The 56,314-nt window shown below is 61.4% G+C and carries 61 protein-coding genes and 1 riboswitch (2 of these 62 running past the window's edge); of the genes, 46 read left to right on the forward strand and 15 right to left on the reverse strand.

The features are described 5' to 3' along the window. From AC1DWA_RS03170 to AC1DWA_RS03340, 35 genes are all read left to right on the forward strand, one after another. A protein-coding gene (locus tag AC1DWA_RS03170; RefSeq protein ID WP_477684882.1) for a hypothetical protein crosses the window boundary here: on the forward strand, positions 1–425 show its 3' portion. It extends 10 nt beyond the left edge of the window; the window shows 425 of its 435 coding nt (coding positions 11–435); its start codon lies off the left edge, out of view; the stop codon is at positions 423–425. A gap of 103 nt (positions 426–528) precedes the next feature. Next, a complete protein-coding gene (locus tag AC1DWA_RS03175; RefSeq protein ID WP_477846332.1) occupies positions 529–804 on the forward strand; it encodes a hypothetical protein in 276 nt (91 codons plus the stop codon). Positions 805–885: 81 nt separating this feature from the next. Further along, positions 886–1,659, forward strand: coding sequence for a hypothetical protein (locus AC1DWA_RS03180; RefSeq protein WP_477846331.1), 774 nt, complete (start codon positions 886–888; stop codon positions 1,657–1,659). Continuing rightward, a complete protein-coding gene (locus AC1DWA_RS03185; protein ID WP_477684869.1) occupies positions 1,656–1,979 on the forward strand; it encodes a DUF6221 family protein in 324 nt (107 codons plus the stop codon). Before AC1DWA_RS03180 ends, AC1DWA_RS03185 begins: the two co-directional genes overlap by 4 nt. Before the next feature lie 435 nt (positions 1,980–2,414). Then, a complete protein-coding gene (locus AC1DWA_RS03190) occupies positions 2,415–2,648 on the forward strand; it encodes a hypothetical protein (RefSeq protein WP_477684870.1) in 234 nt (77 codons plus the stop codon). A 221-nt stretch (positions 2,649–2,869) separates the two neighbouring features. After that, complete coding sequence (locus AC1DWA_RS03195; RefSeq protein WP_477846330.1) at positions 2,870–3,094, forward strand: hypothetical protein; 225 nt, start codon at positions 2,870–2,872, stop codon at positions 3,092–3,094. A gap of 143 nt (positions 3,095–3,237) precedes the next feature. Further along, positions 3,238–3,399 carry a hypothetical protein gene (locus AC1DWA_RS03200; RefSeq protein ID WP_477684872.1) on the forward strand — a complete coding sequence of 54 codons (162 nt, stop codon included), beginning with the start codon at positions 3,238–3,240 and terminating at the stop codon, positions 3,397–3,399. A 422-nt stretch (positions 3,400–3,821) separates the two neighbouring features. Further along, on the forward strand, positions 3,822–4,190 hold the full coding sequence (locus AC1DWA_RS03205; protein ID WP_477684666.1) for a hypothetical protein: 369 nt from the start codon (positions 3,822–3,824) through the stop codon (positions 4,188–4,190). After that, complete coding sequence (locus AC1DWA_RS03210) at positions 4,168–5,694, forward strand: hypothetical protein (RefSeq protein ID WP_477684665.1); 1,527 nt, start codon at positions 4,168–4,170, stop codon at positions 5,692–5,694. Before AC1DWA_RS03205 ends, AC1DWA_RS03210 begins: the two co-directional genes overlap by 23 nt. Before the next feature lie 9 nt (positions 5,695–5,703). Then, a complete protein-coding gene (locus AC1DWA_RS03215) occupies positions 5,704–6,963 on the forward strand; it encodes a phage portal protein family protein (RefSeq protein WP_477684664.1) in 1,260 nt (419 codons plus the stop codon). Continuing rightward, on the forward strand, positions 6,960–8,363 hold the full coding sequence (locus AC1DWA_RS03220) for a phage protease (protein ID WP_477684663.1): 1,404 nt from the start codon (positions 6,960–6,962) through the stop codon (positions 8,361–8,363). The genes AC1DWA_RS03215 and AC1DWA_RS03220 overlap by 4 nt, the downstream gene beginning before the upstream one ends. 2 nt (positions 8,364–8,365) lie before the next feature. Continuing rightward, entirely contained in the window at positions 8,366–8,740 is a 375-nt protein-coding gene (locus AC1DWA_RS03225) for a capsid cement protein (RefSeq protein WP_256082706.1), read from the forward strand. Positions 8,741–8,753: 13 nt separating this feature from the next. Continuing rightward, entirely contained in the window at positions 8,754–9,662 is a 909-nt protein-coding gene (locus tag AC1DWA_RS03230) for a major capsid protein (RefSeq protein ID WP_256082705.1), read from the forward strand. A 1-nt stretch (position 9,663) separates the two neighbouring features. Then, a complete protein-coding gene (locus AC1DWA_RS03235) occupies positions 9,664–10,068 on the forward strand; it encodes a hypothetical protein (RefSeq protein ID WP_477684661.1) in 405 nt (134 codons plus the stop codon). Between the two features lie 14 nt (positions 10,069–10,082). After that, positions 10,083–10,457 carry a hypothetical protein gene (locus AC1DWA_RS03240; protein WP_477684660.1) on the forward strand — a complete coding sequence of 125 codons (375 nt, stop codon included), beginning with the start codon at positions 10,083–10,085 and terminating at the stop codon, positions 10,455–10,457. Continuing rightward, positions 10,454–10,792, forward strand: coding sequence for a hypothetical protein (locus AC1DWA_RS03245; protein ID WP_477684659.1), 339 nt, complete (start codon positions 10,454–10,456; stop codon positions 10,790–10,792). Before AC1DWA_RS03240 ends, AC1DWA_RS03245 begins: the two co-directional genes overlap by 4 nt. Next, positions 10,792–10,983: a hypothetical protein gene (locus AC1DWA_RS03250; protein WP_477684658.1), complete on the forward strand. Its 192-nt coding sequence runs from the start codon at positions 10,792–10,794 to the stop codon at positions 10,981–10,983. Before AC1DWA_RS03245 ends, AC1DWA_RS03250 begins: the two co-directional genes overlap by 1 nt. Then, complete coding sequence (locus AC1DWA_RS03255) at positions 10,964–11,194, forward strand: hypothetical protein (RefSeq protein ID WP_143538653.1); 231 nt, start codon at positions 10,964–10,966, stop codon at positions 11,192–11,194. The genes AC1DWA_RS03250 and AC1DWA_RS03255 overlap by 20 nt, the downstream gene beginning before the upstream one ends. Further along, a complete protein-coding gene (locus AC1DWA_RS03260; protein ID WP_477846329.1) occupies positions 11,191–11,604 on the forward strand; it encodes a hypothetical protein in 414 nt (137 codons plus the stop codon). The genes AC1DWA_RS03255 and AC1DWA_RS03260 overlap by 4 nt, the downstream gene beginning before the upstream one ends. Positions 11,605–11,658: 54 nt before the next feature. Beyond that, positions 11,659–12,252, forward strand: a complete 594-nt coding sequence (locus AC1DWA_RS03265) for a hypothetical protein (protein WP_219466110.1) — start codon at positions 11,659–11,661, stop codon at positions 12,250–12,252. Positions 12,253–12,310: 58 nt separating this feature from the next. Further along, entirely contained in the window at positions 12,311–12,604 is a 294-nt protein-coding gene (locus tag AC1DWA_RS03270; protein WP_477684656.1) for a hypothetical protein, read from the forward strand. 125 nt (positions 12,605–12,729) lie between these two features. After that, a complete protein-coding gene (locus AC1DWA_RS03275) occupies positions 12,730–13,107 on the forward strand; it encodes a hypothetical protein (RefSeq protein WP_350491290.1) in 378 nt (125 codons plus the stop codon). Positions 13,108–13,172: 65 nt separating this feature from the next. Then, positions 13,173–13,469 (forward strand): hypothetical protein, encoded by a 297-nt coding sequence (locus AC1DWA_RS03280; RefSeq protein ID WP_477684655.1) that lies wholly within the window; start codon positions 13,173–13,175, stop codon positions 13,467–13,469. A 23-nt stretch (positions 13,470–13,492) separates the two neighbouring features. After that, complete coding sequence (locus tag AC1DWA_RS03285; protein WP_477846328.1) at positions 13,493–18,337, forward strand: tape measure protein; 4,845 nt, start codon at positions 13,493–13,495, stop codon at positions 18,335–18,337. A gap of 25 nt (positions 18,338–18,362) precedes the next feature. After that, positions 18,363–19,172, forward strand: coding sequence for a hypothetical protein (locus tag AC1DWA_RS03290; RefSeq protein WP_477684653.1), 810 nt, complete (start codon positions 18,363–18,365; stop codon positions 19,170–19,172). Positions 19,173–19,176: 4 nt separating this feature from the next. Then, positions 19,177–20,757 (forward strand): Gp37-like protein, encoded by a 1,581-nt coding sequence (locus AC1DWA_RS03295; RefSeq protein WP_477846327.1) that lies wholly within the window; start codon positions 19,177–19,179, stop codon positions 20,755–20,757. Positions 20,758–20,769: 12 nt separating this feature from the next. Further along, positions 20,770–21,408: a hypothetical protein gene (locus tag AC1DWA_RS03300; RefSeq protein WP_477684811.1), complete on the forward strand. Its 639-nt coding sequence runs from the start codon at positions 20,770–20,772 to the stop codon at positions 21,406–21,408. Continuing rightward, on the forward strand, positions 21,405–22,472 hold the full coding sequence (locus AC1DWA_RS03305) for an N-acetylmuramoyl-L-alanine amidase (RefSeq protein ID WP_477846326.1): 1,068 nt from the start codon (positions 21,405–21,407) through the stop codon (positions 22,470–22,472). The genes AC1DWA_RS03300 and AC1DWA_RS03305 overlap by 4 nt, the downstream gene beginning before the upstream one ends. After that, on the forward strand, positions 22,472–22,717 hold the full coding sequence (locus AC1DWA_RS03310; protein ID WP_477684813.1) for an Acb2/Tad1 domain-containing protein: 246 nt from the start codon (positions 22,472–22,474) through the stop codon (positions 22,715–22,717). The genes AC1DWA_RS03305 and AC1DWA_RS03310 overlap by 1 nt, the downstream gene beginning before the upstream one ends. Next, positions 22,710–23,273 (forward strand): holin, encoded by a 564-nt coding sequence (locus tag AC1DWA_RS03315; protein ID WP_477684814.1) that lies wholly within the window; start codon positions 22,710–22,712, stop codon positions 23,271–23,273. The genes AC1DWA_RS03310 and AC1DWA_RS03315 overlap by 8 nt, the downstream gene beginning before the upstream one ends. A gap of 27 nt (positions 23,274–23,300) precedes the next feature. Continuing rightward, positions 23,301–23,711, forward strand: coding sequence for a hypothetical protein (locus tag AC1DWA_RS03320; RefSeq protein ID WP_477846325.1), 411 nt, complete (start codon positions 23,301–23,303; stop codon positions 23,709–23,711). Further along, complete coding sequence (locus tag AC1DWA_RS03325) at positions 23,693–24,037, forward strand: hypothetical protein (protein ID WP_477916466.1); 345 nt, start codon at positions 23,693–23,695, stop codon at positions 24,035–24,037. Before AC1DWA_RS03320 ends, AC1DWA_RS03325 begins: the two co-directional genes overlap by 19 nt. 3 nt (positions 24,038–24,040) lie before the next feature. Beyond that, positions 24,041–24,628 carry a hypothetical protein gene (locus AC1DWA_RS03330; protein WP_477684816.1) on the forward strand — a complete coding sequence of 196 codons (588 nt, stop codon included), beginning with the start codon at positions 24,041–24,043 and terminating at the stop codon, positions 24,626–24,628. Between the two features lie 4 nt (positions 24,629–24,632). After that, positions 24,633–26,072: a hypothetical protein gene (locus AC1DWA_RS03335; protein WP_477684817.1), complete on the forward strand. Its 1,440-nt coding sequence runs from the start codon at positions 24,633–24,635 to the stop codon at positions 26,070–26,072. Positions 26,073–26,075: 3 nt separating this feature from the next. Beyond that, the gene (locus AC1DWA_RS03340; protein ID WP_477846324.1) at positions 26,076–26,597 is read left to right on the forward strand and encodes a hypothetical protein; all 522 of its coding nucleotides are present in this window, start codon (positions 26,076–26,078) and stop codon (positions 26,595–26,597) included. Positions 26,598–27,822: 1,225 nt separating this feature from the next. Here the strand turns inward: AC1DWA_RS03340 and AC1DWA_RS03345 are convergent. The 9 genes from AC1DWA_RS03345 to AC1DWA_RS03385 all read right to left on the reverse strand — a co-directional run bounded on the left by AC1DWA_RS03345 (position 27,823) and on the right by AC1DWA_RS03385 (position 36,139). After that, positions 27,823–28,041 carry a hypothetical protein gene (locus tag AC1DWA_RS03345; protein WP_477846323.1) on the reverse strand — a complete coding sequence of 73 codons (219 nt, stop codon included), beginning with the start codon at positions 28,039–28,041 and terminating at the stop codon, positions 27,823–27,825. Continuing rightward, a complete protein-coding gene (locus tag AC1DWA_RS03350; RefSeq protein WP_477684873.1) occupies positions 28,038–28,286 on the reverse strand; it encodes a hypothetical protein in 249 nt (82 codons plus the stop codon). The genes AC1DWA_RS03345 and AC1DWA_RS03350 overlap by 4 nt, the downstream gene beginning before the upstream one ends. Next, a complete protein-coding gene (locus AC1DWA_RS03355; protein WP_158304203.1) occupies positions 28,273–28,449 on the reverse strand; it encodes a hypothetical protein in 177 nt (58 codons plus the stop codon). The genes AC1DWA_RS03350 and AC1DWA_RS03355 overlap by 14 nt, the downstream gene beginning before the upstream one ends. Positions 28,450–30,345: 1,896 nt before the next feature. Continuing rightward, positions 30,346–30,915, reverse strand: coding sequence for a hypothetical protein (locus AC1DWA_RS03360; RefSeq protein WP_477846321.1), 570 nt, complete (start codon positions 30,913–30,915; stop codon positions 30,346–30,348). 886 nt (positions 30,916–31,801) lie between these two features. Further along, positions 31,802–32,599 carry a GAF and ANTAR domain-containing protein gene (locus tag AC1DWA_RS03365; protein ID WP_020968516.1) on the reverse strand — a complete coding sequence of 266 codons (798 nt, stop codon included), beginning with the start codon at positions 32,597–32,599 and terminating at the stop codon, positions 31,802–31,804. 477 nt (positions 32,600–33,076) lie between these two features. Beyond that, the gene (locus AC1DWA_RS03370) at positions 33,077–33,892 is read right to left on the reverse strand and encodes a hypothetical protein (RefSeq protein ID WP_019747018.1); all 816 of its coding nucleotides are present in this window, start codon (positions 33,890–33,892) and stop codon (positions 33,077–33,079) included. A gap of 47 nt (positions 33,893–33,939) precedes the next feature. Next, entirely contained in the window at positions 33,940–34,254 is a 315-nt protein-coding gene (locus AC1DWA_RS03375; protein ID WP_020906330.1) for a DMT family transporter, read from the reverse strand. Between the two features lie 14 nt (positions 34,255–34,268). Beyond that, positions 34,269–34,334, reverse strand: a riboswitch (guanidine-III (ykkC-III) riboswitch). Positions 34,335–34,377: 43 nt separating this feature from the next. Continuing rightward, positions 34,378–35,652: a hypothetical protein gene (locus AC1DWA_RS03380; protein ID WP_041814687.1), complete on the reverse strand. Its 1,275-nt coding sequence runs from the start codon at positions 35,650–35,652 to the stop codon at positions 34,378–34,380. Further along, positions 35,639–36,139: a hypothetical protein gene (locus AC1DWA_RS03385; RefSeq protein WP_046377978.1), complete on the reverse strand. Its 501-nt coding sequence runs from the start codon at positions 36,137–36,139 to the stop codon at positions 35,639–35,641. The genes AC1DWA_RS03380 and AC1DWA_RS03385 overlap by 14 nt, the downstream gene beginning before the upstream one ends. A gap of 110 nt (positions 36,140–36,249) precedes the next feature. Between AC1DWA_RS03385 and AC1DWA_RS03390 the strand changes: the two genes are divergently transcribed. Both AC1DWA_RS03390 and AC1DWA_RS03395 read left to right on the forward strand, forming a co-directional pair. Next, positions 36,250–36,966 (forward strand): response regulator transcription factor, encoded by a 717-nt coding sequence (locus AC1DWA_RS03390; protein ID WP_007734368.1) that lies wholly within the window; start codon positions 36,250–36,252, stop codon positions 36,964–36,966. Further along, on the forward strand, positions 36,963–38,414 hold the full coding sequence (locus tag AC1DWA_RS03395) for a sensor histidine kinase (protein ID WP_477846320.1): 1,452 nt from the start codon (positions 36,963–36,965) through the stop codon (positions 38,412–38,414). Before AC1DWA_RS03390 ends, AC1DWA_RS03395 begins: the two co-directional genes overlap by 4 nt. Before the next feature lie 24 nt (positions 38,415–38,438). Here AC1DWA_RS03395 and AC1DWA_RS03400 read toward each other — a convergent pair whose 3' ends face one another. Next, complete coding sequence (locus AC1DWA_RS03400) at positions 38,439–39,749, reverse strand: alanine racemase (protein ID WP_472795956.1); 1,311 nt, start codon at positions 39,747–39,749, stop codon at positions 38,439–38,441. 47 nt (positions 39,750–39,796) lie between these two features. Further along, positions 39,797–41,272: an amidohydrolase family protein gene (locus AC1DWA_RS03405; protein WP_020906335.1), complete on the reverse strand. Its 1,476-nt coding sequence runs from the start codon at positions 41,270–41,272 to the stop codon at positions 39,797–39,799. A gap of 203 nt (positions 41,273–41,475) precedes the next feature. Here AC1DWA_RS03405 and AC1DWA_RS03410 point away from each other — a divergent pair, with 203 nt between their 5' ends. From AC1DWA_RS03410 to AC1DWA_RS03440, 7 genes are all read left to right on the forward strand, one after another. After that, complete coding sequence (locus AC1DWA_RS03410; RefSeq protein WP_019747026.1) at positions 41,476–42,321, forward strand: M55 family metallopeptidase; 846 nt, start codon at positions 41,476–41,478, stop codon at positions 42,319–42,321. Positions 42,322–42,529: 208 nt separating this feature from the next. Continuing rightward, positions 42,530–43,810, forward strand: a complete 1,281-nt coding sequence (locus AC1DWA_RS03415; protein ID WP_477846319.1) for an MFS transporter — start codon at positions 42,530–42,532, stop codon at positions 43,808–43,810. Positions 43,811–43,824: 14 nt separating this feature from the next. Further along, positions 43,825–44,682, forward strand: a complete 858-nt coding sequence (locus AC1DWA_RS03420; RefSeq protein ID WP_019747028.1) for a tryptophan 2,3-dioxygenase — start codon at positions 43,825–43,827, stop codon at positions 44,680–44,682. Positions 44,683–44,842: 160 nt separating this feature from the next. Further along, positions 44,843–45,937: a M20 family metallopeptidase gene (locus tag AC1DWA_RS03425; RefSeq protein ID WP_020968524.1), complete on the forward strand. Its 1,095-nt coding sequence runs from the start codon at positions 44,843–44,845 to the stop codon at positions 45,935–45,937. A 2-nt stretch (positions 45,938–45,939) separates the two neighbouring features. Further along, positions 45,940–46,878 (forward strand): GNAT family N-acetyltransferase, encoded by a 939-nt coding sequence (locus AC1DWA_RS03430; protein ID WP_003945514.1) that lies wholly within the window; start codon positions 45,940–45,942, stop codon positions 46,876–46,878. Beyond that, positions 46,875–47,990, forward strand: coding sequence for an o-succinylbenzoate synthase (gene menC / locus AC1DWA_RS03435; protein ID WP_060938384.1), 1,116 nt, complete (start codon positions 46,875–46,877; stop codon positions 47,988–47,990). Before AC1DWA_RS03430 ends, menC begins: the two co-directional genes overlap by 4 nt. 47 nt (positions 47,991–48,037) lie before the next feature. Further along, on the forward strand, positions 48,038–49,657 hold the full coding sequence (locus tag AC1DWA_RS03440) for a PucR family transcriptional regulator (protein WP_477846318.1): 1,620 nt from the start codon (positions 48,038–48,040) through the stop codon (positions 49,655–49,657). A gap of 71 nt (positions 49,658–49,728) precedes the next feature. On the opposite strand, the gene AC1DWA_RS03445 is transcribed toward AC1DWA_RS03440, so the two are convergent. From AC1DWA_RS03445 to AC1DWA_RS03455, 3 genes are all read right to left on the reverse strand, one after another. Continuing rightward, a complete protein-coding gene (locus AC1DWA_RS03445; protein WP_477846317.1) occupies positions 49,729–50,625 on the reverse strand; it encodes a serine hydrolase in 897 nt (298 codons plus the stop codon). A gap of 173 nt (positions 50,626–50,798) precedes the next feature. Next, the gene (locus tag AC1DWA_RS03450; RefSeq protein ID WP_019747034.1) at positions 50,799–51,434 is read right to left on the reverse strand and encodes a ScbR family autoregulator-binding transcription factor; all 636 of its coding nucleotides are present in this window, start codon (positions 51,432–51,434) and stop codon (positions 50,799–50,801) included. Positions 51,435–51,672: 238 nt separating this feature from the next. After that, the gene (locus AC1DWA_RS03455) at positions 51,673–52,101 is read right to left on the reverse strand and encodes an HIT family protein (protein WP_197941724.1); all 429 of its coding nucleotides are present in this window, start codon (positions 52,099–52,101) and stop codon (positions 51,673–51,675) included. Between the two features lie 87 nt (positions 52,102–52,188). Here AC1DWA_RS03455 and AC1DWA_RS03460 point away from each other — a divergent pair, with 87 nt between their 5' ends. Further along, the gene (locus AC1DWA_RS03460) at positions 52,189–53,430 is read left to right on the forward strand and encodes a bifunctional glycosyltransferase family 2/GtrA family protein (protein WP_070386296.1); all 1,242 of its coding nucleotides are present in this window, start codon (positions 52,189–52,191) and stop codon (positions 53,428–53,430) included. Beyond that, positions 53,427–55,577: an ArnT family glycosyltransferase gene (locus tag AC1DWA_RS03465; protein WP_133727658.1), complete on the forward strand. Its 2,151-nt coding sequence runs from the start codon at positions 53,427–53,429 to the stop codon at positions 55,575–55,577. The genes AC1DWA_RS03460 and AC1DWA_RS03465 overlap by 4 nt, the downstream gene beginning before the upstream one ends. Positions 55,578–55,663: 86 nt before the next feature. On the opposite strand, the gene AC1DWA_RS03470 is transcribed toward AC1DWA_RS03465, so the two are convergent. Beyond that, positions 55,664–56,314, reverse strand: the 3' portion of a protein-coding gene (locus AC1DWA_RS03470) for an HNH endonuclease signature motif containing protein (protein WP_477846316.1). The gene runs 648 nt beyond the window's last position; only the last 651 of its 1,299 coding nucleotides appear in the window; its start codon lies off the right edge, out of view; the stop codon is at positions 55,664–55,666.

A 56,314-nucleotide genomic window follows, 5' to 3' on the forward strand; every position in this document is an offset into this window, starting at 1 on the left:
TCCGATCACAGGCCACAGCCGCGAGGGACGAAGACAAGCGAGAAACATTGACAAGGCTCGGCATGATCCACCTGTCCGAGCGTTACGGCACGAGACTCAGGCTGGAACCGTCTCACGACAACGAGATTCGCGTCGACATCACACATTCGGGCGGCACGGCGTCTCATTTCCCGGACGCGCTAGATCTACTCGAATCCGTAGAGGCTGTTGCCGAGCACATGGGACTGCGCAAGTCTCGCATGGTGAACAGCGCGGCCGAACTCGATGCGTTGCCGAACATGAGCGTAGTCATGGACAACTGCGACGACGTGTCACAGAAGCGCGGCGGCCAATGGTGCGGATACGAGACCGCCGACCTCACCAGCAAGCAGATCGCCAAGTACGGGCCACTCACCGTCCTCTTCACTCCGGGGGATGCGGGATGAACACTTACACGTTCACGTGCCGGCAACTGTTCAACGTGTTCGGTGTTCGGTCAATACCGAACACCGGCGATGAGGGGCGTCACCACAAGGGGGCGATGTCAGCATGAGCGAGATTCCGTATGACGAGATGCGGCGACTGTGCGGACTGCCTGACGTTCGCGGTTACGTGGCACGGCGAGAGTTGGCACGGATGGGTGAGCAATTTGTCGAGCTGTTCCAACGCGTCGCCCAGGAGTGGGTCAACATGGCTGAGCAGGTCTTACCGCAACTGCAGGCGATAACCGAAGCGTCGAAACCTAAGCAGGCCCCGCCGATGTGGGTTCGGGACCCGGCGAAGACACGAAGGACCGCGTACGGACCGACGAGGAGAGTGAAATGAAACATGCTGTGGCGCAATGTAACTGGGTGTGATATGTGATAGAATCACTCCAGAGTTGCGGACTGTTGGGAAGGTGTGACCATGAGCGTTGGGACGACCGAAGCGGATCACTTCTACCTACCGAGAGTTGATCAGAAAGCTCTACTGGATCTGCTGAAGAAAATCCCTTCACTCGCGGAGGATCTCGCAGTCACGACGTACCGACAGGATCGGATCGGCAAGGGCGGCATGAAAATCGCATCGGGCACCGATGAGCAGCCCTTGCCGTTCAATCTCGGCGCAAGCAACGCGATCGACCTACTGTTCAACGAGTTGGCAGGTTGGGCTCGGCATGTGTGCGATTCCCGCGGGATCTCGTACATGCCGACAGGGTTCACGCACGACTTCGACTTCGTGGGCCCACTCCGCGAGAGCGAGAACCGCTTGCCGTACGGCTATCAGGAATCGGTGCTCGGATTGGCGCGGTGGCTGCGGCGAAACATCATCTCGCTCGCGATGACTGAAGGCGCCGACACGGCATATGTCGAAATCAGCAAGGTGATGGACCGATGCTGGGCGACGGTCGACATTCCGGCCGAGGATCCGGTGCCTGTCCACGAGAAGGATGAAGTGCTCGAGCGAGTACGGGCCCGGATGCTACACCGCGCCGGCATCGTCCAGGTCGCCGAACTGCTAGCGCGTCAGTATCCGGAGTATCGCGGGCTGACAGCCAATCGGGTTGATGCGCTTCGGAAGGGTGGGCACATCGTGGCCAAGTGGTGTGGAGTGTTGTCGAGGGCGGAAGTGTTCTTGATGGGTGAGGTGCTGGACAAGCACTTGGATGTGCCGGTTCGAGCCAGGAGGGTGGCGGCGTGACGATTGTCGAGTTTCTCGAGGCTCGGATCGCAGAGGATGAGGCCGACGCTCGGGCTGCTAATGAGGGCCGACTCTTGGCCTGGTCCAAGAATGACCACATGGTCATCGTCGATTCTGGCTTCATGCAGACCTTCACTCCGTCGAGAATCCTCCGCGAGGTGGCAGCAAAGCGAGCGATCATGGCAGAACATGGCATCGACCAAGATCCTTGCGACGCTCACGATGCGATGTATGAATCAGCCCCATGTGACGTGATCTTGAATCTTGCAGCCATCTACTTGGATCATCCGGACTACCAGGCGGAGTGGGCGATTCCTTAGCCGCACCTCCCGTGTTACGCTAGGCGCGTTGGCGCGAGTAGTGGATGAAAGTCCGCCTCGCGCTTTTGTCGTCCAGGGGCGCGTCTGGATCTGTTGATGCACTAGCCGAAACATCACCGGTGGGTGCTCCAGGAATCAACGCCACAATCTTCCACTCAGGTTCAGTCACCGCCCGGCCGCCATCAGATGTCGGGAGCACGGAATCCAAGCGGCTCACTATGGCGAACCTAAAGCCGAGCCTCTGCCTGAGTGGAATCAACTTGCTGCACACCGCGCCGGACCGTGAGACGACGGCGCACCTTTTGAGGATGGTGCAGCAACCCCCGGACCGATGACGCTTGCCAGCGCACGTCCGGGGCTCAACTTCCGATTGCAGGTTCGAGTCCCGTCACCGTATGACGTACTCCGACAATCGATCACAGGGTGGTGGAATCCATGCGCGAAACACTCGTTTTCCAAGCTGAACAGTTCTTCACGCCGGAAGAGCGCCGACAGTTCTCAGCCTGGCTGAGTTCGATGGCTTTCCGGGATCGATGCCAGCTACTTGACGAGCTAATGGAAATGAATCGCACGGCGCTCGTCTGGGTGGCGCCATTCGATGCGGACGACCTCATCGACGATCTGGTCTCGGGCTACGCAGCGCAACTCGATCATTTGGCGGCAGCGTGATCCTCGACCTGATTGAAGTGATCCGAATCGTGTGGGCGCTGATCGAACAGTGGGTGATCTGAATGGGTGACCCAAGCTGGATAGCTACTTGGATAGCAATTGGTGCGGTCGCAATGCACGGACTCATGCACACGCTTCGCAAACTTGATGACGACGACGATGCCTAGCCTCGCGCTGATCAGGTGGGCGATCGTCAACACGTGGCGGATGTGGAGGTCCTGATGGCTGACCCTGTACTGGTAGCACCTCACCGAGGGTGGGTGGAGGAGTACCGCCGGGACCATCCCGAGGCTAGGCACTGGGCGTACATGACACCACGCAACTGGCGCACAGCTTGCCGCGGCGTTGCAGCTTCCGAAGTGAGGGTCATTGCGCCGATGACGATTACACCCGACATGCTCGACGCGCTGCTTCCAAGTCTCGTGCGAGCTGATCGAAGGATGTGACGCGATGTCGGACCACACAGACGCCGGGCTGCAGCCGGTCAAGTGGTCCGACTTCGAGCCCGACCAACCCGACATCGAGCCCGGTCCGTATCTCTGTCCCGGATGCGGGAGATGGATACCGTGTCGACACTGCGAGGTGAGTGATGTCGCCAACCCTTGAAGACCGGCTCTACGACACAGAGGTGCACCTCAATCGGATGCTCGCAGACCCACATCACAACAAGGCACAGCTCAAAGTCCTGAAAGATGGGCGAGATTCGCTGGAATTGCAGATCCGCCAACTACAAGACCATGGCAAGCACTAAGACCACGACCCAACGAGGACTCGGTTGGGAACACCAGAAGCAGCGCGAAAGATTACTGAGGGCCCACGTAGAAGGAACCCCCTGCTGGTGGTGCGGGGAACCGATGTACCTCTCCCAGGATCTCGCCGCAGACCACTCCCACGCGAGGGCACACGGTGGGACCAAGGCCGACCGGCTGCTCCACGGACTGTGCAACAAACAGCGCGGAGACGGCTCCAAAGATGATCTGCGACCCGCAGTTACAGGAAAGCCCCTGGAGCAGGCTCAAGCCGACCAGGCGGCCCTAGGCGTCCGCGTAATGCCCTGGCCATGACCCCCGTCCCGAAATTATCGAGGGAGGGGGGTGCCTGACTGGCCATGTGGTAGTCAGGACGTTTTTTTACAGGGCTCTGAAACGCTGCGTGCAATAGGGGGTGAGCTGCGTGGACGGAATCGACGAGATCGATGTTCAATTCAAGGAAACCGACACTCTGTGCCGCGCCGGCCTCCGGTTGTACGACTCTCTTCACGACGACTCTGATCCGTATTGGCTCACGGCCATGATTCTCGAAGCGTCTCGGATCAAGGATCGCCTCGATCTTCTCCATCGCCTCAATTCTGGCGACGAGGATCTGTGGTTCCATCTGGCGCCGACTCGCGGTGACGGCGATGTGCTGGAGATCAAGATCGACTCCGGTTTGCAGGAAGCGCGCCAACTTGCTGCAGTGCTCCGGCAGATGCTCACGGAGATTCGCCGGCACAAGGATGTCGAATCGGAGCCAGATAACGATGACGATCTCGCCGGTATTTGACGACTTTCCGACACTGACCGGCCGCCAGATCCCGCACAATCTCTCGGTTTTCGAGGGCTCGACCGAACGAGGCGACGGCGCGATCCTTCTTGCGAGCCGAGTTCGCAAGACTCAGATGCCCTGGCAGCGCGATGCGATGCACGCAATCCTCTCGATGGCTCCAGATGGGCTGTGGACGCATCCCGACTGCTGCATCATCGTGCCGCGCCAGAATGGCAAGTCGCTGATTTTGGTTCTGCGTGCGCTCTACGGACTCTTCAAGCTCGGTGAGCGGATTATCTACACGTCACAGCTGTGGCCGACCGCCGAAGATGCGTACAAGCGGTTGTGGGCGATCATCAAATCGCGCCCGTCGTTGAAAAGTCGGGTAGTCAAGAACACTTGCTCGCAGGGCAAGGGCTACATCGAGCTCGACAGCGGCGCGAAGATCGTCTTTTGTACCCGATCGAACGACTCGGGCCGCGGATTCGATGAGGTCGACCTCGTTGTCTACGACGAGGCATACAACCTCACTGAGGGTGAGATCGCGGCACTGTCGTTTACGCAGATGGCTTCGAAGAATGCCCAGACGATCTACGCGTCGTCGGCTGTGAATGCGGAGCAGCACCCGAACGGGTCTGTGCTCGCAGCGATTCGGAAGCGCGGACTCGCCAAGGAAGAGGCGCTCTACTTCGCCGAATTCATGGCGCCGGATGAGATGCCGCGTGATGAAGAAGCGACTTGGCAGTATGCGAACCCGTCGTACGGCGTGATTCAGAAGGCGCCGATGATCCGCAAGCTGATGCGCGGATTCTCGACGCCGAAGGGCCGAAAGAGTTTCGACGTCGAAGCGCTCGGGCGCGGTGACTGGCCGGCCGAGGAGGAGGTGGCGACGTGGTCTGTGATTCCAGAACTGATGTGGACCGACCTCGTCGACGAACGTCCAGAACTCACCGGGCCGATCGCTCTCGGCATGGACCGAACACTCGACCGCAAGTGGTGGGTGATCGCTGCCGCTCAGCGCACTGTCGTAGGTCGAATCCATGTGGAAGTCGGCTACTTTCAATCGGCGGCTCAAGCGGAGGTGGTCGACTTCCTGGTCGACATCGTCACAGTGTGGGATCCATGCGCGCTGGCCACTGATGCGAACTCGCCGGCGAAGGTGCTCGAGCCGCTCTTGCTTACCGCGGGCATCGAGCTGATCAAGACGACTGGCAATCAAGCGGTGCAGATGTGCGGCGGCCTGTATGACGACGCCGAGTCGAAGGTTCTCAGTCACAGCGATCAACCGGTCCTCAACGACGCTGTCGAGGGTGCCGTCAAACGGTTCTTGCCGCAGGGCGATTGGGCTCTCGACAAGCGCGGCGACACGATCGTCGCCCCGATGGTCGCCGCGGGTCTGGCGCGATGGGCATTGCTGACATTCGGCAGCCGAGCATCGACGCCGCCCGCCAACCCTGCGTTCAAGCCACCGTCAGCGAGTCGTTCGGTCGACGAATTCGACGCTCTATCAGCTGCTTTCTAAGGGGGAACAATGGTCGAAACCAAGCGAGCGATGCCCTCTATGGCTGAAGTCGGTTACGTCAACGGCAAGGGCAATGACTGGCATCAGTGGGACGACGACGAGAAGGTCCCAGAACTGCAGTGGCCCGACTCGGTGCACGTCTACTCGCGAATGATGAAGGAAGACGGCCGAGTCGCATCGGTCCTTCAGGCGATTGGCTTGCTGATTCGTCGGACTGCTTGGCGGATCGATCCGAATGGCGCTGACCCCAAGGTGGTCGAGTTCATCGCCCAGAACCTCGGGCTGCCGATCGTGGGAACCGAGCCGGATTCGAAGGCCCGATCGCGTGGAAGGTTCTCGTGGCAGGAGCATCTGCAAACAGTGCTCCTCATGCTTCCGTATGGTCACAGTTTCTTCGAGCAGGTTTACCGCGTCGACGAGAACGACGTGACCTGGCTACACAAGCTCGCGCCGCGTCCGCAGAAGACGATCTCGAAGATCAATGTCGCGCTCGATGGCGGTCTCGAATCGATCAGGCAGAGCCCGCCGGCAGGACCTCTGACTGTGGCATCGATGTTGCCGGACGGTTTTGTCATCGACGTCTCGCGACTTGTCGCATACGTGCGCGATCCGGAGCCGGGCGAATGGATCGGTACCTCATTGCTGCGTCCGGCCTACAAGCATTGGATTCTCAAAGACGAATTCATGCGCATCCAAGCTGCCACAGCCAAGCGCAACGGCATGGGCGTCCCGGTCGGCACCGCATCGTCGAACGATCAGGGCGAGGTCGACAAGATGCAGGAGTTGGCGTCGAGCTTCCGCGGAAGTCTGCACGCGGGTGTAGGTCTCGCAGAAGGCCAGACGATGCAGCTACTCGGCGTGAACGGAAACCTGCCGGACATGGGGCAGGCGATCGAGTATCACGACAAGCAGATTGCGCTCGCCGCGCTCGCCCACTTCCTCAACCTCGACAAGGGTGGCAGTTTCGCTCTCGCGTCCGTCCAGGAAGACATGTTTGTCCAGTCCGTGCAAACGGTCGCAGAATCCATCGCCAACACGGCGAATGCCCACATCATCGAAGATCTGGTCGACATCAACTTCGGTGAATCCGAAGCGGCGCCGCGAATTGTGTTCGATGAGATCGGCTCTCGTCAGGACGCAACCGCAGCATCTCTGGCGCTGCTGGTACAGAACGGACTTCTCGAGGCTGACGAGGCGCTGAAGATCGCAGTCCGGCAGAACTTGGGCTTGCCGACGAACTCCAAGGCTGCTGAGGAGTCGACGACATGACCGATCTGTTGACGCCCGACCGCGCAATTCTCGTGACTATCCCCAACGTCGAGCTGATCAAAGCCGGATCCTGGGAAATCTCGACGGGCACATGGAATCCAACGTCGGAAGATCTCTACGCCGCAGTCGCTGCGCTGAGTTCGCCGGCCATCCGACGCCCCACTCTCAAGCTCGGCCATACCGATCCGAGGTTCGACGGTGAGCCGACGATCGGCTACATCGACAATCTGCGCGTCGAGGACAACGGGACCACGCTCGTCGGGGACTACTGCGGCCTTCCTGGTTGGCTCGGCGACATCATGGCGTCCGCCTACCCGGATCGCTCGATCGAAGGCCGGTACAACGTCACCGACCAAACCGGAAGAACTCATCCATTCGTTCTCGAAGCGGTTGCGCTACTGGGTGTCACATCGCCTGGCGTCGGGACGCTCGGGAGCATCATCGACGTCGCCAGGCTGTACGGCGTGGCGGCTACTTCCAGCGGAAAGGAGTCATTCACGATGCCAGTATCCAAAGACGGATCACCGCACGCTTCCGCTGTTGTGGTCGCTGCGTCAGTGACTGTGGCGGAGCTGCAGAGCTCGTTCTACAACGGGCCCGCGGCAAACAATTGGTGGTGGATCGAAGACATCTTCGTGGACCCACCCGAAGTGGTGGCGATCAACGACGAGGACGGCACCCTGCATCGGGTGCCGTTTGTCGTAGAAGGCGAAGAGATTACGTGGGGAGAGCCTCAGGAAGTGAAGCGCGAGTATGTCGCCGCTTCCTCCGTTCTCCGCGAACCCCTGGCCCACTGGGCCGACAAGGAATCCTCTCGGGCCGACGTGCCAGAGAAGACCGTGGCCGCAACCTCGGGCACGAACACATCCGATACAGAAGGAGGCTCGACTGTGGCATTCACGGATGAGCAGATCAAGGAACTCCGCGAGGCCCTCGACCTCCCGGACACCGCAACCGAGCAGACGCTCTTCGACGCGTTGCTCGACAAGGCGACGGCCCCCGACAAGTCCGAGGACGAGTCGGAATCCAACACTCCAGTCGCAGCGTCGATCTCGAAGCTGAGCGAGGTCGCCAAGGCGAACGGACTAGTGCTGGTCGAGGCCAGCGGATACGAGGAGACCCGAGCTATGGCCGAGCGAGGCGCCAAGGCGCTCGATCGCCAGGAGAACGCCGACCGCGAGAAGTTGGTTTCCGAAGCCATCCACGCCGGCAAGATCCCGACCGCTCGAAAGGATCACTGGCTCAAGGCTCTCGAAGCCGATCCCGAAGGCGTAGCTGCATCACTCGCAGCGCTCGCGCCGGGACTGATCCCGGTGTCCGAGGTTGGCCACAGCGTTGCCGCCTCGACCGAGACCGCCGAACTCGGCTGGTTCGGTGCATCTACCCCAAAGGAGGCCTGATCATGGCGAACGAAAACATCGGCGTGTACGAACCCGGAGCTGATATCTCCGGCCGCGCCAAGACTGCAGTCACCGGAAAGCGATTCCTCGCCATCGTCGGCAATCGTGACGGCGGGAACATCTCGGTCGGTCACGCAACGGCGGCCGGTCGCACCTGCGGCGTCTCGGACCGCGACACCGCGGCAGGCGATCTCGTGGGAATCAAGCGAGGCAAGGACCGCGTCACCTTCGTGACCGCCTCCGGACCCATCGCCGCCTTCGCCGAGGTGGAGGTCGGCGCTGCCGGCGTCGCAGTCACCAAGACATCGGGTGTAGCCGTGGGCTACGCCGTCACCGCTGCAGCGTCGGGTGCCGACGCTGAGATCAGCCTCTACTGAAAGGGGACGCATCATGCCTTCTCCCTCTCCCGTGGCGTACCCGCTCGGTGCGCCCACCCTCGTCGGCGGCGTCCTCACCGTCGACACTGCCCTGAAGCAGCCGCAGCGCATCACCAAGCGGCTCGCCGACATCACGCTTCAGAAGTTCATCGTGGACAAGATCTTCTCGTCCTCGGGTGTCTCTGTCGCGTCCGGAGCCGTGATCTACGACCAGGTCGTGGCAAACGAGCTCTACACCGCTCGTGACATCGAGCAGCGTGCGGCCGGCAACGAGTACCCGATCGTCGGCGGCGAGCGCCAGGACCCCAAGACCGCATCGGCCGAAGACTGGGGTGGCAAGTTCTTCATCACCGACCAGGCGAAGAGTCGAAACGACGTCGTGTACTTCGACAACCAGGTGACTCAGCTCGCCAACACGGTTGTGCGGAAGGTCAACGCGCGCGCAGTCGCAACTCTCGAGTCCGCCATCGCCGGTCTCAACGGCGCGGGCGTGGTCCCTGGCCACGACTGGTCGAACATCACCCTCTCGGGCAACGCACCGACCCCCAACGCGGAGCGCCCCGGCGCTGACTTCGCCAAGGTCCAGCTCGCCGCCGACCGCGAGGAACTCGGCGTGGTCTACGACCTGTGGATCGTGAACCCGCAGGAGAAGGCGAACCTGGTCATCGCTTACGGCGAGGACTACGAAGCCATCCTCCGGGCATCCGGGATCGAGATCTTCGATTCCAATCGCGTGACCGCCGGAACCGCCTACGCCGTCGCGCGCGGGCAGGTCGGTTTCCTCGACTACGAAGTCGGTCTGACGACCGAGACGTGGCGAGAAGAGAAGACGCGCAAGAACTGGGTCCAGTCTTACGTCCAGCCGATCTTCGGAGTTACGAACCCGTACTCCATCAAGAAGGTCACCGGATTGGCGGGCTGACATGACCGAGAAGACGATACGAGTTGCGGTATGGGAGTACCTCAACCACGAAGGTAAGCGCCGGTTCGCCTACTTCGGTGACGTTGTCGATCTGCCCGATTCGGAGATCGAGCGCGGCGAGCAGGTCGAGGCGTTCGGCGCAGATCTGACACTCTCGGATCTCGCTGAACAGCCTGACCATTCGACCGAGGCGGAAGTGCCTGTAGAACAGCCTGCCACTCCGGCGGAGCCTGGCGCGACAACCGCGGACACTCCACCGGTTGTCGACGTCAAGCTCGAGCGTCCGAAGAATGCGGCGCCGAAGCCTGAATGGGTCGAGTACGCAGCCTGGCGGGGTGTCGACGGTGTCGAGGACATGAGCAAGGACGAGCTCGTCGCCGCAGTCAACGCGCTCGACGCACAGTGAGATGAGGGGGCTTCATGGCATTCGCAACACCTGACGAGCTTGCGGCGCAATGGGGCCCCCTCGATTCGATCCAACAGGCGCGGACGACCGCACTGCTGGACATGGCCGAGCGCATGCTGCGAAAGCACGTCGACTTCAGTGGAGCACAAGCAGGCGACGACCTGCTGGAGATCGCCAAGCAAGTGTCGATCGACATGGTGATCGATGCGCTGATTCCCGGGCAGCACCGAGGGAAGTCGTCGTACTCGCTGGCTGCCGGAAGTTTTCAGGAATCGGCTACCTTGCTCAACCCCTCGGCGACGCTGGTGTTCACCAAGGATCAGCGCGCTCTGTTCGACCTTCCGGGAGGCGCTTCGCCGCGGTGGTACTTCGGGGATGATCCCCAGTGACATTCTCTCTGACTCGTTCTGTGGAGCATGCCGCGTACGTCGCAGTTGGCGAAGACGAGTTGGGCAACGAAATCGCCAGCCACGCCTTGCCAGTCACGGTTCGCGTATTCGGCTGGGAGCCGCCGCGATCCGATGAGCCTGCCTTGGCCGGCCACGATCGTGTGGTCGTCGACTTGAAGCTGTATGCGCCGCAGTCCATGGGCGCCAAGCCTGCTGACTACGTGATGGTTAGTGGCAAACGCTTCGAAGTGATCGGCTGGCCCGAGGATCCGAATGACAATGGCATCTGGAGCCCCGGTCTCGTGTCGGTCAATCTACGAAGAATCGAGGGTTGATGGCCAAGCGGATGAAGGTAACCCACGCCGAGGGTGTCGACATTCTCGGTGAGGTCGCGGTGAGTGTGGAAGAGGGTATTCTCCTCGTCTTCACCGACCAGACGAAGACCGCACTGATCAAGGCTTATAACCGCGAGGTGTGGGCCTTCGCCGAGTTCGTGGAGGTGGACGGTGAAGTTCGAACCGAATGAACAAGCCTTCTTTCACATCCGCAGCGTGCTCGCGCGACCATTGGTCGAATCGACCGCGGCGCGCATCGCCGGATCGTTCGGCGCCGGATACGGCTGGTCGTCCAGGCAAGGTCAGAAGCGCTGGCGCGCAAGCGTCTACCCGAAGACGTGGGCGGCTCGCATGGACAACGCTACGAACAACACGATGGTCCGACGATTCGGGAGTGGATGATGGCCGACAACTGGGGCGAAGCCCCTCCGTCACAGGCGGTCATGGTCGCAGCGCTCAAAGCCGGACTGGCTGCCGAGGGCGACACCACGCACGTTGGAACGAAGGCGCCGAGAGACACGGAAAACCCGAGCGCTCGCCGGATCCGCGTCTCTCGCATCGCCGGTGGAAGTGAAACCTTCGCCACTGATTCGGCGCGGTTTCTGATCGAGTGTTGGGACCCTAGTGAATTGGCTGCCGAGCAGTTGGTGAACAAGGTGCGTCGGCTCCTGAAACAGTGCCGGGGGCAGCGGTTCGCCGGGGCGTTCATTCACGGATCCAAAGCGACCTCACTTCCCGTCAATTTTCCCGATCCCGGCACGTCGTCGGCCCGTTTTCAATTCACCGGTGAGCTGACCATCGGCTTGCTGTAACAGATTTCGCTCGACCCTCTGGCCCGGTGCAACGATGCCTGAGAGGGGCAAATCATGACTGTCAATGTCAACAACGCGTTCGTCGGCACTCCTCCCATCGATGGAGGCGTGTTCTTCCGCGCTCCGGTGGGAACCGAACTTCCCACCGATGCACTGTCCGCGCTCGATCCGCTGTTTCTCGATCACGGTGCCGTGGGCGAGGACGGTCTGACTGTCGCCCAGACTCGCGACAACACCGACATCAAGATGTTCGGTGGTAAGACGTTCATCAACGTCCAGACCAACTACGACGAGACGATCACCATCACGCTGCTCGAGGACGATCTCGTGGCAGTGCTCAAGACCTCGTTCGGTGATGCCAATGTCATCACGACTCCTGCGACCGCGCTGCATGGTGTGCAGAAGACGATCTACCACACTGCCGATCCGCTGCCGATCAGTTCCTTTGTCGTCGAGGCGATCTCCGGAAAGAAGACGAAGCGCTACGTCGTCGAGAACGGCCAGGTTGTCACGGTCGGTGAAGTGAAGGACGTTCACAACAACGTCACGAGCCGCACGCTGACCATCAAGACCTACGCGCCGACTTCGGTCGAGCTCAAGGGCGGAAACGTGGTCGAGTACCGCGACGACGGAGTCCTGACCCCTTAGTCGCCGTGCCGGGCCCAGCCACCTTGCCGAGCACGGCGCTACTCCCAGGAGGTAACTGATGACGTACGACGAACAGACCTGGACCGACAACGATCCGTCCACCCCACTGTCCGCTTCGCGACTCCGTCACATCGAAGAGGGCGTGAAGGGTGCCCACGATTCGATCGACGAGCTGCCTGCGCCATTCTCTGGCGCGTACGGCGATCTTTCCGGCAAGCCGACCATTCCCACCTTGCCGGCGCTGGCGACAGCCGCCGAATTGCAGGCAGGAACAGTCACAACGTCGCGTCTGGTGAGTCCCAAGCTGATTCACGACGAGATTGCACGGCAGATCGCTGCCATCGCGCCGTAACGGCGTTGAACCCACCCGGCAGGGGTTGATTGACACCCCACTGCACCGGGCCGCCCTTGCCGGGTGGCCTCAAAGGCCCGGTCGCATATCTCCCATAAGAAACACAACGAAAGGCCTGGTGCAACATGGCAACCCATCGTATTACCTCCGCACACGCTGAGAAGTCCAAGCTCAAGATCGAATTCGAGACCGTCGATCCGGCCGACGAAAACGCCGAACCGATTCTTCACACTCTGAACGTGCCGAAGTGGCACTACCGGCCGAAAGCTGTTGTCCTCGAGTCCAAGAAGTGGCTCGAAAAGGAGAACGCCGACCGCAAGAAGTCCAAGGACGATGAAGTCACCGCACTCGAGCTGATGATCTTCACAGTCGGACTCGTGCAGCCCGAATTGAAGCCGCTCGTCGACGGACTGTCGATGGGGGAGCAGCACGAGATCTGGCAGGTCTGGTCGGGGGAGGTACCGATCTCCGAGGGGGAATCGGAAGCCTCCTCAGAATCCTAGAAGACAGGAAAGCTGAGGGGGCCATACAGGCCGACCTACTGGACAGAGGGCGGTCGCTCGAAGACTTGGGCGACACCCTCTCCTGGTGGGACCTGGCGTGCATCATCGAGAACTTGCCTGCGTCGTCGGCCTACTCGCGCTACCTGGATCCGGACGCTATCTACCGGACGCCGGAGAACATGATCGCCATTCTCGCCGCCGATGGCGCGCGCGGCACGAACGCGCTCTTCAAGCTCCTGGTCTCAGATCCGGCAAGTAGGCCCGAGCCGCCCAAGAAGTCCGGCGTCGTCATAGATGCACGCGCAGAGATCAAAAAACGTCAGGCCCAATTCGCCGCACAGAAGGCGGCAGAGGCCGTGTGACAACTCAATAGTGGAGGTGCTCCGTGGCAACCGAACTCGGCGTTGGATACCTGTCGATCGTCCCGGAGACCTCCAAAGTCATCCCCGGCATCGACAAGGCGCTCACCGGTGCCCAGGCCAATGCTGACCGGGCTGGCCAGGGGATGGGCAGCAAGATCGCCGGTGGCATCGGCACCACACTCAAGTTCGGTGCCGCCAGTGCAGGAGCTGCCGCGGCCGGTGTCATCGGAACGGCACTGACCCAGGGCATGGCCCGGGTCGTCGCAATCGACGACGCCAAGGGCAAGCTCGCCGGACTCGGCCACACGGCCGAAGGTGTCACCACCATCATGGATTCCGCTTTGGCGTCCGTGAAGGGGACCGCCTTCGGTCTGGGCGATGCTGCCGGCATCGCAGCATCGGCAGTCGCCGCAGGGATCAAGCCCGGCGAAGAACTGACGAAGTACCTCACACTCACCGGTGACGCGGCAACCATTGCCGGATCCTCACTCGAGGAAATGGGCTCGATCTTCAACAAGGTCCAGACCTCTGGCAAGGCGTACACCGACAACCTGAATCAGCTTGCCGACCGCGGTATCCCGATCTTCCAGTGGCTCCAGGACGAGTACGGCGTCACTGCCGAAGAGTTGTCCAAGATGGTCAAGGAAGGCAAGGTCGACGCCGAGACCTTCAACAAGGTCATCCAGGAGAACATCGGCGGCGCCGCGCTCGAATCCGGCAAAACGCTTCGCGGTTCATTCGCGAACATGAAGGCCGCGCTCGGCCGCGCCGGTGCTGCAGTGATCGAGCCGTTCCTGCCGATGATGAAGGCAGGCCTCGGAAAGGTCATGGAGTTCACCGACAAGGTGACACCCCACCTGAAGGCTGGCGCCGAGAAGGCTGCCGCAGGACTGACTGACATGGGTCGCGCATTCATGTCGTCGGGAGACTCCATCGAGGGCCCGGCGACGAAGATGGAACGCTTCGGCGTCAAGGCCCGCGAGGTCGTAGACGGCATCAAGGGCGTCTGGTCCATCCTGTCGAAGGGAGAGTTTGCAGGGTCCAGGATGACCTTCGGCCTCGACGAGGACTCGAAGGCTGTTGATGTCCTGTTCAAGATCCGCGAAACCGCGATCGGCGTCAAAGACATCCTCTTCAAGGGCGACTACACCAATCCAATCTGGGGACAGCTCGAGGATTCCAAAGCAGTCGACGTCTTGTTCCGGATCCGTGAAGGCGCACAGGCGCTCTGGGGCGTAGTCAAGTCACCGTCCGCGGAAAAGTTCACCGCATTCCTTGATGTAGTCAAGGGCACCGGCGGCGAGGCTGCAGGTGCGATGGGCAAGGTCGAGTCCGGGGCAAGCACCCTCACAGGGGCATTGAAGTCCGTGGGCTCGGCGGCGGCGGGTGGGGCAACGGCACTTGTTGGGCTTGGCGGTGACACTGCGACAGTCGCTGTAACTGGAATCAAAATGCTCGGCTCGATGATGGGCTTCCTGGCTGATCATTCCACGATCGCACAGGTTGCGGTGGTCGGGCTCGCGGGCGCTTTGATCAGCATCAAGGCGACCACAGCAATCGGTAACATCGGCCGATTCCTGGCGGCAATCCAAACTCCGGCGACGATTGCATCGCAGATGGCGATGACGCGAGCGCTGAATGCGCACTCGGTATCCATGCGTGCCTACATTGTCACGCTGGGCGGCACTCTTCCTCCGGAACAGGCAAGCTTGGCCTCCCGTGCCAGACTCGCCGTCACAACCCGACTCTCAGCTGTAGCGACAGCTTCCGCGACGTCATCGCTAGTTGCGTACGCGGTAGCCCAGCGGGCGGCGGCTGCATCATCGGGCCTTCTGGTTGGTGGCATGCGTCAGGCGGTTGCCTCTACCGCGATGATGGGCGCGCGAGTCGCAGGCGCGGGAACGACGGCAATGAATGGACTCAAGTCGGGACTCGGCAGTGCTGTCGGCCTTCTGGGCGGTCCGGTTGTAGCGGGCGTCATGGCCGCCGGCGCCGCGGTTATGTACATGGGATCGAAGTTCTCTGGCGCCAACGACAAGATCAAGAACTCTCAGAAGACATATGCCGACTATGCAGTCAGCGTTCGTGATTCGAACAACGATCTGAAGAACGCTTTCGACAAGTCCAACGGTATCGCCGATTCCGGTGTGCTGAGCGTCGTCGAGGCTCAGGTCAACTCGGCACGGACTGCACAGAAGGAATTTGCCGACTCCGCTCCGGGCATCTGGGGCGGCATCGGGTCGTCTATCGCCACCGTTTGGGACTCTGTCGACGGCCGAATTGACGGCACAGCCATGAAGTCGTTCTCTACTGCAGAGGATCTCGGCAAGAAGGGCCGAGATGCGTCGGCAGCGTTCGACAAGCTGAACATGTCGACGTCCGACATCGCGAAGGTTCTCACCGGGCCAAAGGATGCGTACAAGGCGTTCACGGATCAGATTCTGCAGACCACCGAAGGCGGTGGGGCGCTGGTCGACATCTTCGACAAACAGCGTAAGACGCTGGAGGAGCTTAAGACTCCAGCTGGCGAGTTCTCAGCAGCCGTGAAGGCCATCAATGACGGCTCCGTATCGGCGGCGTCCGGTATTGACGCGATGAACTCGGCTCTCGCTCGTCAGCGCGGCGAGCAGAATTCGGTCGGCGACGCGCAGCAGTTCGTAAACGATACTTTGCGCTCATTCTCTGAGGCTGCTGCGACAGCTGGCGCAAGTGTTGTCCTGGCATCCGGTGATATCGACACCGCGACGGCAGCTGGATCGCGACTGCGCAATGAGACCAAGAATATGCAGTCTGCGATAGATATGGCGGCAAACTCGGCCTACGCGAACGGGATCAAGCAGAAGCAGTCGCATGAGGAGGCGGCGCAGGCCGCTGTCGATGCCGGCATGGCGGTTCAGCAGTCGTTTATCGAGCAGGCGGAGAAGGCTGGGATTCCGCGTCAAGCGGTGATGGACCTCATCGCTCAGTTCAACCTGATTCCTCCGAGCAAGTACACGCTCATTCAGGTTGAGGCCGACGAGGCTACGGCAAAGTTGAACAACCTCAATGCCTTGAAGAATCAGTTCGCGCAGAACCTGACGATCACGCCGCAGGTTGCGGCGCCGATGTCGACACCTTTGCCGTTCGGGGTCTTTGGAAACCATCGTGGTGCGCGGCTTCCGAAGAACTCGGGTGGATCGCGACTACCTACGGTCGGCCCGGGCACTGACACGGTCGACGGGTTCCTGGGAATCGGCGCTGATGGCGTTCCTACCACTTGGGCTGACAAGGGCGAATGGATCATCAACGGGAAATCCTCCGAGAAATGGAACCGTGTTCTCGGGGCAATTAACAGAGATGAACCTTGGCTGGAGAAGATTCTTCCGAGGCATGCCGCCGGTGGCATCGTCGGAACTGCGGTCGACGCAGCGCGAAGCGTCACCGGGGTCAAGTACAAGTGGGGTGGCGTCGGCCCTGACGGGTTCGACTGTTCCGGATTCGTCGGATGGCTGCAGCAGATCCTCATGGGATTCGGCAAGGCCACCAGTCGGATTTACACGACCTACAGCCTGATCGGCGGCGCGACAGCAGGTCTCGCGAAGGGGCTGAACTCGGCCTCGCCGTTCAATGTGGGCGTCTCGGAAGAGCATATGGCCGCGACTCTCGACGGCCAGCCTGTCGAATCCGGTGGTTCACATGGCGATGCACGGATTGGTGCGCCTGCCGTTGGTGCGAATGACGGACAGTTCCCGTACAAGTTTCACCTGCCGCTCGACAAGATCGCCGGTGGATACTCGCCGGGATCGGGCACATCGGCCAATCAGTATTCGAGTGGCGAATCGACGTGGACCGAGAAGGACGACCTGGCGCTTGAATCGGCTCGTGTCTCGATTCAGCAGGCCAAAGAGGCCCGAGACAAGGTCTACGCCAACGAGAAGAAGTCTGATGCCGACCGGCAACAGGCTGACCTCAGGGTGCAGCGCGCAGAGCAACGGGTCATCGACCTGGAAGCAAAGCGCGAGGGTGCCGGCAGTGCCAAGTCCTACGGTCCTGCCCCGGATCTGCCGGGCGAGATGACGGATGAGGCGATGGAGCTCCGCAATGCGGAGATCGCTGTCACCGAGGCTGAAATCGCACGCGACCGGGCGTATGGCGAGGCGGATTCCACGAGCATCGACAAAGAGAAGGCCGACATGGCCGTCTATGCGGCGCGTAACCGCTTGTCGGAGACTCAGAAGAAGTTGCTCGAGGAAGGGGACAAGCCCGGCGACAAGTCTCGGCTGAAGACGTTCGCAGAGATCGGTTCCGACCTCGGCGGCATCTTGGCCAACGGGCTACTCGAGACGTTCGGACTGCAGGACTCACTTCTTGCGGATCCGAACAAGTTCTTCGCAGACAACACCGGACCCACCGGTGCGCGCACGACGGAACCACTCAAGAAGCCGAAGCCGTTGGGTGCAACTCCCGCGACGGAAATCGTTGCTCCACCGACGATGACCATCAGCTTGTCGGAAGCGATGACTCAGCTTCCGTTCACGCCGGACTGGAATGACCCACTAGGGACGCTCAAGAAGTTGAGTGCGTTCGATCAGGGCGGTGAGGCATCGGGCTTGGGATTCATGCCCAAGGCGATTCTCGAGCCTGAGCGGGTTCTGTCGCCGCGGACCACGCAGGACTTCAACCGTCTTGTCGGGGTTCTCGACCGAGGAGACGTTCTGAACGACTTCGAATCCGGCAACCAACGCGGTGGGGGGAGCACGACATATGCCCCCACGTTCACCGGACTGCTCGACGAGGAGCAGATGTTTTCGATGTTCGAACGCTGGCAGCGCCGGACCCAAACCGGCGGTGGCCAGCGGACTGTCGCTCACCGTTCCCGGCGCCGGTGACAACGATTCGTAGGAGGTGCCACGCATGGCAAAGAATTTCGGCTACATAGATATTCTCGGCCGTCCGTGGCACCTCTACGGGTTCATGGAGGCCGCGGAGAACGTTGCGATTCTCGACAAGGCATCGGGACTGTATTTGCCACCGACCGAACTCGTTACGTCATCGGGCGCGTGGCAGATCGGTTCGACGCCCCGTAAAACGATCGAGGACGAGCGCAAGGTCGGACTTCTCATCGGTACGCGAGGGGCAAACGAGGACATCCACGACGAAGTCGAAAGTGCTTGGTGGGACGGCTGGTCGACAGAGAGGGCCGGGCGTTTCACGGCGAGTAAAGGCAGCGGCCCGTACCGCTGGCTCGATATCCGCAAGAGCAAGAACCCTCCATCGGAGTGGTCGATCGCGCCCGACGTGAACAACTTCATGGAGCACGACATGGAGTTAGTCGCTTGCAATCCGGCATGGCAAGCGGGGATGCGCGAAGACGAGCAAGTCGTCTCAGGTCAGCGAATCTTCGAACTCACCAATCCGACGGACCGGCCGTTGTGGCCGATCATTCTCGGCACGCCCGGATCGACTTGGGAAATCCAAGACGGCACGACATCGCGGATGGTGAAGATGCCGGCGCTCAATCAGAACTGGAAGCTGTACACGGATCCGCAGGTTCGAACGCTCGAAGTCGAAAACGGGCCGGCCGTGTGGCCGGAAGCGATGCGCGGTGTCACGTTCACGGATCCGATTCCGCCGCGAACCATCTATCCGATTCAGTTCAAGATCAAGGGCACTGGCGACATTCGCATCGAATTGATCGACCAGTACTCGAAGCCGTGGGGGTGATCCGGTGAGCGTTCTCAGTGCAGTCTCGGAAAAGATCACCGCTCGGCGCGAGAAGGAAGAACGCGATCACAACGCGCGCGATCGAATCGGGCTGTGCGACAAAGAGTGGCGGCTGATCACCGAGATCGTCGGAGAAGAAGAAGTCGACTTCGGCAAGATGATCAACGACACCGAGGAAGGACGGTTCGTTCTCCCTGGCGACCATCCGTGGAATGACTGGCTCGTCTATCAGAACACGGTCGAAGAAGACATTCACTTCTATGTCGAGCCGATCGACAACCCCGAGAAACGCATCGGGTACAAGGTCATCGATATCGAGGTCGAGTTCAACGCTGACGATGGCTACGAACGCGTCACAGTGATCGGTCTCGAAGACATCGAGCACGTCAAGAACAACTTGGCATGGGCAAATACGCTCGCACCGTTGGAGTTTCAGTTTCCGAAGTCCGACGTCCAGGCCAAACGCGCGAAGACCGCGGTTCGCTCGTATCTGTTCCGGAACTTCCTCCGCGAGTACCAATCGAGTTGGCTTCCGCACCCGTTCAACCTGTGGGACAAGACCTACTGGAAGAACAACATCGACCCCTCGAAGTGGAAGGTACTGATCGCCCCGCAGATCGGTCCGGACACATCCGAGTGGACTGTTCTCGCAGCACGGTTCGATAACCTGTGGGATCTGATCAAGGCCACGCTCGAAGACGCCGGCCTGATGCTCACGACGCAGCGGTGGATGCCCGGCGACTCACAACCGTTCCCCGATTACTGCATTCTCACTGAACCGACGCTGATCATCGACGTTGTCGAAGCGTCGTTCGTCAGTGGTGCAACCGGAACGTTCCTCGATCCGATCCTCGATCTCGTGCGCGTGGTCTTCCCCGACGGCACGTCAGAGACGGTCACGATCGCGGATCCGAACTCCGGTCAAGTACCTCCGGCCGGCGTCAATCCTCCGGTGGTGATCTGGCGAAGATCGCAACATCAAGGCCTCGTGAACTCGAAGATGGGGATACATCACGCGACCGGTCACACCGTGATCATCGGCGGGAAAAGTCCTCAGTGGGTGAACAATTCGGTCAAGCTCTTGCTGAACTCTGCATTGGCGTACATCGGTCTACTCATAGGCCTGCCAGCGCTCGGGCTCGGCATATTCGACCGAGCTGTCGAAGACGTCATTCTCGCGTGGCAGCGGTTCACGAACACCAAGCGCAAACAGTCGATGGGCTCACACTCGTATCGACAGACGTACGCGCCGGGTGACGCCTGGTCACTGTCCGGGCTGCAGGGTGGCCGAGTTGCCCTGCACGAGAAACGCGGGTTCATCTCGTTCACTGCGGGCGTGATCGACAGCGTGCCATACCGAATCGGCCAAGACGTCGACCTGGGGCACCGCTGTGGGTTCGAGATCGGAAAACGAATCTGGCTCTCATACGTCGTCAAGAAGCGTCGTCGGTGGTCGCGCACGCAGCCACCGATATGGGAGATCACGATCGGCGACTCACGCGAAGACGAGCTACCCGGTTCGTCTGCACTGCGCTTGATCGAAACCCTGCACGCGGAATCCACCAGGTACCAGAACCTCATCTAGGAGCGATCGACTATGGCGGAGCACCATCCAGCGTTTCCGTACAGCTGGCCGGAGACGATGCATCCGTACAGTTTCATCTTTCTGCATCCGCCGTTCGACGAGAACGGCTCGGCCGGAGTTTCTTTCGAGACTCCGCAATTGAATGCTCTCGGGAAGTTTCTCGAAGATCTCGGCGTGAAGTTACCGAACATCGCTCCGCGGTCGGTGACGTTGCGGATCCGCATCGTCGAGCAGCTCTCGGGCGCAGTGGACGAGTATTTACTCGATCGGCCGCTGACTATTCCAGTGCCGGACGCCGACAAAACCGCGTGGCGCATCGTCACTGGTAGCCGCGTCCCGCCCGGACTCGGACTGGACAAGCACAGTGGACTAATCGTCGGCCGACCAAGTCAGACCGGGTCATGGATCGTGCGAATTCACGTCGGCCCGCTCGTCCACTATCAGCCGCCGCTCGTCGGTGAGATCGGCCCGAACAACCTTGGTCAGTGGGTCGACATCGACAAGCCGATCGAACGCCAAGTTCCCACACCGGAACTCGACGATCTTCCTCTCGACGACCTTCCCGAGAAAGAGATCGAGAAGGTCCGCAAAGCGCTGGCGAAATACGACGCCATGCGCGCGAAAAAGAACTCACGAAAGGACAAGCAATGACATGGACAGGTGATCCCGTCTGGCTCGAGCAGGTCATTCGAGATGCGGGCGTAAGCGTCTCGCTCTATCCGGGCGCACTCGATCGAGGGCACGGAGATTTCGGCGAAATCTGGGGCGTCATCGACCATCACACTGGCGCTCCGGTCGGGTCGAATCCTGGCCCCGGTGCGATCGCGAATCACCCGTCGCTCGGACTGGCTTCGCAGATCCATCTCTCCCGCAAGGGTGTTGCGACCGTCTGCGGCGTCGGTATCGCCTACCACGCTGGCGAAGGTTCCTGGCCTGGTATTCGAACGAATGCCGCGAACTGGGTCACCATCGGTATCGAGGCGGAGAACAGCGGTACCGAAGGTTGGTCTTCCGAACAGTATTGGGCGTACGTACGCATCAATGCCGCGATCCTCCACAAGCTCGGGTATAGCTCGACGCGCACAATCGGCCACAAAGAGTGGGCGAAGGTCCAAGGCAAGTGGGATCCGGGCGGAATGGACATGGGCAAGTTCCGCGCCGATGTCGACAACATGATTGCCGAACTGAACGGCGTCAAGCCGGAAGAGCCCGTCATCGAGAACCAGATCGACCGTGTCCGGTTCTTCTCCGATTGGCTCGGCAAGCGTCTGCACGATGGCGAGAAGCCATGCAAGGACGGCGTCGGCCGCTACGCAGACTTCGAGAACGGTTCGATCTACTGGCACCCCGATACAGGCGCGTTACCGGTGCCGAAGCTGGTCTACGAGGTATGGGCTGCCCGCGGCTGGGAGATCGAGTTTCTCGGCTACCCACAACGGTTCCACGTCGTCTACGAAGGCGAAGGTGACCTGCAGAGCTTCCAGGGCGGCACCATCGCTCGGCGCTACGGCACGCCTGGTTTCGTCTGCCACGGCGTCATCGGTCGACGCTGGATCGAAGAGGGCGGCGTGCGCGGCGTCGACGGACAGCCCACGAAACTCGGATGGCCGACATCTGACGAGTACGACCACGAAGGTGGCCGGCGTCAGGACTTCGACCGCGGATCCCTGCTCTGGCATCCGTCGGGTGCGATCGAGATCCTTGGGGGTAAGTGATGAGTTACCACGATCCGCGTACGTCACAGGACGTCGAGAACCGGTTCGCTTTCCATCCGGCGACCACTCAGGAGAAGCGAGCGGAACACGACAGTGTCCGCAACGCCTGCAAGGAACTCGGCCATCGATTCGACCGAGACCTGCCGCCAAGTCGCGAGAAGGCTCTCGCGCTCACCAAGCTCGAAGAAGCGATGTTCTGGGCTAACGCAGCCATCGCGCGTCAGAAGGGGACGGCTGATGGCTGAACCCGAGAACACGGTCACCGTCGGCGTCCAGCTCGTCGGCACCAACACGATCGACTCACGCGCCTTCTGGCTGGACCTGCTCGATCGCAGCGGCAAAACGTTCGTGCAGACATTGCTCATCTTCGTAGGTGCCGGCGCGACCATCGTGTCGGTGTCGTGGACGACAGCGCTGTCGTCGGCCGCGCTTGCGACGCTCGTGTCGTTCCTGATTGCACTGTCGACATCGACAGCGCTCACCTCCGGCAATTTCGTCATCGACCTGGCCGACCGCGTAGGACGTACATTCGTCAGCGCGCTGGTCGGCGCGATTCCGGCAACGGGAACACTCGCGGACGTGAATTGGCGCGACGCGCTCACGCTGGCGGCGACGGCAGCACTGTTTTCGGTCCTGACGTCACTCGCCACGAGCAATTTCGGATCTACGAAGGGTTTGCCCTCACTGGCTCCCATTCGGCCGGAATTGCTCGCAGTCGAGTCCGCTTCGGCAGACCCGGAACCGGATCCATCTGCGGACGATGTCGCTTTCGGAACCGGCAAGCACCGCAAACGCAATTGACCCACTGACCCAGTAAGGGGGCCAGTGATGGTCCGAAGAATTGCCCTCGCAATCCTGGGTGCCACCTCTGTAGTCCGGGGATCGTCGTACATCGGTCCGCGATCCCCGGACTCGTCACCCGCTCAACTCGCGTTCGTAGACCACCTAATCCCACTGTCCTGGTATGCGGTCGGCTGGATCGTCACCGGCGCTGTCGCTATCGTGGCTGTCTTCTGGCGGCGACTTCAACCGATCGGATTCGGATTCGCCATCGCCTTCAATCTTCTTTGGGCGGGCAGTTTCATGCTCTCGCAGATCTTCTTGCACATACCGCGTGCGTACGTCTCCGCGATGAGTTACGTAGCCATCGCCGGTCTGGCTATCTGTGTGGCTGCGCTCAGTGAACGCTCACACCCTCCCGCGTTTCCACGGGGGGTGGAATGTCGCCCATCGGAATGACACTCGCTGGCGTCGCAGCCACGATCCTTGCCGGAATATTCGGATATCTCGGCGCACGGCTCGCCAGGGCCTCGTCCAGGGAATCGAACACAACAGACAACTGGGCAGAACTGTTCAAAGCCAACGAAGTTCAGTTCGCGCGGATGGACGCTCGAATCACTCAGCAAGACGAGCGAATCAACCGCCTGGAATCAAAGCTTCGGGACGAACAGAAGCGGTTCCGGCTCGCGCTCGCATTCATTCGAGAGCTGTTGCGCTGGATCGAACATCACGTGCCGGGACAGCAACCGCCCGACGTTCCCGACTCACTCAAAGAGGAGGTGTGAGAGATGACCTCACCTGATCAGTTTGTACCCCCACCATCCGGCTCCGGAGCGCAAGACACCAAGGACATTGCAGAAAAGCTCGGACTTGGAATGCGTGATGGGCAGGAGGATTTGAACGAGAGAACGGATCTGCTGTCACCGCTACTCGACTACGGATCCGCTTACGCGAACACTGTTGCAGGACTCTTCAACAAGGGACAGGTCGGATTCACCAACAAGGTGGGACCGATGCAAGGTTGCCACCTTGCGAGCGGGCGAATCGTGTTCGACGATCAAGGCCTGTGGGACATCCGCTGTCAGCTGTGGATCGACTACATTCAGTTCCTCTCGGGCATGGTCGAGTGGGAGATTCGCGTCCTAGACCCGTCTGGTCAAGTCTTCTCGAGACAAAAGACGCGCATGACAGATCAGGAACCGTTCTCGTCGACGAACATCACGTCAGTGGTCGTTCCGACACCGGGATATCAGGTGCAGATCTACATCACCGAAATGGCACCCGGCCGTGGCGCGCTCGGCGGACCCGCCTTCAATCGCCTTTCTGTGCAACACATCAGCCGCAAAATCAACGAAGGCGATACGGGACAGGGGTAATGACGTGACCATCATCTTCGAGGACTTTCAAGATCTCGCACTCCGGCCGGACAAGGTAACAGCAACCTTCCACGGCGTCCCGTATCGCACCAAGGCCGACGGCGACGGCATGATCACCCCGACCGATATCCCGGTCTACGCCGACGCGTCAGGACGCGTCACCTCCCCGGATCTCGACCCTGGGCCGGGGCGCGTCACGATCGCAACCCAGAATTGGCGAGCGACTTACGATTTCATGATTCCGGACTCTGGTTCCCATCGACTTTCGGAACTCGAACAGATCATCATCTCCGACCACAAGGTGATCACGAAGGGCGAGAAGGGCGACATCGGCGCTGGCGTCACCCTCTCCGGATCCGTGCCGACGTACGCAGATCTCGGCCCCGGCCCGTGGGATCTCGGCGCAGCATTCGTCGTCAATGCCGACGGATTGCTCTACATCTACGGCACCGGAGGGTGGCCGGCCGACGGCGAAGGAGCAGCGTTCCGTGGTGAACGCGGACTTTCCATCAATTCCGTTGCAGTGACGGGCAATCAGCTGCAGTTCGGACTCGAGGACAGCACTGCTCTACCCAAGGTCACAGTCCCCGCACTCACGCAGGCATCGGCAGACGCGGCGTCGGCGGCTGCATCTCGCACGGCGGTTGACACGGCCAAGGCGGACACGTTCACAGCGCGTGACGCGACACTTGCAGCGAAGGGGCAGGTCGACACGGCGCGGACGGACACGCTCAACGCGAAGGCGTCCGTCGATGCGAGCGTTGGGACGGTGGCAGCCGACAAAGCTGCAACGATTGCAGCTCGCGATGTGACGCTGTCTGCGACGACGCAGGCCGAAGGATTTGCGAGCACCGCCAGTGCGCAGGCCGGTGCGGCGAACCTGAGCGCGACATCTTCGGCTACCTCTGCGAACGCATCCTCGATCCACGCCGATCGATCTGCGGCCGAAGCTGACCGCGCCGAGGCTGCGGCGGATGAAATCGCCACTGGCGCAGTTGCCGACAATGCGATCTCGACGATCAAGGTGCAAGACGGCGCTGTCACGAAACCGAAGCTCGGCGCGGCGGTGCAGGCGAGTCTCGACAAGGCCGATAGTGCAGTCCAGGGGACCGATGCACGATTGACTGACGCTCGACCACCGACCGCGCACACTCACGCGATCGGGAATGTCACCGGTCTACAGACTGCGCTCGACGGGAAGTCGGCGACGGCGCACACGCATGCAGCTGCCGACATCTCGGACGCTACGACTGTGGGGCGAAACGTCATGAAGGCTACCGATGCTGCTGCTGCGCGTACTGCGATCGGTGCGGGCACGGGAAACTCGAACCTGTCGATCGGAACGACGTCGTCGACGGCGATGCGCGGTGACGCGAACCAGTTCGTGACTGTCCTGCCGACGACAGGCCAGATCACCGGCGTCATCTACCACGTGACGGAGTAGGCAATGTCTGCACACATCTGGAACGGCACCGCGTTCAAGAAGGTTCTCCGAAGGACGATGTGGACCGGCAGCGCATGGAAGGACATCAAGTCCTCGCACCGCTGGACAGGCTCGGCGTGGGAGACGATCTACTCGTCGTTCTCAGCGGTTGGAATGACAAAGAGCGGCGATCAACAGCTGGCGTCAGGCAGCACGTGGACGGCGATCACTGCGTGGACTGCGGACGCGAGCTCCACCGTCACCGGGAACGCACTCCAGGTGAAGGGTTCTGGCACTGCCACGATCGAGGTCGGTTCGGCGTGGACGGTTCTCGGGACAGCGAACAAGGACTGGCGCGTGTTGAAGAACGGCGCCGTCGTGTGGACAAAAGGGGCGACGACTGGTCAAACATTCGCGCACTCGTTCACCCTGTCCCTTGCAGATGGGGACCTTCTCACCTGCGAGGGCTGGAACAATTCCGGTGTCGCCGCAAACCGCACCGTCGCATCGGGCTCCGGAACCTACTTGCGTGTGATACCTGCATGACCGTGCACGGCAAAACCCCCAACCTCGGAATGAGGTTGGGGGTTTTGTTTCGTTTACCAGGCAATTCACTCGTTGATTGAACATCCCGAGTCGAACAGTGGTAGAAATGCATGATCCGAAGCAAACCGAGTCGCTATTTGGCATGCTCTGGATGATCCATCAGATGAGAGTTGGATTACGCAGTTCGAGCTGCGGAACCCACCAGCTTACGTTCGGCACATTCGCCCTTCCTCCCAATGCAGGGAGGGAAGGTCGAATGCTTGTCATGGTGAGTGACGGTGCCGTACTGGTCGATGTAATTCCCAGTCACGGGAACACGCTGACCGGTCTTGTAGCCGCCGTGAAGCCCAAGGGGCGTAGAAGGGTTGATCATGGGTATTGCTCCTGTACTTCAGTTTCCAAACCGTGCGGGGTTTTCCCCGACGGCGAGCGAGGAACCAGTGCGCTGCCGCAGATGCGGGTGCGAATGGTTCAAGCTCGAAGGGTGGTCCCCGGGCTCGGATGAAGTCACGAATGGAGCAGTGACCATGGCTTCTGACGGGCGGATCACGGGATACTACGGAACGCCGGTCTGTACAGAATGTGGACTCTCGCAGTAGTTCTGAACTACCGAATCGAAGGCCGCGAGAGTTGAGACGCCTAGCCGGGTGATCCGGAGGCATGGCGTGTGATCGCGTACGGAATGGGGCTCATGACTGACAGCCTCTCTGTTGTCGGAAAATCGAAATTGCGGGTCGTGTGTCCAAGACACTACACCTAGTGGCCGACAGAAACACATAACGCGAGATGTTGTGAGTCACGTCGGTGTAATTCCCAGGTCACAACGAGCGGCGTCGAGGTTTGTGAAGCCACCGGCGTGATGCCCCGCACATGCCGCCGAGCGGTGCGAGCCACAAAAAATGGACCCCGCCTGAGCGGGGTCCATCTTTTTTACATTTACGCGAATCAGGCACGACCCTCGATTCACCAACTTCCGTGGCACTAGCATGGCCGTCCGCGCGGAAATGGTCAAGTCTCGACGCGGCCCTTTCAGTCCCATTTCATCACGTTCGAATAACGGGTAGAGAACCGTACGGTTCGCTCTTCGGGATCTTCGCTGATCGTCGGGGCCGCGCCGATTTTGTGTGTTACTGATCGTAGCGAGGGGGTCCGGCAGCGGCGTGTGCTGCATGTCACCCTCCATGGAAGAGCGCAGATTGGTGGCCGGGCTGGGCCCAACTCCTCCTCAGATCTCGTCGGGAATCACCTTCAAGTGCCACGGCTGCGCGAGCCAGTGGCTTCCGTCGTCAAGCACAACCTCGACGATTGGGCGGCTGACGCTGTAGTAGCGAGTGACAGTTCCGGGCGCGTCGACTACGAGCCCATCCCCCGCGGTGAACGCAACTCGGGTGCCCTCAGGTATCGGCTCACCTTCGACTATCCGGTACGTTGCCGAGCCATTCATCGAGCGCCCTTCCTCGCGTTTGGCGGCCGGCCACCGTGCCCCGGACGGTCGGCCTGCCATTCGTCGATCGTCTTCTCGGTCCACCCGGCGAATGTTCCACGAGGCAGAGAACCGTCAGCGTTTACCGGTCCGATCGTTACGTCCGGCTCAGGCAGGTTGTACCCGCTCAGCGTCGGATCCTTGGCGCCGATCCGCTCGGCGAACTGACGCTTGGACAGGAAGCGCGCCGTCTTACGCTGCGCCATGCCGACGCTTCCATGCGAGTCGGCCATTGAGGCCAATGAACAGCACCAATAATGCGACGTAGATTCCGAGTTCGACTCCGCTACGCCCGTTCACGATCCCGATCACAAGCGCGATCGCCATGAGAACGACAGCGAGAATGCCGAGGCCTTCAGCTCTTGTCATGGTTCATCCTTTCCCTGCGTGTCGATGATGGGATACTGGTTGGTGGAACCGGGGGTGTCGCTAGCACTCCCGGCTCCGATCAACTATCCATCCTTCCCCTTTCTCCGGTGCTTACCCGGCGGGGTCTGGCGTTGCAGGTAGAGGCTGTACAGCCCTACGAGAAGCGCCACGATGGTGATTGACCGATCAAACCAGTCCACATCATCTCCACTCTGCAATTGTTTGCCTGGCCCCTGTAGCCTGACAAGATTTAATCTACCGTACAAAACGGATGATTGCAACCTTTCCGGGCGGGCAATTGGTTTCGATTCCAATTGTGCCGCAATGAGTTACAACATCTTTGAGTGGGGGAACCGCCCGTAGAATGGCTCACAGGCTATTAGGTGGGTCGACGGCGGCCCTGGTGGTTCTCTTCCCTAAGGTTGGCGCGAAAGTCGTCGCTGGGCGCACTATCAAGGGCCGGAGTGGGTCAGCGTGCCGAGTGTGAGAGGTAGCCAAACGCCCACCGGCGCGGAGTGTGATCGCAGCTCGGTGGGCGGCGCGCTCGAACTGTCGGGGACGGGCGCGCGGTCTTGGTGGTCCGCCGACGGTAGCTGTGAACATCCAGTCGGCGGACCATGCGTGTCGGGACCGATGAAAGTTCGACACGCAGATCAGTGGTCCGCCGGAGATCAGGTGGGGTTCGTTCCGGCGGACCAAACCGGAGGTGCCCCGGCCGTTCGCTTTGCAAACATGGGCGGTCCGCCCGTTCGCTAGTCAGCAACGACCGGGCGGACCAGATTGGTTGCCTCACTCGACCTGCGCGTGACCACATTGTGGGTGAGGCGTGCATCGACGTTGGAGGCCGGATGCCGATCTGATTTTACCGAAGGAGGGACTAACCCGCTGATCATCGAGGAGGTGCCCACCGAGCATTTCTTGTGCCGCAACTCGGTGGGCGCGCGTGTCGCACCACTCCCCAGTCTCGACACGCAGTTCTCGGGCTTTGTGCGCCCAAATTCGACTAAGGAATAGACGCACAGTCCATAAGGTGGCCCGCCCGAGCTAAATCGGGGGGACTCGTCGAGCGGGCCGGGTACGCGTCGCGGGGGGTGCAACGCGCACCGGCGATACTACTTCGGCGCGCGATCCGGTGCATGTCTGAGCGCGGCCGTGCTGGCCTGCCCTTACCTTGCGACCCGCGGGGCGGACTGTAGGCGCGGTGGGAGAAGGACCTCGGACTGTTGGAATGATGTTGTTTGCGTGGGGACCCGGCCTGGCCAGGTGTGACCGGGTCCCGTCGAACGCCACCCGCGTCGAGCACACAACACGAATGACCAACCGCAAGCCGGATCCGACCCCTCGATTGAATCCGACCCCTCGAACGTATTTGGCAAGCATTAAGCAAACGAGCGAATCGGACAGAAATCCACCAAACGGATGAGCGCGGCCCAACCCTCAGGAGGAGTATGGAGGCCGCTCTCAGCCTTGTAAGGGAGGGCCCACCCCCGGCGAATGGACAGCCGGAGGGCAGGCCTTGCGCGGCTGAACTGACCCACTCAGAATCGCCGCAGCAAAGGAATTATATCCGCTTCTGGAATGCCGTAAACACATCGATTGGCAGGGCCCGGCTGGTCTTCCCTTACCCTCCGGACCCCGCGGAACCGACGCTACCACTCGTCGAACAGGTGTGCGAATCTTAGAGAATGCGGTCGACGGAACGAGCCCCACAACGCTGCCCGAACGGGCATCCACTGGCGGCGAACACATGCCTCGTCGGCTGGGAGGTCTGCGGCTGCACGACCGCTCACAACGGCGGCCATCGGACGCACTACTGCCGGCGCTGTGGCGAGACGATCCGGACGCCCGAATGCTCCGGCGCGAGCCCACAGAAGTCTCGATGGAACTAGCGAAGTCCTACGCCGGAATTGTCCATTCCCAGCCGCGTCCACCTTCGCCGATTCGGATTGCCGTGGAGCCTGCCGGAACAATGAGCGGCACGACTGATCGCTCTTTGATTCCAGGCTCAGTGAATCTGATCCCCGCACTTCCTTCTCCGCCGCACGCAGCCGCGATGGCAGGCTCTCTGGTGGTGAAACCATCCGGGCCAATGACCGACCAGTACTGGCGAAGGAATACCCCATTAACCTCGGGGATCTGAAATACAGGTTCGGCGATAACCTCCATTGAGACGGTCACCAGGTCCATATTGGACGCAGAGCTGTCGACGTATTTCAGATATTCCACACAGGGGGCGGATCTGGTGATGTCAGTGACCGTGAATTCGATGTCACATTTGCCATCTCCTATGCAACCGGCATTCCCCTTCTCGCCCACCTGCTTGACGCGGATCATTGGAGTCGGGGTGGTTGTTGCGGCAATCGACGAAGCTACAGTCTCCGCAGTCGGCGGGGTCGACTCGCTTGCACTGCACGATGCAAGTGAGAGCGTGACAGTAACGGCAAGTCCGACGACAATCTTCTTCATTTCAGCATCAAACCAGACGGACCGTACGTATCGGAGACTCGGCGTATCTCACAGCCGCTATTGAGCGAGGCCCGTGCGTGGCGGCGATGCATAGCTTCGTGGTCGGTTGCCTACGGAAACTCGCAGTAGGAGCCTTTAGGGATGGCAAACCAGCATTCAATCGAAGTTGATGAATCCACAATTGAACTCCTTCGTGAGATCCTTCGGCCCATCGTTGAGGACGTTGTCCGCACGCTCGCGCTCGATGAGCCAGCGAGGGACTTCCCATCGCGGTATGCCTCACCAAGTCAAGTTGGCGAGGTTGACGGAAGGCCGCGACCTCGGCGATCACAGGCGCCCGACGGTTGCCTGACAATCGGGCAAGTGAGCGCGCGCACGGGCCATTCGCCGCAGCGAATCCGTACCCTGCGGGTGGAGGGCCACGAACTATATTCAAAGGCGTGGAAGGCTGGAAATGCGAACTCGTCTCCATTGATTTTCGACGAAGCGGACGTTGATTCCTGGGTTGCATGCAGGCGGCAGGCCGGCAGGCATTGACGCTTATGTTCTGCCCGCAGCCTTCCTGTGCAAGTAACTGCCTGACTCACCGTCGCGTGCAGAACGATCCACACCACCCCGGTGCGGGAGTTCCCTAGGCCGAGTTGTCACCGAGTTGTCACAACCCGCGCATTCCTGGGCTTCTTCGCCCTTCGTTCCACTTCCTTAACCCGCAGGTCACAACGCTAGACTTCGCCCCCCTTCGCTTGCAGATTCGCCTTGTAAGCGAAAGGTCGTCGGTTCAATCCCGACAGGAGGCTCCGAAAGTAGAGGCACTCACCAAGATTCTGGTGGGTGCCTCTGTGTTTGCCGAAGCACTGTGTCTGCGGAGATGCTGTGTCTGCCGGGTTCAGTTGGTCTCAGGCTTGTTCGTGGCCTGGCGCGGATCGATCGCACCGTCGATGTACTGCTGGGCGATCACTCGCAGTTTGACGTTGCTGCGTTGTGAGTCCTGGATGAGGATGCGGAAGGCGCGGTCGGCATCGACGCGGTGGGTGCCCATGATGATGCCCTTGGCTTGTTCGATGACGCCTCTCGATTCGAGTGCACGCTCGAGGTCCATCGCGTGCTTTCTGGCGATGTCGAGGCGTTGCGAGCTGTGCAGTGCGTAGGACGAGGTGACGGCGAACAGTTGGAGCAATGCCACGTCGGCGCCGGTGAAACCTCGGAGGTCGTGGCTGTAGAGGTTGAGGGTTCCCAGCGGGCGATCTCTGCCGGGCAATGGCATCGACAGGAAGCTGACGGCGCCGACTGCTTTTGCCGCGCTTGCGAATTGAGGCCACCGGCTGTGTGCTTCGCTGGCATGCGCACGTACAACCGTGCCCGTGCGTGACGACGTCACACTCGGTCCGTAGTCCAGTCGGAATTGGATCGAGTCGACGGTGCGAACAAGTTGGTGGGTGGCGGCTACGGTTCGGAATGTCGAATCCGAACCGCCGATGGTAATTCCGGCCATGTCGGCGTCGGCGATGAGATCGACGGCGTGTTTGCAGACCTGTTCGAGAAATTGCTCGGCCTGGGCATGTGGATCGAGGTGCGCGTACAGCGATTGCAGGGCGTCCGAGGCGGCGTCCAGGCTGTCCTGCGACGCGGAATTTCGGCCCCCGGTAGGGCCGCGGTGTTCTCTGGCAATGCGCGGCGCCGTCATTGTCTCAACCACCCTTCCCCATCACGTCGCAGGCATGTCCGATTCGTCTTATTGTTGCACCGGACTAACTGTTGTGCACTCTGTTTGGGTGGACAAGTGTCTGGTGGGGCAGACGGTTATGCGGGTGGGATACGTATGCCTAATCGTGATGTTTGGTTCAGTCATTTGCGGGTAGTGCGCCGAGTATGGAATTGCGTTGTCCTGCAACAGTTAACGCGGAAACTGCGACCGCGGTACAAGTTTTCTCCGCAATGGCGCGCAGGTCGCGAACTTGGCCTATTGTCAGCGCCAGCGCACAATCTTGTACGCGTAACCCGCAGACAGTGAAGGGGATACGACGATGAACGGACTGATCGCGGCTCTGAACAGTGGAATGACCGTTGGCTTGGCCAACACGATTCTGACTTTCGGCGGAATCATCATCAACCTCAACATCGTGATCAACAACTGACCACGTAATCGGCGAGTAACCGTTTGTTATGCCGATTCGATCGGAAGGTCCGGCCCTGGGCGTTCGCCCTTGCTCTTGAGCCAGCGATTGGGAAGCTTGCCGGCCAGTTCTCCGAGTGGACCGACTGCAGCACTGAGGATTCCGACTGTTTCCTGCAGTACCTCGATGCTGGCGCTCATTCTCTCGAGGTTGGGAGCGAGCGAAGTCAACGTATCGGACAGTGCAACGATCTGGTCAAGCGGGCCGCCTTCGGCGATGAGCCGTTCGAAGGCGCCGTTCTCCGCCAAGAGTGTTTCGAGGATGCCGTTCTCGGCCAGTGCGCGATCGATGACACCGTCCTTGGCAGTCAGGCGTTCGACGGCACCGTCCTGTGCGGTCAGTCGTTCCAGCGGACCGTCCTCCGCCATCATTCGGTCGAGGAGACCGTCCGGGGCGAGCAACCGTTCCAAGGCGCCGTTCTCGGCGAGCACCCGATCCAACGGTCCGCCGGGAGCAAGAAGTCTTTCGAGTGGTCCGCCGGGAGCGAGAAGTCGTTCGAGAGTGCCGTCGGGTGCAGTCAGTTTGTCGACCGGGCCGCCGGGTGAGAGAAGGCGATCGAGCGGCCCACCGGGGGCCAAGGCCTGCCCGATGGGCCGATCGTCTGCAGTAAGCGATGACAACTGCTGGATCATCTGCATGGGTCCGCGAGGGCTGGCCAAGCCTGCAGCACCCGCCGTCACGGCACCGGTATTACCGACGGCGATACGGACGGTAGTCACCGTCAGCTCGGCGATACCCAAACTGATCTCTGCGGCTGCAATGCCCGCGCGTAGGGGAAGCGTGAGCATCTCCAGCAGTTTCATGCGTTAACTGTAACCGGTAACACACAAACACTCATCAGGATCGCCGGTCAGTGAAGGACCTTCAGACCGACCACACAACCGACGATGCCAAGGATCAGCAGAATCTTGACGACCGACGTGGACTCCGCACCGGTGATCATCGCGTATCCGACGGTCAGGGCGGCGCCGATGCCGACCCAGACCGCGTACGCAGTTCCGATGGGAAGGGTGCGCATTGCATACGCGAGGCCGGCCATACTGACGATCAGGCCGAGGATGAAGACAACGGTGGGTGACATCTTGCTGAATCCGTCGGACTTACCCAGCGCGGTAGCCCAGACAGCTTCGAAAAGTCCGGAAATGACGAGCACGATCCATGCCATGGTGAACAACTCCCAAGGCACCGTCTTTTCGCTGGCCGGGTACGGTGCGCTCGTCCGGATGTCGTCGTTGACCACCCAACCATAGCAACAGAATTCTGTGTTCCGACCCGATCAGCTGGCGATTTAGGTCACCACAGCCGTTCGAACTCTCTTCAGATGGATGGTCGACATGGCCACCACGATCGTCGCCGTCGCAGCGAGAACAGTCAAAGGAATCGGCGTGGTCACGGCGGCCGGTCCGTGTTCCTCGAGCGGAGCGGTCGACCACCCGAATTCCTGCGAGACAGGGTCCAGGAAGGTCGCTGAAACCGAGAACAAGGTAAGAGTGAAGGGAAGTACGGACCCGCTCGCGACTGCTCCGACGGCAACAGGCATGCATGACGCGACGGCCAGTCCCAGCGCAAGTGGGAGGACGAAGACGTAGGCAACCGTGGTCAGGGCGGCATCCAGCAATCCCGAGAGTGCGGTCACGGCAAGGAGTCCCAGCCCGAGTTGGGGCATCGGTCTTTTCCAGCCGACGGCGACGCCCAGCGCCAGGGCAGCACCCACCGCGGGCACCGCCCAAGTCCAGTCGGATGAAAAGGAAATCGAGCTGATCGAAACCGCGCCGATTGCGAGTCCGGCGAGTATGAAGCGGGCGTCGTGTTGCGGCAAACGCCAAGCCAGTGCGACGGTAACGGCAACCGCGATCACCACCGCCGTCACCCAGGACCCATGCGATGTCGACGTCGAGCCCAACCATGCATACAGGGCCGTGAATGCCAGGGGCAGAACAACTCCCAAAGTCACCAGGCGTGTGTCGACGTCGTCCGTCTCTTGACCTGATCGTGCGACCAAGGCGACTCCGGCTACCAGAAGGGTTGCAGCGAGCAGTATCCAGACGGGAACCGTGGACGGCACGGGGTAGGTATCGCCCGGAAGTGTGAGCGACCACCTTGCGACGCGATCGCGCCACAAGTCTGCGGCGCCGAAGTACAGGGTCGTCGCGGTCACCCCGAGTGCGAGAGCAATTTGTGCTGCGCGGTGACTCTTCGTCGGATATGCCGCCGCCGCGAGGAAAGTGCCGGCTCCCATTGCGTTCAGGGTCACCGATATCGAGGCGGAGACAGGGACGAATGCTGGTAGCGCGATGACGAGGGCGCCAACGGCAGCGAAGACACTCGCGAGTCCGCCACGTCCCCAGCGATGTAGTAGCGCAACACCGACCGTCGCAACCACAGCGGCAGTTGCGCCCGCCCACTGCGGCGTGATCACCACCGAGGTGAGGCCGTCGTCGGAGAACGAGAAGTCGTCAACTCGGGACTCGGCCACTGCGTACGCGGCCACCACACCGCCGACCAGCGCGGACGCCACCGAACCGTAGAGCTGAGCGATTTGAACTGGGCTACGTTGCTGCATAATTCGTCGAATTTTTGCACAACTCGCCGATACGACTGATCGTCGCATCGCCGTGCGGATCCATCCACACCGGTTCCCCGTCTCGAAGTCGAGGAACAAGCAGATGGCGCCCTCGGCTCGGCCACTGAACGAAGTCGTAGCCGGCCAATTTGGTCTGAACGATATCGGCGACCCACACCGCAGCGTCCGCGAATGCAGTATCCATCGACAGTGCGTTGAAGTAGCTGAATCCGCCGATGTCACGTGCGCCTTGCCAGCCGATCGTGACGTTGTAGTCGCTGTTGATCGAAAATTCCCAGATCAGACGATCGACAACAACTTCAGCTCCGAATCGCAGGCAACGCAGATCTTGGGCTACAGCCGCGAGGGCTTGTGCCCAAGACTCCGGTGGCGCGAAGCCGGGATCCTCGCCGGGATCGGAGTTGTTGGTGAACAGAGGAATACGCCAGGTCAAGCATTCCATGTTCCACAGTGGAGGAAGTGACATGCCGCATCCTTCCGGTTCGTGGGCCTGTACCCCAGCTTTTCGCCTGCACTCAGCCGTTCACAGGAAGCTCCCAGGGAACATACAGCGAGAATCCAGTGGCAGGGGAGAAGATGGTTCTCGTGACCGACAAGACCCCCGAAGCCCGCATCCTCGTCGTCGACGACGAACCCACCATCGTGGAGTTGCTCTCCGTGAGCCTCCGATTCCAGGGTTTCGAGGTGGCGACTGCTTCGAGCGGAGCCCAAGGCCTGGACGTCGCACGGACATTCCGTCCCGACGCGATTGTTCTCGACGTCATGATGCCCGGGATGGACGGCTTCGGTCTGCTTCGACGCCTCCGTGCCGACGGTGTGGACGCACCGGTCCTGTTTCTGACGGCGAAGGATTCGCTCGACGACAAGATCAGCGGCCTGACCCTCGGCGCGGACGACTACGTGACCAAGCCGTTCAGCCTCGAAGAGGTCGTGACGAGGTTGCGGGTCATCCTGCGCCGCGCCGGCCGCGGGGTCGCACCGGAGCAGTCGCCGCGGGTGAAGTTCGCCGACATCGAACTCGACGACGACACCCGCGAGGTCTGGAAGAAGGGCGAGTTGGTTGCACTCTCACCCACCGAGTTCACACTGCTCCGATACTTCATGGTCAATGCCGGGACGGTTCTCAGTAAGCCTCGAATTCTCGACCACGTCTGGAACTACGACTTCGGCGGGGAGGTCGGAGTTGTCGAGTCCTACGTGTCCTACCTGCGGCGCAAGGTGGATACGGGGGAGACGCCGCTGATTCACACATTGCGTGGGGTCGGCTACGTGATGCGTGAACCGCGGCAATGATCGCCGCCGCGGAAAGCGACCAACTGCAGAAGAGAGGTCGTTTCCGTCTCCATTCACTGCCGCTGCGTTTCACCTTGGTTGCGGCCTTGCTGGTGTTGGCGGCGCTGGGTCTGTTGGCGTCTGGCGTCGCGGTCACTTCTGCTCTCGAGAATTCACTGACCCAGCGAACCGACAAAACGCTGTACGAGGCGGTCGACGGCTGGGCAAAGCCGCACACCAGAGATTTGCAGCCACCCAGCGATGTCGGTCCGCAAACTCGTCCGCCCAGTCCCTTCTTCGTTCGGACGGTGACCCCGGACGGGAAGGTGATCACTCTCAACGACAAGTCGACGACGACCGAACCCGACCTGTCGAAAGATTCCACCAACGGCCCGATCACCGTCGGATCGAGCGACGGTTCGGACGTGAACTGGCGCGTGCTCACGACGGTTCGCGAAAACACGACCACGACTATCGGTGTGCGACTGACGGATATCGAACAGACCGTCGACGACCTGGTCGGCCTGCAACTCGGCATCGGCCTGGTTGTCCTGCTGATCCTCGGCGGCGGAGCGTATTTCGTGGTTCGTCGGAGCCTTCGTCCGCTGGTCGAGGTTGAGGAAACTGCCGCTGCCATTGCCGCCGGCGACCTTCATCGACGGGTCCCGGAGCGTGACGACCGCACCGAGGTCGGTCGACTGTCAGTGGCGCTCAACGGAATGCTCGCGCAGATTCAACACGCATTTGCCGCGACCGAGGCTTCGGAGGAATCAGCACGGCGTTCCGAGGAGAAGATGCGTAGGTTTGTCGGCGACGCGAGCCACGAGTTGCGCACACCCTTGACGACTATTCGTGGGTTCGCCGAGCTGTATCGCCAAGGCGCCATGACTGATACGGAAACGCTGATGAACCGGATCGAGGGCGAGGCGTCGAGGATGGGACTTCTGGTCGAAGATCTGCTCATGCTGGCAAGACTCGACGAACAGCGTCCACTCGAGAACAAACCTGTGGATCTGCTTGCAGTTGCGGCGGATTCGGTACAGGCGGCACGAGTGATCGCACCGGATCGAACTGTCGAACTTCAGATGACCGGCGGCCCAGGCCTGCCCGAAGTGCATGGTGACGAGGCCAGGCTGCGTCAGGTAGTTGCCAATCTGGTGGGCAACGCGATCAAACACACTCCGCCGGATGCGCAGGTCACCGTTCGTGTCGGTACGACCGAGAACTCCGCGGTGGTCGAGGTTTCGGATACCGGTCAGGGTTTGAGTGACGAGGATGCCGCGCGGATCTTCGAGCGTTTCTACCGCGCCGACACCTCTCGCACCCGTGAGACCGGGGGCGCCGGTCTCGGCCTGTCCATCGTTTCGGCTTTGGTTGCAGCGCATGACGGAACCGTCAGCGTCGAGACCTCCCTCGGGCAGGGGACGACGTTCCGCGTCGAATTGCCGCGTGACCCGAAGGACGACTGAGGCCGGATGACCGCAACCGGCCCCTCAGAAGTAGGTGTGCACCGTACCGACGACGCGGTAATCCGAATCGACCTCGGGAATCAGTGACCACTTGTCGAACGTGGTGCAGGGATGCGAGATTCCGCAACCGAGCAGATCGCCGACCTTCACGTCGAAGTCAGCCGGAACGTCGACGTACGCGTGCTGGTCGTTGAGTGCGGTGATGGTCAGTTCTCGCGCTGGTCGGTTGGATCCGTCGCGTCGGCGCCACAGGACTATGGGAAAGCCTGCGTCGGAGCCGACGTCGCGACGGCCGAAGCCCAGGATCACCCGTCCGGGTTCAGGTATTGAGAGCACTACGCCCCAGACCTCTGCGGCTCCCTGCAGAGTTCGTGGTCCGTCTGCCCATGGCGAAGTCTCGGCATAGAGACCGTGATCGTGAGTGATGTAGCAACCGCTGCGCAGCACGATGCGTACTCCGTTGTCGAGTGCCCACCGGCCGGCCAGCTCGCGTACAACCAGATCGTGAAACGCACTGCCGCCGAAAGTGACCAGTGGCCGGGGAGCCTTCGCGGAGTTGTTCTCGAACAGGTTCTCGGCAACACAGATTTCCGTGAAAACCCGCGCGGATTTGAGATACGAATCGACGGAGATACGGCGGGCTGCTACCGAGGCTCCTGGCATCATGCCCTCGAACCCCTCGACTCCGGTGAGAATCAACGAAGGAGCCTGCGATGCTGCGCGTGCGACGTCGAGTGCTTGCTCGACAGTGCGAGCGCCCGCGCGTCCGCTGTCGTAGCCGAGTTCGACGAGAACCCGGATACGGCTGGCCGGTGAGACTTTCGCGATCAACTGTTCCATCAGGCGGACGCTCTCGACCGAGTCCACGAGGGTGGTGACGAAGAAATCGGGGTCGGTAGCCTGGGCGTCGCAGATCCACCGAATGCCAGCGGGATCGAGAACCTGGCTGGCGATGATGATGGTGTCCACACCGAACTCACGCAGAATGCGTGCCTGCGCAACGGTTGCCGCCGTCATCGCCCAAGCCCCGGCGTCGAGTTGCCGACGAACCAGTTCGGGGCTCATCGTGGTCTTCGCGTGGGGCGCCAGATCCACATCGTGATCGGAGCAGAACTGCGCCATGAGGTCGACATTGTGCGCGATCGCTGCACGATCGAGTGTCATCACGGGTAGCAGGAGGTTGCCGTCGAGCGCAGAGATCCCCAGTGGCTCCAGGTCGGAGCCGTCGCGACCTTCGAGGTCGGTGCCGAATGCCTTGTGCTGCCAACCGATCGGGGGGTTCGCGAAATCCGTCATGGCATCGATTGTGCCGTTGATTGCAGACGATGTGTTCATGTGTGGTGACTTTCTGTCAGAACTATGCAGGTCAGAACGAGATCCGGCTATGAGCGGCGTACCGGGCGACCGGGCAACGCGTCCTGGACCACGGCACCGCCTTCGACGACGGGTACGCCGCCGACCAGCACGCGGCTGATTCCGGTGGAGGGACGGGTGCCGTCGATGTAGGTGGCGTTGTCGGTGATTCGCTCGGGGTCGAAAACGAGGATGTCCGCGTCGCTACCGGGGCTGATCCGACCTTTCGTCGCCATCGAGGGAACCGACTCCTCCAGAATCTGCGCGGGGATCAACGAGCAGCGCGCGATGATCTCCGACAGCGACAGCAGTTGACGCTCGCGGTACAGCGTACGAATCGCTCGCGCATAGGTGCCGGCGCCGCGTGGGTGGCCGAGTGCCTTCTCCGGCAATGGCCACTGCAACGCATCGGCAGCGGTACGGCCTGGCCAGGTCAGTGGCATCGCGTCGCTCGCGATGGCGGCACGGTCGAAAGTCATCGCGCGTTCGAGGAATTCGCGCTGCACGGTGTCGTTCTCGTCGAGGAACTCCACAAGTACCAGTCCGCCGGGGTCCGTTGCCCGAAGATGTTCCAGCTGCTTGCGGTCCGCGATACGTTCACCGGTGGGCACGAAAGTCAGCGATCGTGGTGTCAGATTCATCAGATGCAGCTTGTCTGGATCGAGAAACGCAGCTCCGACGGCCGTCGAGCCTGACCCGTACGGATACGCCTCTGTCGTGACRCGAGATCCGGCTGCCTGGACCTGAGCCACCACGGACAGTGCATGGTCGACGTGCATTCCCGAGGTGCTGTTGACGTGGCAGTAGTGCATGTGCGCGCCGGTTTCGGCTGCTGCACGGGCGATTTCGACGGCGCCGTCCACCGGGCTCGACGGATCGGCCGAGATGAGTGGGCGCGCATGGGTGTAAGTGGGAACTCCGGCTCGGGCCGCGAGATCCGCTACCTGCAGGTACTCGGCCGGATCGGATTTCGGGGCGTATCCGACCACCACGCCGATGCCGAGAGCGCCTGCAGCGAGATCGTTTTCGAGGAGTTCGAGAATGTGGGCGCGCTGGGAGGCAGTGGGTTCGCCCTGCCAGCTCGGGGAACCGACATGGTGCAAGAGAGTCCTGATGTCGCCATCGGGATCGGCGCCCGAGAGTTCGATCATGCGTGCGTGCGCCCACGACGTCGCGTAGCCGTAGTTGATCGGGCGCCCCTCGGCACCGGCACGCGCATATGCCTTCGCAACAGGAATGACGCCTGCCTCCAGTTCGAGGGCCGTCGTCACTCCGTCCAACGCCTGAAGTCGCTGCTCGGCGATTTCCTGTCCGTGGCTGTGCAGGTCGATGAATCCGGGGCAGATCACCTGACCGGTCACGTCGATCGTCTGCCGAGCCTCGATCGCGTCGTGACCCCACGCCGAGACCTTGCCGTCGGTGATCGCGATGCCCCGAACCTCGTCGGTCCCCGATGCGGGATCGACGACGCGGCCGCCGGTGAACACGATGTCGTGGACCTGCATCAGCGCTGCACTCCTGTCGTTGGTCGAACCGCCTGGCCCGGCGAATGTCCCGATGGTTTCACGGCTCGGGTATCGGATTCTGGTGTGAACGTCCCAAATGGAGGCCGACTCACCGTTCGACCGGACAAGAAACGAATGCAGTCGAGTGTGAAGGTGAAAGCGAAGTTATCAATTCAGCCGATTGAGATCGATGGAGGACAGGAATGCACGTCTATATTTCGGTGGACATGGAGGGTATCGCGGGTATCGCGACGCTCGATCAGACGATCCGTGGCGGTGGCGGCTACCACCGTGCGCAGATGCTCATGACCGCCGAGACCAATGCTGCGATCGCCGGTGCGTTCGACGCCGGTGCGACGAGCGTCCTGGTCAACGACAGCCACGGAACGATGGACAACCTGCTTCACGCCGATCTGGATCCACGGGCGCGCCTGATCTTCGGATCACCGAAGATGCAGTGCATGGCTGAAGGAATGACGTCGGATCACGACGTCGCCCTGTTTGTCGGCTATCACGCACCAGCTGGTGGACCCGGCGTCCTGGCGCACACGTTCTCGAGTTTGTTCGCCGACGTCCGCCTCGACGGCAAGTCCGTCTCCGAGACCGACGTCAACACCCTCTACGCTGCCACCCAGGGCGTTCCCGTCGGTCTCGTGACGGGTGACGACATCATCTGTGGCTTGGTGGACGCGGCCTCGCCGACAACCGAGACCGTCGAGGTCAAGAAGGCACACGGATGGTCGGCAACCAATTCGCTGCCGCCGTCGCTGGCGTGCGAGCAGATCCGAGCAGGCGCCGAGCGCGCAGTGCGCAAGGCCGACACACTGAAGCCGGTCGAGCTGCGTGACGAGTGGACCCTCGAGATCGTTCACCCCACCACTACGGGAGCTGAACTCGCCGAGGCTGTTCCCGGCTCACGACGGATTTCGGATCGTACGATTTCGCACACACTCGGCAGCGTCGACGACATTCTCGGCCTGATCACTGTCAATGCTCGGCTTGCAGCCGCAGGCGTCTCGACGATCGTGGCAGTCGCCAATCGCACGTGATGAAGTAGCGACTCTATCGCGAAATGCCGCCGACGCCGTGTGCGTCGGCGGCATTTGTCATCTACTGGGGCAGAACATGTTCCGACCGACCAAACGTTGCTTCAGGTATTGGTGAAACGGACCAATGCGGTAGACGTGTTCGCTGTCACACTTCATCAGTCTTTTCAATGTTCTAGTCCATGCGGCACAAGACAATTCGGGAGGCTTGATGAAGGCGGAACGCGTCACAGTGGAAGAACCATTGCGGGGGACCGGCGGTTCGGTTCGAAACATGTTGGACAACAAGTCGATTCGTCGCACAACCACCGTTACGGTGGGGCTGCTCAGTACTATCTGGTTGATCGACATGGTGGATCGCGTCATGATCGGGCTTGCGCTTCCGATGATCGGCGACGAATTCTCGCTCAGCAGTACGCAGTTGGGTGGTGTGGTTTCGGTCTTCGCGATCTTCTACATGCTCGGGCAGGTCCCCGGCGGAATGTTGGCCGACCGCTTCGGACCCAGGCCACTGTTGATCGTGGCGTTGATCCTGTGGTCGGTGTTCACCGCGTTGACCGGGTTCGCGTGGGGTCTCATCTCGCTGATGGTCATGCGTGCGATGTTCGGTATCAGCCAGGGGCTCTTTCCGGCGGCGTCGTTCAAGGCTTTGGCTGAGCGGACGCGTCCGAAAACCAGAGCGACCGCGATGGGTTTCATGCTCGGCGCCAACAACCTCGGCCCCGGCGTCGCACCGCTGATCATCGCGCCGGTCCTCATGGCCGTGGGGTGGCGGGACGCGTTCTGGCTGGTGGCCATCGTCGGCGCTGTGATCGGCACGGTGGTGTGGTTGGTGCTGCCGGCACCGTTGGACACGGAAATCTCGGAAGATCCGGAGGCTGCGCTGCAACCTCTGGCGAGCGAGCACTCTCGCGCCGCGGTGTTCAAGTCCGCGTCGGTGTGGAAGTTCGCAATTCTGTTCTGCCTGGCCAACATGTCCGCGTACGGTCTGATGACCTGGGTGCCGAGTTATCTGCTCAACGACAAGGGACTCTCGCTGATCGACACGGGAATCTTTGCCGCGATCCCTTTCATCGTCACGGCGCTGGCCACGATCGTGGGCGGGCGGTTGGTGGACAAGTACTTCCACGACCGGGCTCGGATTCTTCTGGTTCCGTGTATGGCCACGTCGGCAGTCCTGTTGTTCCTGATGACCACCGCTGACACCGTCGCGATGTTCACGTTCTACGAGACGTTGGCTCTAGGCATCAGCGGTCTGTGTTCGATGTCGATCTTCGCGATGCCGTTGCGGGCACTTCCTTCCGAATTCCTCGGTTCCGGAATGGGTTTGATCAACGGTTGTGGTCAGTTCGCCGGTTTCATCACCCCGCTCGTGATGGGATGGATGGTGGACCAGTTCTCGTACATGGCTGCATTCGGAGTCCTGGTCGGAGCGACGAGCGCTGCCGCATTGGTGGCCATGATCGTTCCGCAGACCCCGGCGAAATTCTGAGAAGGAGACTGAAGATGTCGGCAACGGACGGCACACGGAAGATCGAAGACGACGTCGTCACCGATTTTTCCGAGAAGATGAGTTACGGGGCCTACCTCGGACTCGATACCCTCCTGGATTCGCAGCATCCGGTGAGTGAGCCGGAACACCACGACGAACTCTTGTTCATCATTCAGCACCAGACCAGCGAGTTGTGGCTCAAGCTGTTTCTCCACGAGATACGGGCGGCCAGAGCAGCGATCGCTGCCGACGACATTCGGGTCGCATTCAAGCGGATCGCACGCGTCAAACACATCCAGGCCACTCTGACCGAACAGTGGTCCGTGTTGGCGACACTGACGCCGGCGGAGTATGCGGAGTTCAGGGGCGTTCTCGGCAACTCGTCGGGGTTCCAGTCGTACCAGTACCGCGCCGTGGAATTCGTGCTCGGGAACAAGAACGCCGGCATGCTGAAGGTGTTCGAATCGGATCCGTCCGCCCATCGATTGTTGGAGACCCTGCTCGGAGAGCCGACGCTGTACGACGAGTTCTGGCGGTACCTGTCCAGGCAGGGTTACGACGTTCCGGCGTCGGCTCTCGAACGAGACGTCAGCGCGCCCTACGTGCGAAACGACGAGCTGATTCCGCTGGTCAAGGCAATCTACGAGAACGTCGAACAGCACTGGACGGCGTACGAGGCATTCGAGGAGTTGGTCGACCTCGAGGAGAGCTTTCAGCTGTGGCGGTTCCGGCATCTTCGGACCGTGCTGCGGGTGATCGGCATGAAGAAGGGGACCGGCGGTTCGAGTGGTGGTGCCGGGTTCCTGCAACGTGCGCTGGAGTTGAGCTTCTTCCCTGAGCTGTTTGCCGCCCGAACCGAGATCGGTACCTGACACACCTGCTTGATGACACACAGTTGCTTGTCACACCCAGCTGTTCGTGACACACGACGAATCCGAGCCCGAAGGACAGGAGTCTTGGACAAGATCCGACAGGGTCGCTTCGACCAAGCTTGACTGCGAAGTTGCAAGTCGGTGACAGGAGAGCGTCGGAGTGGACAAGAAATCAATGGTGGCGGACCTGGCGGCGCTGGTAACCGCCGAGTCGCCCAGTTCCGACCTCGGCGCAGTCGATGCATGTGCGGACGTGGTGGCCGACATCGGCGAACGCCATCTCGGAAGCGCCCCCGAACGTATCCGTATCGACGGACGCCAGCACTTGCGTTGGTCGTTCGGCGCGGAGCCGAAGGTGATGCTCCTGGGCCATTTCGACACCGTCTGGCCGCTCGGAACGCTCGCGGAGTTGCCCTGGTCGGTCACCGACAATATCGCCACCGGACCCGGAGTCTTCGACATGAAGGCCGGCATCGTCCAGCTCTTCCATGCGCTCGCATCGCTTCCGTCGCTCGACGGGGTGGTCGTGCTCCTCAATTCCGACGAGGAAATCGGCTCCCCGACCTCACGCGCACTGATCGAGGAGCAAGCCCGTCAGGTCGACGCTGTGCTGGTACTCGAGGCCGCCGCCGACGGCGCGGTGAAGACCGCGCGCAAGGGTATGTCGCTGTACTGCGTCGACATCGAGGGACGCGCTGCACACGCCGGACTGGAACCGGAGCGAGGTGTGAACGCCGTAGTTGAGCTCGCACATCAGATTCAGGCCGTGGTGGAGCTCGCGGACCCGGCGGCGGGAACGTCGGTGGTGCCGTCCGTGATCAGTGGCGGAACCACGACCAATACCGTTGCAGCGCAAGCGCAACTGTGGTGTGACGTTCGCATGTGGTCCGCGAAGGAGCAGGAACGCATCGACCGTTCGATCCGTGCGCTGACACCGGCGCTGGCCGAAAGCCGAATTTCGGTGTCCGGAGGACCCAACCGCGGACCACTGGAATCAGTGTCTTCGGAGAAGCTGTACTTTCTCGCTCACCAGGTCAGCAGTGAGAGCGGGTTGGGAATGCTTCGCGACTGCGCAGTCGGCGGTGCGTCGGACGGAAATTTCACTGCCGCAGTCGGAACTCCCACGTTGGACGGCCTCGGTGCCGTCGGCGGTGGTGCCCACGCAGCGACAGAACACGTAGAGATAGATCAGATGATCCCGCGCGCCACCTTGTTGGCCGGTCTGGTGACTCGAATCCTGGAGGGAGGACTGTGACGATGACGTCGCCGAACAATGTCCAACGCAAGACCGTTCAACCATTCGGAGGTGTATCGCCTTCACGGATGCGGCAAGCAATCAGCCAGGCCGAGCAAGCCGCTCTGCTTGCATGTGTGACTATCGAAACCGTCACCGGGCATGCCGAGTTGGAACAGGTATTCGGTCTGTTCGAGAAGGTATGGCAGCCGGAGAGCGGCAACCCTCCCGTCCATCGGGACATGATGAAAGCGCTCGCGCACTCCGGTAACTACGTCGCCGGCGCTTTTCGTGGCGGAGATCTGATCGGCGGCTCGGTTGCATTCTTCGAGGAACCGCAACATCGTTCGTTGCATTCACACATCACGGGGATCCTGCCGAACGTGCAGAACGGGCACATCGGCCTCGCGTTGAAACTGTTCCAGCGAGCGTGGGCACTGGAGCGAGGAATTCTCCACGTGCGGTGGACTTTCGACCCGCTCGTCGCTCGCAATGCCTACTTCAACGTCTCGAAACTCGGTGCGTTCCCGATCCAGTATCTGCCGCGTTTCTACGCGCCGATGAACGACAGTCTCAACGGCGGCGCAGACAGCGACCGATTGCTGATCGACTGGGAAATCGGTAGCAGCAAGGTTTCCGACGTCGTCGCCGGTTCGGGAGAGGTCCCGACTCCCGAGTCGTTGGGAGCGAGCGAACTGTTGTCGATCTCCGAAGCCGGCCTGCCCGTGTTGAAGTCGACCAAGAATCGTTTCGTCACGGTGGCTACACCGAATGACGTGTACACACTGCGTAAGTCGGACCCGGCGGCAGCGAACGACTGGCGCCTGGCAGTCCGCGAGACTCTGGGGGGTGTGCTCGCCGAGAACGGAGTGGTTCTCGCAGTCACCAGGACCGGAAAATATGTACTGGACCGTGCGCCGGGAACACAGGCAGGCAGGACAACAGCGGAGGTTACATCGTGAAGATCGACGGAGTTGAATTACGCCGGGCAGCAATGCCGTTGAAGGCGCCGTTCCGAACCTCGTTCGGCACGGAGACCACCAAGGACGTGTTGTTCGTCAAGGTGGTCACCTCGGAGTCGGCGGGCTGGGGCGAGTGCGTTGCGATGTCCGAGCCTCGCTACTGCTCCGAATACACGGACGGCGCCGCCGAAGTCCTTCGTAAGTTCCTGATTCCGTCTCTGGGCGAACTCACCGATCCCGACGTGCATGCCCTGAGCGCGGCGATGGAACAGTTCGCCGGACACCCCATGGCCAAAGCGGCACTGGAAACCGCATTTCTCGACGCCGAGTTACGGGCCGCCGGGACGAGCATGTCTTCGTACCTGGGTGCAGTAGTCGATCGCGTACCCGCGGGTGTTTCGGTGGGTATCAAGAATTCGATCGACGAACTGCTCGAAGAGGTAGGCGGGTTCCTCGACGCCGGATACCTGCGCATCAAACTGAAGATCGAACCGGGCTGGGACATCGAGCCGGTTCGCGCAGTCCGCGAGAGGTTCGGCGACGACGTACTCCTCCAGGTCGACGCGAACACGGCGTACACCCTGGCTGACGCGCGCCATCTCCAGCGGCTCGACGACTTCGACCTCCTGCTGATCGAGCAGCCGCTTCCCGAAGAGGAACTGCGTGGCCACGCCAGGCTGGCCGAGATGATGCGGACGCCGGTCTGCCTCGACGAGTCGATCACCTCCGCGAAGGTCACCGCCGACGCTCTGGCAATCGGTGCGTGCAGCGTGGTGAACATCAAACCGGGACGTGTGGGCGGTTATCTGGAATCGCGTCGTATCCACGACGTCTGCAAGGCCAACGGAATTGCCGTGTGGTGCGGCGGAATGCTCGAGACCGGAATCGGCAGGGCTGCCAACGTCGCCCTTGCCGCGCTCCCCGGATTTGTCCTACCAGGCGATACGTCGGCTTCCGACCGGTACTTCGCCGAAGACATCACCGAGCCGTTCGTACTCGACAACGGTTACGTGAAGGTTCCGGAAGGGCCGGGCATCGGCGTCGAACCGATCCCTGACCTGCTCGAAGCAATCACCACGTCGGTCGAATGGATCGGCATGGATCGGCTTTGACGAATCACTATGACACACTTCGTTCACAGGACGAAGGAGTGATAGACGTGGGCACCGTACGACCTCGCATCAGTTTGGTGCGGCTTCTCGAAGACGTGGGAACTACGGTGCTGAACCCGGTTGTCGGCGACCCGGAGGCGGTCCAGGAGATCGCCTCGGTGGTCATTCACGACCCCGACGACGACTCACCCTCGACACCGGACTCCATGGTGCTGCTCGTCGGCATCACCGGAGGCGAACGTATCGCGGAGTCCGTGGCCGGCCTGGCCGAGCGCGGAGTACGCGTGGTGGTCGCGCGAGTGACCACCGAGGTCAGCGATGCCGACCGTGAATCCATCATCGCCTCCGGCGTTGTCGTATTGACCTTGGCGCGTGGAGTTTCGTGGGTTCAGCTCACAAGCCTGCTTCATTCGGTGCTCTCGGCACGGAACGAAGTCGGGCACATCCACTCGCGCGGAGGTGGACCGGCCGGCGATCTGTTCGCTTTCGCCAACGCCGTCAGCGCACTTCTGGATGCGCCGATCACGATCGAGGACCGAAGCTCACGGGTCATCGCCTTCTCCGGACGTCAGGAAGAAGGTGACGGTCCACGTATCGCGACCGTTCTGGAGCGCCAAGTTCCTGACCAGTACATTCGAGTGCTCGAAGAAGCGGGAGTCTTCGACCGGCTCTATCGCAGCGATGATCCGGTGTGGGTTTCGGCCGAGACCCTCGGTACGAAAATGGGTCGTATCGCGGTGTCCATCAGAGCCGGCGACGAGTTCCTCGGCTCCATGTGGGTGGCAACCGGTGAGCCGATGTCCGAGGACCGGATGCGTGCACTGCGCGATTCGGCCGGGTTGATTGCACTGCAGATGTTGCGGTTGCGCGGCGGCGCCGACGCCGAGCGTCGACTGCGCGCAGACCTGATCGCAACCCTTCTCGACGGTGGGTCCGGTGCGGTCGATGCGATGAATCGCCTCGGCCTCGGGACCGGTCCCGCACTCGTGATGGCATTGGGCCGCAGGTCTTTCGAAGGATCGTCGAAGCCGGACGACGCAGCCCACGTGGTGCGGCTGACCGACGCTCTGGCCATGCACCTGGGCGCGGTCCATTCGCAGTCGGCTGCGGCTCTGGTCAACGGAACCGGCTACGCGGTGCTGTCGGTGCGAGGGCATTCCCCGGCAGAAGCCGAGCTACAGGCGTTCCGTGTGGCCTCGGACTTCCTGGACCGAACCGGAGCGTCCGGCGACACGATCATCGGGATCGGCCGGGTCGTGACCAGACCGGCGCAGCTGAGCCGATCGAAGCGCGACGCCGAACATGCCCTCGAAGTGTTGTTGGCGGGACGAGCGTCGGGCAGCGTCGCCACCTTCAGTAGCGTCCACGTCGATGCCATCCTGTTGGAGATCGCGTCGGAAGCTGCAGCCGAAGGGTTCTCGGACCTCGGACCCATCGAGGCGATCGCCAGCCACGACGCAGCGCACGCGACCTCGTTCGTCGACACGCTCGATGCGTGGCTCAACGCCTTCGGTGACGTCGGTGACGCCGCGGCGTCATTGCACGTACACCCCAACACCTTTCGGTATCGTCTCAGCAAGTTGAAGGGTATGGCCGCGTTGGATCTGGACGATCCCAACGTCCGCTTCCGGTTGATGGTGCATCTTCGTCTGCGCGGTCCACGCTAGCTCGAAAGCCGAAAAATGCGGGTCGCACTGATTTCTCAGCGCGACCCGCATTCTTTGTCAGTGGGTTCAGATCAGCTGTTGTTGCGAAGTGCTTCGACAGCGATGCGGCCGACGGTTCCGATGGAGGCGTCGATCTTCGGGGCGCGGTGGGTGAGCTCGTGGGACTTGGTGAAGACACCGACGGCGTAACGCTTGCCGTCCGGGTACGCCACGACGCCGGCTTCGTTTCGTACCAATCCCAGCGTTCCGGTCTTGGCGGCGACAGTGACCTCGTCGGGGAAACCGGACGAAAGGCGATGCGGCCAGACCTGCTTGCTCATGATGGTTCGGACTTCTTCACAGGCTGATGCGGGGCCGGCTTCGTCCCTCCAGATTGCAGCCAGCAACATTGTGATCTCACGAGGAGTGCTGGAGTTGGAGCGGGCCGGATCCATGACGGAAATTGTCCGAAGAATTTCGATGGGCGGCATTTCCAGCAAGGTGCCCTTGTCGACACCGAGGTCGTCGTAGACCGATTTGAACAGACCACGGCAGTCACGGACCAAGTTGGTCTTCTCCAAACCGAGCCCGCGCAGCGTTGCGACGATGTTGTCGAGTCCGAGGCGTTCGTACAAGAAATCCGTGGCGGCGTTGTCGCTGAAGCTCATCATGAGCAGAGCGAGATCTCGCCAGCTTGCGGTGACGTCGTCGGCGCAGCCGCCGATACCGATGCCGCCGGAGCGGAACTCGGCGGTCACCGTGGCGTGCTCGGTCGGATCAAGGGTGCCGGCCGCAACTTCACGGGCGTACTGCAGTACAACAGGAATCTTGAAAACGGAGGCGAGGATGACACCTTCGTCAGCGCCGTAGCCGAACTCTTCGCCGGAATCGATGTCGCGTGCGTGGACGAACGCATCGGTCTTCGCTTCGGCGAGTACAACAGCGATCTCCTGCTGTGCGCTCTCAACGTACGTGGCGGTTTCGGTCATTCGAGAAGCCCTTTCGTCGGTATCCGTATATCTGGGTTATTCGTGGATCTGACGATAGTGAGTCGACGACGGGGGGTCTTGTACGAATCGACGAAGGTTGGCGCACGGTTCGGTGCTGATACGCCGAATCAACCGATTGTCAGGGTGTTCCGGGGGCAGGGGTGTTCCGGGGGTCAGGACGCATAAGTTTCGAGGCGACGTCCGACCAGTTCGGCGACGTCGGTCCGACGCTTGTCCGAGACCACGCCTGCCAACAGGATGGTGAACAATTCGTCGATACGGTCGTTCAAATCGCTTCGTCTGGTGAGCACGTTCGAAACCAGTTGAACGCCGGTGAATGCCGAGATCGCCACGCGACCCACCGATTCCGGCTCCACGTCGTCGCGGATGTCGCCTTCGAGCTTCGCGGCCTCGGCCAGTTTTCGAAGCTCGCGGATCCACACGACGTACGGGCCTTGCGAACCGTCGGCAGAGGCCAATTCGAGGGTAAGTCGGACTCCCGCACGAACAATCGGGTCCGCGACGAGTTGGCGGCCCATCTCGTGGCACACCATGACGAGCTGTTCCAGTGCCGGCGCGCCTGTGGCTGCAACTGCGGTGAAGGCAGTGATCGACATCTGGTGCTGTTCTTCAATGACCGCCTGAGCCAATTCGTCTTTGGACGAGAAGTGGAAATAGACCGCGCCCTTGGTCATCTGCGCCGCGGACACGATGTCATTCATGCTCGTGCTGCCGTACCCCGTGACTTCGAACCGATCAGCAGCGCCTTGAAGAATCTGTCGGCGACTGATCTTGGCACGTTCCTGCATTGCTCCCTTGTCCTCCGACTGTTAACACGTGAACCAGTTTTAGGGCCCTAGGTCCCGGACCAGCGCCCCACGGTAGCAGCGAATCTCGTGCTCGCGCGACAGCGCGAAACGGACTGTTCGGTGTGCAATCGCAGGTCACGGTCGGTAGGAGCGACAGATGCGACCGCCGCAACCTCCGTTGGAGGCTGSGGCGGGGAGTCCAGCTATCGGCCAGCGAAATTCGGTCGAAGGTACGCGATCAACGAGTCGAGACAGTTGTCTCGAAGCCGAGGTCGCGTAGCGCCGACTTGAGTTTGGTCTGTGCCTCGTCGAGAGATTCGGGTGACGGCGAAGTATCGGCGCCACTGATGTCGAAGTTCCCCATGTCGTATGCGGGGAAGACATGAACGTGAAGATGCGGAACTTCCAGACCTGCGACGAGGAGGCCCGCCCGAGGCGCGTCGAACGCCTTCCGCGCAGCCTGACCCAGGGTGCGGGCAACCGCGGTGACCTTGGCAAAGAGTTCAGGATCCACGTCCTGCCACTGATCGACCTCGGCTCGCGGTACCACGAGTACGTGGCCCTGCGTTACCGGCGCGATGGTCAGGAACGCGACAACGTCGTCGTCCTCCCACACGAAACGTCCTGGTAGATCTCCGTTGATGATGGCGCTGAAGACTGAAGGCATACCCCGAGATTAGCCCGCGTCCGGTTGCCAGGAAACTCCCAGGCTGGACGCAGGTTCGTCGGAGCCGGCCCGACAAATCTAGGACGCATGACGACAGAAGCCATGCAGACCGCGGGCAGCACGGACGCAGGGGAGCTTTCCGCGACGACTGTAGTGCTGGACGTGGTCGTCCCGGTATACAACGAAGAGGCAGGCCTGGAGACGTGCGTGCGGCGCCTGCGCCGGCATTTACGCACACAGGTGCCATTCTCTGCACGAATTACCATCGCGGACAACGCCAGTGTCGACGGCACGTTGGCGCTCGCGCGTTCCCTCGCCGAAGAATTCGACGACGTCCGGGTCGTCCACCTGGATGCGAAGGGCCGTGGTCGAGCACTGCGGCAGGTGTGGAGCGACTCCGATGCCGACGTGGTCGCGTACATGGACGTCGACCTCTCCACCGATCTCAATGCCCTGATGCCGTTGATTGCTCCGCTGCTCTCCGGCCACTCGGACATCGCCATCGGTTCCCGGTTGGCACGTTCGTCGCGCGTGGTACGTGGCCCCAAGCGTGAGTTCATCTCACGTAGCTACAACCTCATCCTCCGAAGCGCACTGCATGCTCGCTTCTCCGACGCCCAGTGCGGGTTCAAAGCCATGCGAGTCGATGTTGCGCGGCAACTACTTCCGCTGGTGGAGGACACCGGGTGGTTCTTCGACACCGAATTGCTTGTGCTGGCCGAGCGAGCGGGCATGCGGATTCACGAGGTCCCCGTCGACTGGGTGGACGATCCGGACAGTCGGGTGGACATCATTGCCACCGCAGTTGCCGACCTCAAAGGTGTGGTCCGCGTCGGGCGAGCACTGTCGACCGGTTCCCTTCCCTTGGCCGAGCTCAGGGCGAGTTTCGGACGTGAACCACTGGTTCCCGGAGTTCCGCGAGGAATGGTCGGGCAGCTCTCGCGCTTTGCCGTGGTGGGAGTCATTTCGACACTCGCGTACGCGCTGCTCTACCTCGCACTGCACTCGGTGATGGGGGCGCAGTGGGCCAATGCCGTCTCATTGCTGGTGACGGCAGTGTTCAACACCGCCGCCAATCGAGCCTTCACCTTCGGGATCCGCGGGTCGGAAGGATCCGCCCGTCACCAGATGCAGGGGCTGCTCGTGTTCGGGTTCGGTCTACTGCTCACCAGCGGATCGTTGTTCGTTCTCGACGTCATGGCGCCCGACGCGTCCAAGCACGTGGAGCTTGCCGTACTCGTCATTGCCAATCTTGTTGCCACAGTGAGCCGATTCATCGCGCTGCGCTGGGTTTTTCGCACTGCACAATCCGTAGGAGCCAATCGATGACCGCCACTGCAGAGACACTCGCCGCGCCGCTGCCTGCGCCGGAACCGCAGCGTCAGGTGCGCTGGGAACCGTGGGCGCTCGGAGTGTTGTTGGTGGGCACCGGAGTGGCCTACATCTGGGGCCTGGGCGCGTCCGGATGGGCCAACTCCTTCTATGCTGCTGCGGTCCAAGCAGGTTCGGTGTCGTGGAAGGCCTTCTTCTTCGGTTCGTCGGATGCTGCCAACTCGATCACCGTCGACAAGCCACCGATGTCCCTGTGGTTGATGTCGCTGTCGGTTCGCATCTTCGGACTCAATTCCTGGGCGATGTTGGTGCCGCAGGCACTCCTCGGGGTCGGATCGGTTGCGCTGTTGTGGGGAACGGTTCGACGGTATTTCGGTGCGGCCGCCGGCCTCCTCGCCGGCTTGGTACTTGCGCTCACACCCGTAGCGGCGCTGATGTTCCGGTTCAACAACCCGGATGCCCTGCTGGTGCTCCTGATGATCGCAGCAGTGTGGGCGATGATGCGCGCCGTGCAGGACGGTCGCACCCGCTGGCTGGTGTTGGTCGGTATCTTCTGCGGATTCGGTTTCCTGACAAAGCAATTACAGGTCATGTTGGTAGTTCCACCGCTGGCGCTCACCTATCTGATCGCCGGACCGCCGAAACTGGGTAAGCGCGTACTCCAACTGTTCGCGGCACTGGGCGGACTGATCGTCTCCGCCGGATGGTGGTTGGCAATCGTCGAACTGTGGCCGGCCGACTCACGTCCGTGGATCGGTGGTTCGCAGAACAATTCGATTCTCGAACTGACACTCGGCTACAACGGGCTCGGACGCTTGAGCGGCAACGAGACCGGAAGCGTCGGCGGCGGCGGAATGCGCGGTGCTGGTGATGCTGCGGCCGGTGCTGCTGCGGGAGGCTTCCCCGGAATGGGCGAGGCCGCAGGCGGTATGGCAGCGGGAGGCATGGCACCAGGTGGTGGCGCCGGTGGCGGTATGTGGGGGAGTACCGGCATTACCCGACTGTTCGAATCTGCCCAGGGCGGACAGATTGCCTGGTTGATTCCTGCTGCACTGATACTTCTGGTGGCTGGAATCGTGCTGCGAGGCAGGGCTCCCCGCGCTGACACACAGCGCGCGTCATTCATCGTCTGGGGACTGTGGCTGTTGGTGACCGGATTGACCTTCAGTTTCATGGCGGGAATCTTCCACGCTTACTACACCGTTGCGCTGGCGCCGGCGATCGCCGCACTGATCGGTTCAGGATCCGTATTCGCTTGGCGTCATCGTGACGTCCTCTGGGTTCGCCTCGTTCTGGCAGTGTCGTTGGCGGCAACCGTCGCGATGGCGTGGGTACTGCTCGGACGCTCGCCTTCGTTCGTACCGTGGCTTCGCTGGGCGATTCTGGTCGTCGGCATCGTCACTGCCGTGGCAGTGCTGATTCCTGCAGTGACGCGAGGTCGATTGGCTGTGGCAGTGATCCTCGCGGCGATCTTCACCGGTCTGGCGGGTCCGACTGCGTACGCGATCGACACGATCAACACTCCGCATACCGGTTCCATAGTTTCGGCCGGACCGAGCGTCGAAGGTGGAATGGGCGGGCCCGGCGGTGGCCGCGGAGGATTCGGAGGATTTGGCGGCATGGCTGACGGCGGTAACCGTCGGACTGACGGGGCAGGGACCGGAACGCCGGGAACGCCCCCTGCCGGAATGGGTCAGACGCCCGGTGGTGCAACAGCTCCGGGTACCACCACATCGGCCACCGACGGAACGCGGGGCGCAATGGGCGGCGGCGCCGCCGGTGGTTTGCTTCAGGGCAGCACACCGGGAGCCGCGGTCGTGTCCACACTCGAAGAGAACTCCGACCAGTTCACGTGGGTAGCCGCGGCAATCGGGTCCAACAGCGCATCGGGCTATCAGCTTGCGACGCAGTCACCGGTCATGGCTATCGGAGGGTTCAACGGGAGTGATCCGTCCCCGACGCTCGCGCAGTTCCAGCAGTACGTGTCAGAGGGCAAGATTCACTTCTTCATCGCCGGCGGTGGGATGGGTGGCGGTATGAACGCCGAAGGTACCGCTACCGCGATCTCGACGTGGGTGACCGAAAACTTCACCGCCACAACGGTGGACGGAGTAACCCTCTACGACTTGACGGTTGGGGGCTGACCAACATGAACGCACGCCAGGTCCGCATCGGAGGTGCTCCCCCCCGATGCGGACCTGGCGTGAAGTTGTATGTCTGAGGTTCGTCCTCAGGTTTTGAAGGTGGTGTTCGCCGGCCGCGGGTGCTGCTGCGGGTCGATCGAGGGCGGCGGGATGAACCACGGTTTGTTGTCGACCCCGATGCGGATCACCCACTTCCCGACGAACCCGGCTTTGCGGTGCATCAATCGATGATGTGAACGGCACAGCAGGACAAGGTTGTTCATCACCGTCGGGCCGCCGTTCGCCCAGTGCCGGATATGGTGCGCATCCGTCCACGCGGGCACGCACGTGCAGCCGGGGAACGCGCAACCTTTGTCCCGGGCGATCAACGCTACTCGCTGCTCCGCGGTGACCAACCGTTTCCCGGGTTTCGCATCGAGCGGCGCGCCGTGATCGTCGAGCAGAACAGTGGAGAGGAAGCAGTCGCATCCGAGGAGTCTGGTCTGCGATACGGACAGTGGTCCGAGCCAGGGCATGTGCCCGACATCGAGATCCGACACAGTCGCTCCACCATCAGTTGGTGTTGCGGCGCAGTCCCGGTGCTCCGCCAGATCGCGGGCGTTGATGTGCACGTTCACGTGCGGGCGTTGGCCGCCATCGGTGCCAGTTTTGGCGCAGTCCAGGTAACGCCGGATCAGTTCGGTGAACCCGTCCGCGGTCCGCTTCGCTGCCGACCGAGAATCCGGGGTTCCATCGGG

This window comes from Rhodococcus sp. P4_F3_2 (assembly GCF_056401335.1).

What these genes read in the sequence shown, in the direction of transcription:
- AC1DWA_RS03445 (WP_477846317.1), bottom strand. Translation starts at nt 50,625, where the DNA reads ATGACCGAAACCGCCACGTACGTTGAGAGCGCACAGCAGGAGATCGCT.
- AC1DWA_RS03340 (WP_477846324.1), top strand. Translation starts at nt 26,076, where the DNA reads ATGTCTGCACACATCTGGAACGGCACCGCGTTCAAGAAGGTTCTCCGA.
- AC1DWA_RS03260 (WP_477846329.1), top strand. Translation starts at nt 11,191, where the DNA reads ATGATGGCCGACAACTGGGGCGAAGCCCCTCCGTCACAGGCGGTCATG.
- AC1DWA_RS03270 (WP_477684656.1), top strand. Translation starts at nt 12,311, where the DNA reads ATGACGTACGACGAACAGACCTGGACCGACAACGATCCGTCCACCCCA.
- AC1DWA_RS03325 (WP_477916466.1), top strand. Translation starts at nt 23,693, where the DNA reads ATGTCGCCCATCGGAATGACACTCGCTGGCGTCGCAGCCACGATCCTT.
- AC1DWA_RS03275 (WP_350491290.1), top strand. Translation starts at nt 12,730, where the DNA reads ATGGCAACCCATCGTATTACCTCCGCACACGCTGAGAAGTCCAAGCTC.
- AC1DWA_RS03230 (WP_256082705.1), top strand. Translation starts at nt 8,754, where the DNA reads ATGCCTTCTCCCTCTCCCGTGGCGTACCCGCTCGGTGCGCCCACCCTC.
- AC1DWA_RS03400 (WP_472795956.1), bottom strand. Translation starts at nt 39,749, where the DNA reads ATGAACACATCGTCTGCAATCAACGGCACAATCGATGCCATGACGGAT.
- AC1DWA_RS03180 (WP_477846331.1), top strand. Translation starts at nt 886, where the DNA reads ATGAGCGTTGGGACGACCGAAGCGGATCACTTCTACCTACCGAGAGTT.
- AC1DWA_RS03345 (WP_477846323.1), bottom strand. Translation starts at nt 28,041, where the DNA reads ATGAATGGCTCGGCAACGTACCGGATAGTCGAAGGTGAGCCGATACCT.
- AC1DWA_RS03190 (WP_477684870.1), top strand. Translation starts at nt 2,415, where the DNA reads ATGCGCGAAACACTCGTTTTCCAAGCTGAACAGTTCTTCACGCCGGAA.
- AC1DWA_RS03320 (WP_477846325.1), top strand. Translation starts at nt 23,301, where the DNA reads ATGGTCCGAAGAATTGCCCTCGCAATCCTGGGTGCCACCTCTGTAGTC.
- AC1DWA_RS03380 (WP_041814687.1), bottom strand. Translation starts at nt 35,652, where the DNA reads ATGCAGCAACGTAGCCCAGTTCAAATCGCTCAGCTCTACGGTTCGGTG.
- AC1DWA_RS03350 (WP_477684873.1), bottom strand. Translation starts at nt 28,286, where the DNA reads ATGGCGCAGCGTAAGACGGCGCGCTTCCTGTCCAAGCGTCAGTTCGCC.
- AC1DWA_RS03355 (WP_158304203.1), bottom strand. Translation starts at nt 28,449, where the DNA reads ATGACAAGAGCTGAAGGCCTCGGCATTCTCGCTGTCGTTCTCATGGCG.
- AC1DWA_RS03465 (WP_133727658.1), top strand. Translation starts at nt 53,427, where the DNA reads ATGACCGCCACTGCAGAGACACTCGCCGCGCCGCTGCCTGCGCCGGAA.
- AC1DWA_RS03330 (WP_477684816.1), top strand. Translation starts at nt 24,041, where the DNA reads ATGACCTCACCTGATCAGTTTGTACCCCCACCATCCGGCTCCGGAGCG.
- AC1DWA_RS03450 (WP_019747034.1), bottom strand. Translation starts at nt 51,434, where the DNA reads ATGCAGGAACGTGCCAAGATCAGTCGCCGACAGATTCTTCAAGGCGCT.
- AC1DWA_RS03460 (WP_070386296.1), top strand. Translation starts at nt 52,189, where the DNA reads ATGACGACAGAAGCCATGCAGACCGCGGGCAGCACGGACGCAGGGGAG.
- AC1DWA_RS03175 (WP_477846332.1), top strand. Translation starts at nt 529, where the DNA reads ATGAGCGAGATTCCGTATGACGAGATGCGGCGACTGTGCGGACTGCCT.
- AC1DWA_RS03410 (WP_019747026.1), top strand. Translation starts at nt 41,476, where the DNA reads ATGCACGTCTATATTTCGGTGGACATGGAGGGTATCGCGGGTATCGCG.
- AC1DWA_RS03195 (WP_477846330.1), top strand. Translation starts at nt 2,870, where the DNA reads ATGGCTGACCCTGTACTGGTAGCACCTCACCGAGGGTGGGTGGAGGAG.
- AC1DWA_RS03420 (WP_019747028.1), top strand. Translation starts at nt 43,825, where the DNA reads ATGTCGGCAACGGACGGCACACGGAAGATCGAAGACGACGTCGTCACC.
- AC1DWA_RS03225 (WP_256082706.1), top strand. Translation starts at nt 8,366, where the DNA reads ATGGCGAACGAAAACATCGGCGTGTACGAACCCGGAGCTGATATCTCC.
- AC1DWA_RS03200 (WP_477684872.1), top strand. Translation starts at nt 3,238, where the DNA reads ATGTCGCCAACCCTTGAAGACCGGCTCTACGACACAGAGGTGCACCTC.
- AC1DWA_RS03375 (WP_020906330.1), bottom strand. Translation starts at nt 34,254, where the DNA reads ATGGCATGGATCGTGCTCGTCATTTCCGGACTTTTCGAAGCTGTCTGG.
- AC1DWA_RS03455 (WP_197941724.1), bottom strand. Translation starts at nt 52,101, where the DNA reads ATGCCTTCAGTCTTCAGCGCCATCATCAACGGAGATCTACCAGGACGT.
- AC1DWA_RS03310 (WP_477684813.1), top strand. Translation starts at nt 22,472, where the DNA reads ATGAGTTACCACGATCCGCGTACGTCACAGGACGTCGAGAACCGGTTC.
- AC1DWA_RS03250 (WP_477684658.1), top strand. Translation starts at nt 10,792, where the DNA reads ATGGCCAAGCGGATGAAGGTAACCCACGCCGAGGGTGTCGACATTCTC.
- AC1DWA_RS03390 (WP_007734368.1), top strand. Translation starts at nt 36,250, where the DNA reads ATGGTTCTCGTGACCGACAAGACCCCCGAAGCCCGCATCCTCGTCGTC.
- AC1DWA_RS03415 (WP_477846319.1), top strand. Translation starts at nt 42,530, where the DNA reads ATGAAGGCGGAACGCGTCACAGTGGAAGAACCATTGCGGGGGACCGGC.
- AC1DWA_RS03215 (WP_477684664.1), top strand. Translation starts at nt 5,704, where the DNA reads ATGGTCGAAACCAAGCGAGCGATGCCCTCTATGGCTGAAGTCGGTTAC.
- AC1DWA_RS03430 (WP_003945514.1), top strand. Translation starts at nt 45,940, where the DNA reads ATGACGTCGCCGAACAATGTCCAACGCAAGACCGTTCAACCATTCGGA.
- AC1DWA_RS03300 (WP_477684811.1), top strand. Translation starts at nt 20,770, where the DNA reads ATGGCGGAGCACCATCCAGCGTTTCCGTACAGCTGGCCGGAGACGATG.
- AC1DWA_RS03290 (WP_477684653.1), top strand. Translation starts at nt 18,363, where the DNA reads ATGGCAAAGAATTTCGGCTACATAGATATTCTCGGCCGTCCGTGGCAC.
- AC1DWA_RS03385 (WP_046377978.1), bottom strand. Translation starts at nt 36,139, where the DNA reads ATGTCACTTCCTCCACTGTGGAACATGGAATGCTTGACCTGGCGTATT.
- AC1DWA_RS03240 (WP_477684660.1), top strand. Translation starts at nt 10,083, where the DNA reads ATGGCATTCGCAACACCTGACGAGCTTGCGGCGCAATGGGGCCCCCTC.
- AC1DWA_RS03395 (WP_477846320.1), top strand. Translation starts at nt 36,963, where the DNA reads ATGATCGCCGCCGCGGAAAGCGACCAACTGCAGAAGAGAGGTCGTTTC.
- AC1DWA_RS03315 (WP_477684814.1), top strand. Translation starts at nt 22,710, where the DNA reads ATGGCTGAACCCGAGAACACGGTCACCGTCGGCGTCCAGCTCGTCGGC.
- AC1DWA_RS03305 (WP_477846326.1), top strand. Translation starts at nt 21,405, where the DNA reads ATGACATGGACAGGTGATCCCGTCTGGCTCGAGCAGGTCATTCGAGAT.
- AC1DWA_RS03235 (WP_477684661.1), top strand. Translation starts at nt 9,664, where the DNA reads ATGACCGAGAAGACGATACGAGTTGCGGTATGGGAGTACCTCAACCAC.
- AC1DWA_RS03210 (WP_477684665.1), top strand. Translation starts at nt 4,168, where the DNA reads ATGACGATCTCGCCGGTATTTGACGACTTTCCGACACTGACCGGCCGC.
- AC1DWA_RS03370 (WP_019747018.1), bottom strand. Translation starts at nt 33,892, where the DNA reads ATGAAACTGCTGGAGATGCTCACGCTTCCCCTACGCGCGGGCATTGCA.
- AC1DWA_RS03360 (WP_477846321.1), bottom strand. Translation starts at nt 30,915, where the DNA reads ATGAAGAAGATTGTCGTCGGACTTGCCGTTACTGTCACGCTCTCACTT.
- AC1DWA_RS03365 (WP_020968516.1), bottom strand. Translation starts at nt 32,599, where the DNA reads ATGACGGCGCCGCGCATTGCCAGAGAACACCGCGGCCCTACCGGGGGC.
- AC1DWA_RS03265 (WP_219466110.1), top strand. Translation starts at nt 11,659, where the DNA reads ATGACTGTCAATGTCAACAACGCGTTCGTCGGCACTCCTCCCATCGAT.
- AC1DWA_RS03220 (WP_477684663.1), top strand. Translation starts at nt 6,960, where the DNA reads ATGACCGATCTGTTGACGCCCGACCGCGCAATTCTCGTGACTATCCCC.